We start from the raw sequence: 57,671 nt of genomic DNA, 5'->3' as shown, positions 1-57,671 counted from the left end.
TCAGGGTTATATAAGGTTCAAATCGGCGCATTTAAAGTCAAAGCGAATGCCGACTCGCTCGCAAGTAAAGCCGAAGCCAAAGGTTTTGACTCGATTGTCCTTTTAAAGGACGGATTATACAAAGTGCAGCTTGGCGCATTTTCATCCAAAGACAATGCAGACACCCTCGCTGCCAGATCGAAAAATGCCGGCTTTGACGCTATTGTGATCCTAGAATCATAGCCGAGACGGGGACGAGCGTCTCATAAAAAAACCCGGCTCCTCATCGCGAGAAACCGGGTTTTTTTATTCAAGAATATCAACAACAAACTGTGACCATGTTTCCAGACGGTTGTAGATGTCATCCTGTTTTAATTCAGAAACTTTCATCCATTTACCCGCAATTTGTTCTTTCTCCTTCACTTCCACTTGTGCGCCAGGCTTTAATTGAAGCGCAGAAAGAATACCGATATGCACTTTGCCAACACTGTTTTCATCATCATTGATCAATCCCAGTGTGACAATCGCCTGTTTATCTTCTTCATTTATTTGCAATTCTTCCTCAAGCTCACGGTCTGTGTTCAGCTTTAAGACTTCAGCAAATGAAGCTGCCCCTTCGATGGCGTTCATATGGCCGCCAAAGCCGAGAGAAAGCTTGTTGTGCAGTCGTGATTCACCGCCGCCAGCCAGCCGCTCGTAAAGAAAAACTTCATCTTCACGCTTAATGACAACATAAGGTATCGGCTGCTTGAAACGCGGATCTTCTTCTGCGTCCCCTCTTCTCATTTCACGATAGGCCGCTTCAATCTGAGCCATGATTTCGGCTACTCTGCTATCTTCACTGTACACGCCCTGGAAGGTTAAGCTTTCTTTCTTAAACACATTATCGCGCGGGGCAACTAAAATCATTTCGTCCATTTTTCCCATGGGTACTGCGTCCTCCTCATTTGAACCTTCAAGCCGAAAAGAGCAGATATTATATCTGCTCTTTTTCATCTTCAAAATAAAAGTCATCATCTTTGAGCGGCTCAACTGTCGCTTTTTTATAGCCATTCCCCTTCATAGAGAAGAAGTCATGCGATTTAGTTTTTGTGTTTAATCCGTTTAATACGATCGGATTAATATCTTCCTCTTCGAAATATGGATCAAATCCAAGATTCATCAGCGCTTTATTCGCATTATAACGGATGAATTTCTTTACATCGTGTGAGAGTCCGACTTGATCGTACAAGTCCTCTGTATATTCAAGCTCATTTTCATATAACTGATTCAGAAGGTCAATCGCAAATTCACGAAGCTCTGCTTTTTTCTCTTCTGTCTGTTTATTATAAATTTCCTGAGCAAGGAGACCGACATACACGCCGTGAATCGCTTCGTCACGAAGGATCAGGTTAATGATCTCACCGCTTTGCATCAGTTTTCCTTGTCCGTAGAAATATAACGGATAATAGAAACCGCTGTAGAAAAGGAAGCTTTCCAGATAGACGGAAGCAACCATCGCTTTGAACAGTGAAATTTCATCATCTTTTTGAATGGCTTTGTAAAGCCCGACAATCATTTGCGCTTTTTTCTGCAAATATTTATTTTGTTTAACCCATTCAAATACTTCATTGATCGTTTCAGTCGGTGCAAGGGTCATGAAAATATTAGAGTACGACTTCGCATGGACAGCGTTCTCCATCATCGCCATAAAGTTCAGCACCGCTTTCCGCTGGTGGCCATCTACGTGTTCAGCCACGATCGGCATCCCCGTATTCCCCTGCTCTGTATCAAGAAGCGTAAGTCCGGCCAGTACCTTCATATAAGTATCCTGCTCATTTTTTCCGAGGTACTTCCATGTGAGAAGATCTCCGTTTAAAGCAATCTCTTCCGGAAGCCAGAACTGTTTCACGTTTTGGTTATAGAACATTTGGGTAAAATCGTCTTCATGCTTTGACCAGTTTGCTGCGTCATAAATTTTTGTCACTATAAACTCTCCTTTAATCAAACAACACAAGAAAGGCAGCTGTCTTGCCCAGTATCTTTCGTTCTTGCATAGTAAATGGTTTTAATACCTCTATGATGTGCATACAGATCGATTCGGTTTAAATCACGGGTCGTCATTGTGTCTTTTAAGAACAATGTAAAGCTGATTCCCTGATCAATGTGCTGCTGGATAGTGGCGATCATATCCACAACCTTGAACATGTCCATATCGTAGGCTTCTTTATAGAAGAACCAGTTATTAGATGCAAGCCCAGGCATTGGGTAGTACGTTTTTGAGTTGCCGTATGTTCGTTCTTCAATCCGTTCCATAATCGGCATAACAGACGCCGTGCTTGATTGAACATATGAGATAGAGCCTGTCGGCGCAATGCATAATCTGTAGCTGTGATACATGCCGTGTTCAGCGACAAATGCTTTTAGCTTTTCCCAGTCCTCTGTCGTCGGGATATGCATACCCTCAAACAGGTTGGCGATTTTTTCGTATTTCGGTGAGAAATCAGTTGAAACGTATTTGTCGAAGTATTCACCTGTCGCATAGGTTGATCCTTCATATTGATCAAATGTTTCGCCCTTCTCTTTTGCGATTTCCGCAGAACGCTGGATGGAGTAGAAGTTCACCATCATAAAGAACGTGTTTGCAAAGTCACGCGCTTCCGGACTTTCATACGCAATGCCGTTTTGCGCAAGGTAGCCGTGAAGGTTCATAGCACCGAGGCCGATTGATTTCATCGCTTTGTTTGCCCGTCTTACAGCAGGCGCATTACGGATGTCAGTTGTTTCAGACACGTGTGTTAAAGAGTCTGTCGCAAGCTTGACTGTCTTTTCGATTGATTTATGCTCCATGACATTGAGAATGTTAAGCGAACCCAGGTTGCAGGAAATATCCAGACCGATTTCATCTTCTTCATCATAGTCTGTGTATGAAGAAACTTGAGATGCCTGCAGCACTTCAGAGCAAAGGTTAGAAAATTTGACCTTGGAAATATGGTTATTCGCATGCACTTTATTGACGTTATCTTGGAACATGATGTATGGATAGCCTGATTCAGAACGAAGCATCGCCAATTTTTCAAGCAGTTTCCGCGGGTTGATTTTTTCCTTTTTCACCCGAGGGTTGTCGACAAACTTGTCGTACATTTCGTTCATGTCCATCTCATCCATGTGCTGGCCGTACTCTTTATAAATCGTGTGCGGGTAGAATACATAAGCCGCTTTGTCCTCGCGTGCAAGCTCAACGAACTTATCCGGAATGACAACACCGATCGAAAGCGTTTTGACACGCACATCTTCATCCGCAGAAATCTTTTTCGTATCAAGAAAATCATTGATATCGCGGTGGAAAATGTTTAAATACGCCGCGCCGGACCCTTGTCTTTGTCCCATTTGGTCAGCGTAACGGAACGCGTTATCAAGAAGCTTCATGACGCCTACAACGCCTTTTGTCGCATTCTCAACATCTTTAATGGCTTCACCTTTCGCGCGAAGCTTGGACAGGTTAAGAGAAACCCCGCCGCCAAGCTTAGAAAGCTGCATGGAGATATCGATTGCTCTTGAAATGTCATTTAAAGAATCATTAACTTCGAGCAAGAAGCAGCTCACAAGTTCACCGCGGCGTTTTCTGCCGGCATTCAAAAATGTCGGTGTGCTCGGCTGATATTCTTGATTGATCATCAGGTTTACATATTCTTTTGCTTTCTCAGTGTCGCCGTTAGCGAAGAACAGCGCAACAATTGAGATCCGGTCCTCATAACGCTCGAGGATTTTTTTCTTGTCATTCGTTTTCAAAGCATAGTCATTATAGAATTTAAACGCACTCATGAAGGAAGGAAAACGAAACTTCTTAGCGTAAGCTGTCTTAAACACTTCTTTAATGTCTTCAAAAGAATAAAGGCTTAAGAATTCCTCTTCGTAGTATTGATTTTCAACCAAATAATCCAGCTTCTCTTTTAAATCGTGAAAGAAGACTGTGTTTTGATTGATATAATCTACAAAATAGCTATGTACAGCCTCTTTATCCTTATCAAACTGGAATTTCCCATCTTTTTGGATCATGATTTCGTTATTTAACTGGATCCATTTTGGCACTTGATTTTGTGACAACTCTTTCTACCTCCTGAGTAAACAATTCAACGTCTTTAGATGTGCCGCTGAGTTCAAATTTGTGCAAGATCGGCACCTGATATTGTCTTGAAATGGTATCGGCGCTTTTTGCAAAGTTATCGCCCCATACTTTGTTGCCGCTCGCAGCGACTCCTAATAAGAGATGGGCGTATTTTTCGAGAAATGATTGTGTTGATGCCGGTACCTGGCCGAAGTTTGTCGTGTAGGTGACCAAAACAAACGGAGTGTCCACGTGGTCCATTTCGTCCACCTTGCGTATCTGCTGAAAGCCTGTTTTATTCACAAACCGCTGAACATTCCCTGTTTTCGAATCAAATATGATTTGTACCACGTTTTATCACGACCTATCAAAAATATGAATCTCTCATCACTAACACTATATATAGTATACTACCCTCTAGCAAAAACACAATATGTAGATTCGTTTTTATGAAAAATTCATATTTTGATCAAATCAGGCAAATGGGCAGACTCATTAGGGCCCAAAAAAGAGAGCAGAACGAGAATCATCTCTCGTCCTACTCGGGGTGTCGTTTTTAGCCGATGTATATCATAACATGAAAAAAAACTGCTTAGTAGTCTAGATTTTTTTTTCTTAAGCTATCACAGCATTTTTCGCTCTCTACTGTTTCTTCTATTTCAACATCCGCGCCGATCTCTTCTAAAACCGCCTTCAAAGCAGTGATAATTGACGCTTCTCTGATTAATTCTTTTCCGTTCACAATGATACTTGTTCCGTATTCATAGCAAGAATCATCTTCGCAAATTTCTTCCCAATGATTCACGATCACTTTATGCTTCATGTTTTCACCCTCTGTTTGATCTGTGTCTGTATTTAGTTTAGCGGCTGGCATCCGCTTTGTAAATTCGAATGCTTGTGAATTTTATTCAAGCTCATCATCCGCGTATTCTTTCTTCAGCTTTACCTCATTGCGGGACTCATTATACTCATAAATTTTGATATAGCCGTCCTCCATAACGCCAAAATGGTTATGTTCAAGTGGAAACGAGGTGGGCTGAGGCGTTTCATAGTCTGAATTGCCGCTGTCTGTTTCAATAATGGTATCTTGATTCCCGCACGCCCCGAACAGTAAAAAGACAGCTATCCATACAAGTGCAATCCTGATTCGTCTCAGTTCTGCTTCACTTTCAAACAAGGTCGATCACTCCCAAATTCATTTTATACATAATATACCATTTTACTTCCGTATGTTGTTCTCATAAAAAAAGACCGTGCCTTGGCATGGTCAGCTTACACAAAAAGCTTGGAGCAAAAGTGGATGCATGTTAAAAATGGCCGCCGGGAACCCCCGGCAGCCTTTCCTCATGTCTTGACATGGCATTTTTTGATCTATTCGAGTTCAAGCTGGACGTTTTTTTGCGGCGCAAACGTTGAGATCGCATGTTTATATATAAGCTGCTGCTTACCTTCCGATTCCAACAATACGGTAAAGTTATCAAAGCCTTTCACCTGGCCCCGCAACTGAAAGCCGTTCAGCAAAAAAACAGTGACATACGTATTTTCTTTCCGGATTTGATTCAAAAACTGATCCTGAATATTAATCGGTTTCATGTTTCGTCCTCCTTGATTCTCTATATCATACAGTTTCGATTAAAGTTCGAGTTTTCCTGCTATATGTGTGAAAATTTCCTTTTTTTTCAGCTCCATATCAACAGGCGGTGTCATATCGAACCATGTGACCTGCATTTTGTTGCGAAACCACGTCAACTGGCGTTTCGCATACCGCCTCGAGTTCTGCTTTAGCTGTTCGACAGCATCGGAAAGTGTCACAAAACCGTCAAAATATGCATACAGCTCTTTATAGCCTATCGCCTGTATTGATTGACAGTCTCTCACGTTCTTGTCGTATAAGCGTTTCACTTCCGGAAGAAGGCCTGACTGCATCATCATATCGACCCGCTGATTAATTCTTTCGTAAAGCGTGTCTCTATCCATTGTCAGGCCAATTAACACTGCATTGTACAGAAGTTCTCGTTTTTGTTCCTTCAAATGCTGGGACATCGTTTTTCCGGACGTATGTAAAATTTCCAGTGCGCGAATGACTCTTCTTGTATTATTCGGATGAATCGCAGCTGCTGCCTCGGGATCTGCTGCAGCAAGTTTGGCATGAAGAAAGTCAGCGCCTTCCCGCTCAGCAGCCATTTGCATGCTCTCTCGAAACACGGGATCATTTGCCTCTTCCGTAAATGTATAATCGTAAAGCACAGATTGTATATAAAGCCCTGTACCGCCGACAATCATCGGAAGCTTTCCTCTATTTGCAATCTCGCTGATTTTATTTCTTACTAAGCTTTGATAATCGGCAGTAGAGAAAGAGTCTTGGGGATCTAAAATGTCAATCAGATGATGGGGCACTCCCTCCATCTCCTGTTCGGTAATTTTAGCTGTTCCAATATCCATCCCTTTATAAATCTGCATCGAATCTCCGCTGATAATTTCCGCGTTTAAGGATTTGGCTAGCTGAATACTTAAATTGGTTTTCCCCACTGCCGTCGGTCCGACTAAAATGACAACGGGCTGCTTCGTATTATTCAATATGTATCACTCTCTTTTATAAATCTCCCCCCATTATAGCATTCAACATGGACAACCACCTATCCATTTTGCCCTTTTTTTGCATCGGTAAACATCCTTCTACCAGCCGAGCGGCTCATTGCCGACAATTTCCCTTGTCTTTCCTTTCAGGGTATGACGATGCGTTTTTCTTCTGTCATCTCCGGGATCGTACACAACCCCTCCGTACTGGATCTCAATCGGCTCGTTATAGGCCAGATACGTCGTTTCTTCGATTTCATGATAATGTGTGCCATCTGCTAAGGGAATCGCCGGTCCTGAGATTCCGTAATACCGATGAAAATGGCCGTTTTCAAATGAAGTGATCCCTGTATAGTAATGTGTATGCTGATCGGTATTTGATCCGTTTGCCGGCTGAGTAAACCCTTCGATGAGATGATAATGGCCCTGTTCTCTCGTTGTTTTGACATGATAAGCATGTGCGTGGGGCGGTGCTTTTGACCAGTCAGACTGATACAGGCCCAATGTGTTCACATCCTCCTTTTCCTCGATTCGCCCAATCAAATCCGGGCAGGGTGAATACACTGCATCATCTACACTTTATTACAGGAGGAAAGAAAACATGAACGAGTTAGAGCATTTCAGCCCTGAAGATACAAGAATATTTGGAAGGCCGTTCGGATTCGGGAGACCATTTGGGTTTGGAAGACCGTTCGGGTTCGGTTACGGGTTTGGAAGACCCGGATTTGGTTATGGGTTTGGCCGGCCATTCGGATTTTTTGGAGGACCGTTTATCGGTGGCCTTGCAGGCGGGCTTATAGGAAGCGCTTTATTTAATCCTTATTTGTATGGCGGATACCCCTATTATCCGTATGCCCCGTTCCCTTTTTATTATTAAACGCAAAAGACCCCTTAAAAAGGGGTCTTTTTTAGTGTGTGAAAATGAATCTCTTGACTCATACATAGGCATACACTAATATTTTTCTAGCTGAAGTTTTTTCTAATCTAAAAATATAGTGAGGAGAATTCATGATGTTGATAGGATATATATTCCTCACGATTGCCATATGTTCGGAATCGATAGGAGCAGCCATGCTGAAAGTATCTGATGGCTTCAAAAAGTGGAAGCCAAGTGCTTTGGTCGTTATTGGCTATTCCCTCGCCTTTTATATGCTGTCCCTGACTTTAAACCATATTCCCCTGAGCCTCTCCTATGCGACTTGGAGCGGGGCGGGCACGGTGCTGACGACAGTGATCGGAGTAAAATGGTTCAAGGAAGATCTGAATGCCAAAGGGCTTATCGGGATTCTTTTATTACTATCAGGGGTCGTGTTACTTAATTGGCAGTAAAGGAGTGATGAAGATGAGAGGATTGCTTTATTTGGCTCTCGCCATTGTATCTGAAGTGTTTGGGAGCACGATGCTGAAGCTTTCAGAAGGATTTACACAAGCCTGGCCCATTGCCGGAGTCATAGTCGGATTTCTTTCTGCTTTTACGTTTCTAAGCTTTTCTTTAAAAACAATTGACTTATCAAGCGCGTATGCAACATGGTCGGGCGTTGGTACCGCACTTACAGCAATTGTCGGGTTTTTGCTTTTTGGCGAAACCATCAGTTTAAAAGGTGTATTCGGTCTCACGCTTGTCATTGCAGGCGTGGTCGTGCTAAATCAATCGAAAGCCCACGCTGAAGATAAAAAACAGACGGCCTGTGAGTGACCGTCTGTTTTCTTTATTCTCCACCCAGTTTCACAGAGGCTTCAAGCTGCAGCTCGACATTTCCTTGAATTGCACGCGAAATCATGCATGACGACTCCGCTTTTTTACAAAGCTTGTGCGCCAATGCGACGTCGTCTTGTGAAGCATCATGTTTAAGCACGACAGAGGGACGGTGAATGATCTTTTTGTATGTAAAGACTCCTTTTGTGACGTCGACAATGCCTTCTGACTCCATCTGTAAGTCTTCTTTTTCCAGCCCGCTTCTCTCCATCATCGCTGCAAGTGTAATAATGTAACAGGTCGCTGCCGCCCCGAGAAGCATTTCATCTGGGTTGGTCCCTTCTCCCGGGCCATCCATTTCTTTAGGAATGGAAATCGATGTGATCAGGTTTCCGCTTTCGATCGTACCGACATCATTGCGGTTACCCGGCCAATTCGCTTTTAAATAAAAATGATGATCTGCCATTGTTTTGCCTCCTTTTTTATCCTATTTCAGTCTACTGATCTTCTCTTATTTTGTCTTCTGATCTGCTTGTTACGAATACTCTTTTTCCAGGACACCTTTGATCGCACTGACATAAGCATAAAATTCACTGTTCTTTGTGTATTTTCTATTTTTATAATAAAAATCATCAAAAAATGCTTCTCTCTGCTCACGGCTGATTTCCAGCTGGATACTTAGCCCCGTTTCCCCTTGGTTATTAATGTTTTCGGCATTCAATCCAGCAAGACCGCTTTTAGACGACGCTAACTCAGCGGAAAACCCTCTCCGCTCAAGGGCTCTCACAATCATTTTAGCCCGTTTTCGGTCTGTTCCCCCTACAAGCGTATTCTTGTTCTCTCCTTTATATCCGTGAAAAGCCACCACATATTGATGCTCCTTGATTTTCTTTTTTGCCAATGGCTCATCAAAGTTGGTGCTTGTAATGTGCAGTGTTTGGTTATCGTGGGACTTCAACCCTTCAAACAGGTATGTAGAGTATTCATTATTGAAATAACGCACAAGCTCACTTACTCCGCCTTCAATTCTTCCGCCATGCGGAGACATAATTAAGACTTTGCTTCCTTTTTTCTCATTATATGAAATATCGTAATCGGCTGGGCTCTCATTCTCTGCCAAGCTGCTGAAATTTGAATATGTATCTGGCTGATTTGATGGTTCAGGTTCCAATGAGTAATGAACATATCTCAAGAACAAGACAATGGCTAAGACTAATATGACATTTAGTAAAAATCTTCTCATGTTTAACTCCTTTCATAAGAATGGCGCGGTTCATTATATGAGGTTTAGCCAATAGGTTTTATCTTACCATTGTATACACAATATCATCAGTGAAAAAGTTCCCGGTTTCAAAAAATCAATTGATTGTCACGGTTATTAGCGGTTCATTTCAAATAAGAGTGAAAAAAGGTTGAGAGGAAAGACATAAAAGGTAGGAACAACCTCACTTGGCAAATAAATGTATATAGGTTCAAGGAGGGTTTTAGTAACAGGCTGCCCGGTTGCTGAGACGGACAGCTGTTACCGGCCTGCAGAATAGAGATTTTGCTTATTTGTTCTCACAAAGTCACAGGAGAGGATAGAGTCCAATAAAAATGTTCTGATCTGTTGTTTCGAAAAACAAAATGCTTTGATTTTCGTTTTGCTTTTCTGTCTCACAATAATCGTTCTTTTACTAATCGTTCCGTCTTTCTTCATATATATAATGCTGATTGGCATTTGGCTTTCCAAAGATCGGTGCAAGTAGAAATTCATACGGTTGCTCTCCCCTTCCCAGTTTGATATGATCACATTATAATACGAACAAACGTTCTTTTTCAATCCCCAATGATTTCCTCAACTTCTGAATCTATCGTATCTAATGCGAAAGATTCAGAAAAACAAACTCTTGTCTGTCTCTTATAGAGGACAAACAAACTTACCAAACCTATCATCTGTTCATAGAGTATACAGAGAACCTTATAATAGGAGGAAAATACATGTTTGGGTACTCTATGGTACAAATGGTGAGAGCAAATGCTCACAAGCTAGATTGGCCGTTACGGGAAACCGTATTGCAGCTTTACAGGCCCTTCAAATGGACTCCTTGCTTCTTGCATAAATTTTTCGAAACCAAATTGCAAAACAGAAAAAAAATGTCAGTCATTATCGAATTTGAGGAAGGCTGTCACGAGACCGGCTTTCAAATGGCTGGAGAGGTTCTGCAAAAAGAAAAACGCAGCAAGCTAAAAAGCCGCTTCAACAAAATCAATTGCTGCAGCGCGGAGGTTACTCCTTCAGCATTACATTCCCTTCTCTCTGAATGCAGCAATATCCGTAAAGTGTATTTAAACCGCGAAGTCAAAGCGCTTTTAGACACGGCAACCGAAGCAAGCCATGCGAAGGAAGTCGTCAGAAACGGGCAAACCCTGACAGGAAAAGGTGTTACTGTCGCTGTTGTCGATACAGGAATCTACCCGCATCCTGATCTAGAAGGCAGAATTATCGGATTCGCGGACATGGTCAATCAAAAAACAGAGCCGTACGATGATAATGGTCATGGCACACACTGTGCAGGTGATGTCGCAAGCAGCGGTGCATCCTCTTCCGGTCAATACCGCGGACCTGCACCGGAAGCCAATCTCATCGGCGTAAAGGTATTAAACAAGCAGGGTTCAGGAACGTTAGCAGATATTATAGAGGGTGTTGAGTGGTGTATTCAATACAATGAGGACAACCCCGATGAACCGATTGATATTATTAGCATGTCGCTCGGGGGCGATGCCCTTAGATATGATCATGAACAGGAAGATCCGTTAGTCAGAGCGGTTGAGGAAGCGTGGAGCGCAGGGATTGTCGTCTGTGTCGCTGCCGGAAACTCAGGCCCTGATTCGCAGACCATTGCAAGCCCGGGCGTGAGCGAAAAGGTGATTACAGTAGGTGCGCTTGACGATAACAATACTGCAAGCAGCGATGATGATACTGTCGCTTCCTTCTCAAGCCGCGGCCCGACAGTATACGGGAAAGAAAAGCCCGATATTTTAGCGCCGGGTGTTAATATTATTTCCCTTCGCTCTCCGAATTCTTATATTGATAAGCTCCAAAAGTCAAGCCGTGTAGGGTCTCAGTACTTTACAATGTCAGGAACCTCGATGGCAACACCGATTTGCGCAGGAATCGCAGCTTTAATTCTTCAGCAAAACCCGGATCTTACCCCCGATGAAGTAAAAGAGCTTTTGAAAAACGGCACGGACAAATGGAAAGATGAAGATCCGAATATCTACGGAGCGGGCGCTGTCAACGCAGAAAATTCCGTTCCCGGCCAATAAACATCATCAAAAGCCGGCAATTCTCTTTCAGCAGAACTGCCGGTTTTTTGTTTGAATATTCATAATCATAAGGTAAAATAATGGAAAATAGATGAAGGAAGTGAAGAAAGTGCCATATTATATCTGCAACACATGCGGTGTGCAACATGCACAGACTGTAGATCCGCCCAACTCGTGTCTGATTTGCGAGGATGAAAGGCAGTATATTCATCCCGATGGACAAAGTTGGACAACCCTTGAAGACATGCGTGAGAAAGGAACCCTTCAAAACATCCTCCAAAAGGAAGAAGAGCATCTTTACAGCATCAAAACTGAACCAGAGTTTGCGATTGGACAAACAGCCCATCTTATCCAGCATAAGGGCTTCAATGTGCTATGGGATTGCATGACATATCTTGACCAAAAGACAATTGACCAAATCAACGAATTAGGCGGTATTCAAGCCATCGCCTTGTCTCATCCGCATTATTACTCTACTCAGGTTGAGTGGGCTGAAGCGTTTCAGGCGCCGATCTATATCCATGAGGATGATAAAGAATGGGTGACAAGGCCAAGCAATCACATTCACTTCTGGTCAGGGGAAACGCTCAACGTAAAGCCGGGACTGGACCTTTACCGACTGGGCGGACATTTTAAAGGCGGTGCTGTTTTGCATTGGAGCAAGGGCAATGAAGGGAAAGGGTGTCTATTGACCGGAGATATCATTACGGTTGCGGCGGACCGAAACTGGGTCAGCTTTATGTACAGCTACCCAAATCTCATTCCCCTTCCCGCCTCCAAAGTTGAAGAAATAGCAGCCAAAGTAAAACCGCTTCAATTCAACCGGCTTTACAATGCTTTTTCTAAAGTTGTCAAAGAAAATGCAAGTGAAGCGGTCCAGCGTTCTGCCGTACGCTATATCAAGGCTCTCAACAGCGAATTGTTTCATACATAAAGAGTGAGGCGGCTCTTTTCCGTGTAAAAGATGCAGCAATTGGGAATAGTATCGTGTAGATCAAAAGGAGGAATATTGATGGCACACACGAATACACAGCTTTCTCAATGGCTGGAATCAAAAGTCGGCCAGACGCTTGATATTAGAAAAGGTGAATTGACCCATGATGAAGAGATATCAGACTTGGATCAGATTGTTCTCCACCTTCAAAAAGTGGCTATACGCAGTACGAATCATCCTGATGATTATGTTGCGAAAGAAGAGCTTGTTTTAGAAGGCGAAGGAACAACATTCACTGAGGACGGAAACGTACCGCTTCCGCAAAATGCCTATGAGATTCCTTTATTAGGTGACATTCATATTCACCAAGAAAACGAAGGATTGAAGGTCGTAACAGATCGTGCAGTATATACAATTGATATCCAGCACAGCTGACAGTCACTTTCATCAAAATAATACAGCGTAGCGCCTTTGAGCTTTCGTTCAAAGGCGCTGCTTTATATCGAGCCGTTTTTCACTTTTTTCGTTCTTCACCCTATTGAATGACTCCTAAAATAGATATATAGTTTTAGAGACAGGATTACATTTCAAATCATTCTGTTTTTTGTAAACTAATTCAGCAATTTGATTCATCTATTTACCCTATTAGGCGAGGAGAATGCAAATGGAAAAATTGATGTTTCATCCGCATGGTAAAGAGTTTCATCACAATCCTTTTTCAGTTTTAGGACGATTTAGAGAGGAAGAGCCCATTCACCGATTTGAATTAAAACGGTTCGGAGCCACATATCCGGCCTGGTTAATTACCCGATACGATGATTGTATGGCCTTTTTAAAAGACAATCGAATTACAAGAGACGTAAAAAATGTGATGAACCAAGAACAAATTAAAATGCTCAACGTTAGTGAAGATATCGATTTTGTATCCGATCATATGCTGGCAAAAGACACACCTGACCATACCCGCCTGCGATCACTTGTTCATCAAGCATTTACTCCCCGAACCATTGAAAATCTGCGCGGCAGCATTGAACAAATTGCTGAACAGCTTTTAGATGAAATGGAAAAAGAAAATAAAGCGGATATCATGAAATCCTTCGCTTCCCCTTTGCCTTTTATTGTTATATCTGAATTGATGGGAATCCCAAAAGAAGATCGGTCACAGTTTCAAATCTGGACCAATGCGATGGTTGATACCTCTGAAGGTAATAGAGAGCTGACAAATCAGGCTCTTCGTGAATTTAAAGATTATATCGCCAAGCTGATCCATGACAGAAGGATAAAGCCAAAAGACGATTTAATCAGCAAACTTGTGCATGCTGAGGAAAACGGCTGCAAGTTAAGCGAAAAAGAGCTCTATTCGATGCTGTTCTTGCTCGTTGTAGCCGGCCTTGAGACGACTGTTAACTTACTCGGCTCAGGCACCCTCGCATTGCTGCAGCACATGAAGGAATGTGAGAAGCTCAAGCAGCATCCTGAAATGATCGCTACAGCGGTTGAAGAATTGCTGCGATACACCTCACCTGTCATTATGATGGCAAATCGGTGGGCCATTGAAGACTTTACATATAAGGGGTATTCGATCAAAAGAGGAGACATGATTTTTATAGGCATTGGATCTGCCAATCGCGACCCGAATTTTTTTGAGAACCCCGAAATATTAAATATAAATCGGTCGCCTAACAGACATATTTCTTTCGGTTTTGGCATTCATTTCTGCTTAGGAGCGCCTCTTGCCAGGCTGGAAGGCCACATTGCATTTAACGCACTTCTGAAGAGATTTCCTGATATTGAACTTGCGGTTGCACCTGATGACATTCAATGGAGAAAAAATGTCTTTTTAAGAGGGTTAGAAAGTCTTCCTGTTTCACTTTCAAAATAACATTCAAAACGCCCCCTTTTAAAAGAGGGGGCGTTAGTGTTTTCTCAGCGCTTCACCAATTCATCTGTTTCTTTTTCTTCCCTCGCTTCATGTTTCTTTCGGAAAGCCTTAAGGAAATTCGCATTCACTACTCCCCTGTTTGAATAGAGCTTTTCGCAAAATTCTAACATGGCTGTTGACGCTTTCGGTTCGGTTAATATCATGAAGTGGTTGCTTGAATCGACATCCACCAGGTGGAAATGGGGAATTTGCCGCTCCCATTCCTCCCAATAGGCAGCTTGATCAAACGGTTCTTTTTCATTTGATAAAGTGAAATAAGTGTCTAAATCACCAAAGAAAGACCTGCTTTTGTTGCGGAAATAATAACATTTTACCGTCTCAGGATCAGGGAGAGGCTTAACAGTGTACGACTCCAAATCATAGGCGCGCTGTGTTTTCATCATTTGCTGAGTCTGCGCACGTATTTGCTTATCTGGTTTGTTTAGCCCTCGTTCTTTTGCCAAGTCAATCAACTCAGACAGGAATTCTTCATCCTCTAAGCTTATGTCCACCTCTTCACGGCTGATGAGAACATCCGTAAGTTTTTCCCGTTTCGCAATCGATGCCAGCAGCGTATTAATTGTTTGCAGCATTGACGTTTTCATAGATGCCTCATTCTCTTTTGTCTCAGAACGATATGGGGAGTCAATCATCACCATGCTTTTGACAGCAAGGCCTTGGCTTTGCAGCTGGCGAGTGACTTCATATGCAATCATCCCGCCTAAGGAATATCCGCCTACATCATAAGGACCTTCAGGCTGTATGGATCGAATGATCTCTATATAATAGGAAGCCATTTGTTCAATTCCGTGCAAAGGAGCAGAATCAGTCATGAATCCTCTGGCTTGAATGCCGTAAAAAGGGCGCTGGCTCTTTTGTGCAAATTGCTGATAGATTTCAACTCCTCCTACTCCGCCATGGAACCAAAAGACAGGGCGCCCCCGCTTGCCGTCATTTAACGGTATCAATTCCGGAAACGTGCGAGCTTGATCATTTTGTAAGGATGTATCCTCCTGTTTCTTTGCGATCAAGTCCATCATGTCCTGAACAGTATGGCATGCTTGAAGCTCCGTCAAGGCAATGAGAGGGTCCACCTTTGATTGCAATTGCTGTAATAACTGTATGCAAGAAATTGAATCAAATCCATACTGCTGCAATGGCTTATGAGGCTGCAGTTCATCCGGAGCCATCCCTAGTACATTTGCTAATATGTGATGATCGCTGCTGTTGTTGATACGCTCATCCTGTGAAACAGAAGGCGTATTCTCTACTGCTTGAAAGCCGTTCCAGCAGCTTCTCTTTTCAAATGGATAGGTTGGCAACGGTATTCTGCGGGCACCTTTTCCTTGATAAAGCTTCTCCCATGGGATTTGCACCCCTTTTGTCCAGCAAAACGCGATCTTTTCAAGGTTGTTTTCAGACAACAAAGTCTCGATCACCATTTCTCTTAATGGACCATCCAGCAAGGCTTCGAGATCTGACGAGCCATTTTCTGCATTTCCGCTAAAGACAGGTATAGAACTTTTCGGCTTATCGCCTTTTTCTGCAGCTAAGTGTTCTTGCAAGCCGATTACCAGTTCTTCTTTACTGCGGACGACGAGCGCCAGGCGGTCTTCCATTTCCTCTCGGCCGGTTTGGAGTGTATAAGCATAATCTTGTAATGACAGTGCTTGTTGTTTATTCAGATAGTCAAGCTGCTGTTGAACAATTGCTTTTAGCCTGTCTTGATTCTTTGCAGAAAGAACTACAATGTGGGCACCATTCTCACTCATACTAACCGGTGGTTTTGGTAAAGGAATATATTCTTCTAAAATGACGTGCGCATTTACGCCTCCAAAGCTATAGCTGTTGATACTCGCTCTGCGCGGAATTTTTTTGCCTGCATCGTCACTTAAATCCCTCCATTGCTGATTCTCGGCAGTCACTCGGAAACGGGTGCCCTTTAATGACACCTGGTCATTCAAAGACGAAAATCCGGTTATGCCTGGTATTGTTTGATGCTTCATCGCCATGCTGACCTTCATAAGAGCAGCCATGCCTGATACGAGTTCACCGTGTCCGATGCTCGGCTTTAAGCTGCTGATATAACATGGCGCTTCCTCCCGTACTTCCTGTGGAAGTTCCAATTCGAGCTGACTGCAGCCTGACTTTAACGCCTCTATTTCTATCGCGTCTGCCAATGGAGAGGCGATCCCATGCGCTTCTATATAGGTCACCGTTTTGGGATCAATTTGCGCTCCTTGATAAGCCTTCAGCATTGCATCCTTCATGCCGACCGGATTTGGCGCGTGAAGTGACATTCCCCTGCCGCCATGCGATACACCTGAACCTTTAATAACCGAATAAATATGGTCAGAATCTTCAATGGCTTTTTGCAATGGTTTAATGATGAGAACTCCTGCTCCTTCACTTCTGACAAAGCCATTTGCATCTGCTTGAAAGGATTTGGCCAGCCCTTTCTCACTCAAATAGCCCATTGAGTCGAAGCCAATAAAGCCTTTTGGTGAAAGCAGCAAATTCACAGCCCCGACAATGGCTTGCTCACATTCGCCGTTTCGAATGGATTGTATAGCTCTGTGCAAAGCCACGAGAGCTGAGGAACAGGCAGCTTCATAATATTCACTTGGCCCTTTTACATCAAGTGCATAGGATATACGGTTTGGAATTAGGGAAGGAACCACAGCTGTATCCGTATTGCCGGCTGCGACAAATACTCCTGTCGGGCGGCTGGATACAACCTGCCCTGTTAAGCCTGCATCTTCCATCGCCTTCCATGCATGTATCAAGAGCAGAAACTCCTGTGGGTCCATATGCGCCGCTTCTTTAGGCGATATGCCAAAAAACAGGGGATCAAACTCACCTATTCCTTCTATAAAACCGCCCCATTGAAGGCTTGATTGCCCTTCCTTATCGGCTGCGGCATATTTGCGCCAGTCCCAGCGGTCTTTCGGCACTTCAGAGACACAGTTGTTTCCTTGGATAAGGTTATCCCAAAATTCCGTTACGCTGTTTGCTTTCGGAAACTGTCCCGACATGCCGATAATGGCTATGCCGTCTGCCGCGTGTTCGATTGTTTTATCCGTGTTCGTCTCGTATGCCGGAATCTGTTTCATTTGGTTTTCGATTTGAGCTGGGCGTTCTTCCTGCTGATGATCTTCACCAAACAGCTGAGCAAAAGATGCTTCATGTTTGTCCGCAAAAAAGTCGATTAGCTCTTGAATAGTCGGATACTCAAAAAACAGAGTCGGATTTAATTCGATCTTTGTCTCTGCTTCCATCTCCCTTGTCAGTGCAACCAATTGAGAAGAATCGATTCCAAAATCCATGATATGCGCTTTTGCAAGAGACAATTTTGACGGATCGGCCATGTTTACTGCCAGTTTATCTGTTACATAGCTTCTGATACGATCTTTCAGATTGCTGGCTTTGATGGCCTTATTTTGATTTCCTCTTTGATTCGAAATACGAAGCTGTTTAAGCGAGTAGCCCGAGTAGTGCAGCACTGTTTCTGACGACTCATTGATCACATCTACATCAAACAGCAGCATGTCACCTGTATTCTTAACCAATGTAATCAAAAGCCAGCAATCCCCTTTTATCGTTTGCTTTGTAAACTGGATATCATTGATTCCAAACGGCAGGAAGCCGCCTGTCATGTCAAACTGCTCTAAGAAACTGAGGATAGCCAAGTACGCGCTGTTTGTCATCAATGGGCTTACAATGTAATGGTGCCCGTTTGCCAGCCCGCTTTGGGGCAGGCGAATTTTTGCCAGTATAGACTTGTGATCTCTGTAGAGATGAGTAATTGTCTTAAATAACTCTCCCCATTCAGGACCGTTTCCGGTTTTATACATCTGATCGATGTGATGAAGCTTAGTTAATGAATGCTTAACGTTCTCGATATTGACTTTTTTGGGCTCAAAAGAACCGATCCCGCATTGTCCGATTGCGGCAGGCTTCCACAAACCGGAGGACGGCTCGCGATACATGATTTGCAGTTCTATGACTTGATCTTTTTGCAGCGGCTTTGCCTGAAGTTCAATGGTCTCGCCTTGTTTGATGACAATTGGACTGATATAACTTAATTTGCTGATACGGCCGCTGTTTTCCTCAGGGAACAGGTTAAAAAATGCTTCAATGGCCAGACTGACATATGTGGCACCGACAAGCATCCGTTCATTGTTGAAGACGTGTCCTTGAACGTAAGGCTCATCATAAGTGAATTGATCTTGAATGACCGGCTGATTGATATTGTCTTCAACATCTGACGATTTCTCATTGATAGACGATACATCGAAATGAAATGATGTATTATGGTCAAATGCATAGTGAGGCAGATGAACCCAGCCTGATCGGTTCCCTATATCAGCTTCTTTAAAAGCAATCGATGCCCCTTGTGCCCATTGCTCTGCTGCGTTTATTTCTCTATCCCTAGATGCTGATTCTGCACATGGCTGTAAATCGAATGATGTATAGATGCCTTGCTGGAGTGAGCTTTCTCTTGATGTTCGGAACACCTTTAGTTTCTCGATCAGCTCTTGAGTCGATGTCACTGTAAATGCAGCCCTATGCTCTAAATTATGGTTTCTCCTGTGTAAAGCCTGTACAACGGGTTCAATATCCAGAGAAGCTTCCTTCTCTAAAAACAATTGCATATTTTCTAGATAGCTAAGCAGGCTCCATTTTGTTTTGGCTGAAAAAACGGCAGTGAATTCCTGCTGGCGGAGAGCGATATGTTCTTTCTCAGGGGCCGTCTCCATATATTCTTCTATAATAAGATTGGCATAGGCTCCCCCCGCTCCGAAGGAATTGATCATGCTTCTGCGAGGCAATTGTTTACCAGTTTCAGGATCATTCAAGCGATGCCATGGCTCTGTTTCTTCCTGAAGATAGAAAGCCGTGTGTTCCAGCTTAATATTTGGATTGACAGGCATCGCATTAATTGTCGGCACCAGCGTCCCTTTCTTCATCTGCAGCAGCACTTTTGTCAGCTGAGAAATACCGGAAGCCGCCTCTAAATGACCCAGATTGGATTTGACAGAGCCTATCGCACAAAACTGTTTCTTGTTTGTATATTGTTGAAACGCGTTTGTTAAGGCAATTACTTCAATAGGATCGCCCAGCGCCGAACCATTTGCCGCCGATTCAATATAGCCGATAGTCTCTGGATCAATGCCCGACTGCTGAATCGACTTGACAATTAACTTTGCTTGCTGTTTCGGGTCCGGAGCTGTATACATCTGTCTTCCGCCGCTATGGTTGGCAAAACTGCTTTTGATCACAGCGTAAATATGATCCTGATCTTCCATTGCCTTCGAAAGCGGTTTTAACAGGACAGCTCCGATGCCTTCCCCGGGAATAAGCCCGTTTCCTGTGCCAAAACTTTTGCTTTGATTGCCGCTTCCCAGCAGATTGGCACGCTCCAAAGAATCATATTTAGAGAGATCGAGTGTTAAATTGACACCCCCAGCAATCGCCATTGAGCAGTTTTTCAATTTCAGGCTTTCACACGCAAGATGTATGGCGTTTAATGAACTAGAGCATGCTGAGCTGACAGCGATACTCGGTCCGGTCAGGTTAAAAAAGTGGGAAACGCGATTTGCAATGTGCCAGTCTCCCCCATTTGAGCTGAGGACTGCCTGCTCTAAAGATGGGATATTCCAAAAATACTGGTTATACATATTCCCTATAAAAACACCTACTCCGTCATCATCCCGCAATTTATCCAGCCGGGTTCGCGTATAGCCGCCGTCCTCAAACGTTTCCCAGACGGTTTCTAAACATAAACGGAGTTCCGGTGTCATTTCCATCACCCGGTTTTGCTCCACCTCAAAAAGCTGATGGTCAAATGCCTCTATATCTTGTAAAAATCCGCCATAGCGTTTCTTATTTGCCGGATTTTTTGGATCTTTTGATAATGTTTTCAATAAAGATGTGCGCCATCTGGATTCCGGTGCCTCTGTAATACAATTGTCTCCGGCGATTAAATGCCCCCAAAGCTCTTCTAAACTGTTAGACATCGGATAGCGCCCGCTTACCCCGATTATTGCGATATCTTCTGTACTAGAATCATTAAAATGTGTTCCTTGCAAATTACTTGTCTTTTCTATTTTTGGTGGTTCAGTATTTGCTAGCTGAGTTTCCGTGACTTCCTGCTCTGTAACAAAGCGGCGTGTATGAAAAGTAAATGGCTTATTAGGATCTGTACGCTCTGTTTGAAGTGGAGCTTCATTTTTTGCAGGCTTCGTTTTTTCCTTTAACAATGCTGTCCGGAGCTTATTTTCATGCCCCTTTACTAAATATTCGACGAGTTCTTTTGTGTTGTTATGTTCAAATAAAATGGTTTTTGGAAGCTCTCCCGTCACTTTTTCTAATTCACGAATGAAATTCACCTGCAAAATCGAATCAATTCCATACTTCTCAAATGTCGTATCTTCGTGAATGCGTTCTGGTGATAGTTTGATTGATTTTGCCAGCGTATGCTTCACAAATTGTGCCGTTTGTTCGATGAGAGAATCGCTTTCCTGTGAATGATCGATTTCAGCATTCATTTGTATATGGCTTGGATCTTCTTCTGCCCCCGTTCTCTTCTTTTGACGGACGACTCCGTTACTTTCAGCGGCAATGATCTGCTGGCCGAGCTGATGCGATTGTTCAGCCATAAAGGAAACATAGCGAAATCCTTCACTCTCAAGCACCGTTTTCCAAGTATCTGGATACAGGCCCGGGCAGCCCGGAATGCGGAGATCAGGATCCTCATACAGCCACCAGCCCTCTAAAAGGCCGAACGTCAAATGCGAATATATATTATGATCACTTATTTCATTTAAAAGGAGCAGCCCGTTTTTTTTCAAAACTGCTTTTGCATTTCGCAATGTCTGCCGGATATTTTTTGTGGCATGAAGCACATTTGCCGCGATGACCGCGTCGTAGCCTCCCGTATCAATATGCTGTTCAGACGCCGGCTCCTCGACATTAAATCGTTTATATGTCAAATATGGATTGTCAGGACCATACTTATTTTCTGCATGCATTAAAAAAGCTTTAGACAGATCTGTATAACAATATTCTTTTATATGTGTCTGCCATGCTTTCAATTTTTGAAAAACAGCCGCGCTTGTCCCGCCGGTCCCGGCTCCGATTTCTAATATTCGAATCTTCGCCTCAGGCTCTTGCTTCAGACGTTCTTGCAGATAGGCTGTTAACGTATCTGCAAGCACATCATTAAAATAGTCTGCGACTTGATTGTTTTTATAGACCCCTTCTACTAAATCCATAGATGAATTCGGAAACAGGATATCGGTGGCTGACGCCTTGCCGGTCAGAATCTCAGGCAAGGCTTTAAGTGCTGTCTCCACCAATGTCACCATGGCTTTCATATTATTGTCTTGAAGCAGGTCAAATTTTTGTTCATTCCATTCTTTCCACAGCTCGCTCATGGTGCCTATTGAGCGTGTTGGAACATATCCGTTCTCCGTTCGCTTGAGAAATTGATGCCGTTCTAAAATCGATTGGCTTTCTTCAAACCATCTGCCATAGAAATTCTCCAATACCGGCTGGGATTTACTTTCTGTGAAAAACCCTATGGACTGTAATTGTGCGAAAAGCATTTTACAGAGAATGTCTTCTGTGTTCAGCATTGGCGCTTCCCCTCCTATAACAGTTGTTGAATCTTTGTGCTGTCACCCGGGTGATAGCTTCGCAGCTTTTGAATGGCGGAGCCGTGAGTTTCCGGGTACACTTCAATCGTTTCTTCTGCCTGTTCCGCTTCATCATTCGTTTCGTTTGCCATTTTCATCATTACTAGCTGCTTCAGCGGTCCCCCGAGCAGCAATTCCAAAGCTTCCATTGCTTCAGGGGCTTCAATTGAGCCTATGCCTGCCTGAGCCATTCTCTTCTGGTAATCCTGTGATGAAACAACACCAATGCTTCCCCAATAACTCCAATTCATCACGGCTACTGTACAAGGCCATATGTGAGACAGCCGCTGTGCAAAAGCATCCTTAAAACTGCAGCCCGCAGCGTAATTGCTTTGTCCGGAAGCTCTTGCAAACGATTGTACGGAAGAGAAAAACAAAACAAAATCCAGTGGTTCATGCCGGAAAACTTGAGCCATTCGCACGCTTACATCAACCTTTGCAGCAAGAACGTTTCTGAAACATTCCTCACTCATATTCATCAGGCTTCGGTCTTGTAAGACAATCGCAGAATGGATGATGCCGTTGATTTCATGATGCGTTTGTTTCATTGTTTCATACGCGCGTTCTAATTCCTCTCGGTTAGCCGCATCTGCTTGAATGTAATACGGGGCTGGCCCTAGACGTGCAAGTCTGTCCAGCTTGCTTTGAATGGCTGCATCCTTTTTCCTTCTGCCAATCCAAACGATCTGCGCCTGATATGTTCTGATCATATATTCACTCCACGCCTCACCAATACCGCCAGCTCCGCCTATGACAACATAAACACCTCCGTGCTTATACTTCGTGTACACCGGTTGATTGTTGTGTACTGGAATTAGACGAAGCTTATGCCAGACCTTGTCTCGATAGGCCCACGTATTCCCTTCTTGATCGGCAGGCAAGGAAAGGAGTTGAGATAACGGCAGGTCTTCGTATTTTTTAACATCGATCAGCTTTGTCTGCCAATTTGGATATTCTTTTGACATTGAACCGATCAGGCCGTGCACCCCGGCATCGACCGGGTCGACAATATCATGCTGATCAACATATTGTGTGTTCACCGTCACGACCGTCCAGCTTATCTCCTTCTGTCCATAGCCTAAAGAAAGCATTGCCTTAATGAGCCTATACATTTGAATGACGCCTTGATCTTGGGCTTCAATCATTTCATCGCCGACTTCGCACTCTGTCACACGAGAAGGAGACATCCACACGATGTGGTCAAACGATCCGAGTGCTTCAAGCTGGCCTGTAATTCTATGAATTGATGCGTTCGGCTCAATGTACAGCTCCTTGGCAAACGGAAACTCCCTTTGAACAGCTTTTCTGCTGTTGTCATCCCCTCCGAGGATGACAACACGCTCATCAGCAGGCGAAATGCTCCTCTTCTCCAGCTGCACTCGATCCCATATCGGCGCCATAAGAAGCGCTCCGTTAAGAGTTGCTTTGGAGTTTCCTAGTGATGTCGGCCCGTCTGGCGGTTGTATGCCTTCTTCCAGCAGCCTTGAGGTAATCCCCTTGATTCTTACACACACTCGGCCTTGTTCATCACACAAATCAATATCCAGTCTCTGTATTTTGTCCTCATTAGGACGAGATGTCACAGACACCCACATTTTATTTGTACACGGGCTGAATATTTCTAGCTCTTGCAGTGCAAAAGGCAGAGAAAGCTGCTCGTCACCGGAATTCAGCTTTAGCCCGATCGACGCTTGTAAAGCAGAGTCGGCCATACTTGGATGAAGAACGAATTCATTCAGTGTGTGAGTTACACCAGCAGGCAGAGAAAGCTCTGCCAAGGCTTGATTGCGGCCGATGTAAAGCCGATCTATCCCTTGAAAACCAGGTCCGTAGTCAATGCCGATCGCCTTAAACAATTCATAACACTGGTCGTGTGAGAGTGTGCTTAAACTGCATTGGTCTTGAAGCGCGCTGATATCCTGGACTGGAATGTCTCCTGCCCCGCGGATTGAAGCACTGCCTTGACAATGTATCTTTCGATCATTGTGTGCAGCCTCTGTATAGACGTTAAAAGCAATCTCGCCGTCCTGCTGGGGATTTAGACTGATATCCACTTGCACAGGCTGGCCGTCCGCCACAATCGGCTGCACCCACACAACATTTTTGATGTGAATAACAGATTGTTGATCTTCGGTTCTTCTCACTGCTCTTGTAACGGCAGCATGAACCATCTCAAGATATGCCACGCCCGGCATAACCGGTTTCCCCTTCACCTTATGATCGGCGAAAAAGAACTCAGCACCTGTAAAGGCCGAGCTGAAACGCTGCTCTGACAAATCAGATGTGTTGACATGTATCAATGGATGCAAAGCTGCTGATTCGACTGTTTTTAAAGCTGTTTGATGGGCGGCTGCCTCCTCTTTCGTATCCGTTATCCAGTAGCGTTCTTTCGCAAATGGATAGGTAGGGAGGCTGATGCGTTTCGGCTGTTTGCCGTCATACAGTTTACTCCAGCCTATTTCCATGCCTTTTACCCATAAATCAAGCAGTCTTTCATATATGTGAGGCTCCCAGCTATTGTTGAGCGTTTTCTGTACTTCGTCATCTGATCTCAATGTTTGTGCGATACCTTTTTCTGCTCTGCCTCTGTACATGTACTTCGCATTGGTGCCCCCTTCTATAAAGAGGTTCAGTTTTTCCAGCAAGTCCCCAGTCGAGACAGCGATGATCCCTAATCTCTCCTCCATTGCATCACGCCCCTCTTGGAGTGTATAAGCAATATCAGTGAGGTCACGAGCAGTGATAGATCGCTTGCTGATAAAGTCTGCTAATTGCCGGGCTTGGTCTTTCAGACGATCTTCATCCTTTGCCGACAAAATAAAGATGCCCGGGTGCTGCGCTGTCACAGCTGGTGCTGTTGCAGGATGGGTTGTTTCTTTCGGAATATATTCCTCAATGACCACGTGGGCATTGACGCCGCCTATCCCGAACGAACTGATGCCTGCGCGGCGCGGCAGCTCTCGGCCGGCTTCATCCCGAAGCGCCTGCCACTCTCTCGATTCCTGCACAATATAAAACGGGCTGTCATCCAGTCTGATATATGGATTAACAGTTTCACTGTACAGACTTTTGACAAGCGTTTTATGCTTGAGCTGCAATAACACTTTAATGACACCCGCCACACCGGCCGCCAGCGATAAGTGACCGATGTTTGTTTTCGCTGATCCAAGTCCGCAATGGCTGCCATGAACAGCCGGGTCCCCCGTTTTTTCATACAGCTCTTTAAATGCCGCTTTTAAGCCGTTGATTTCTACTGGATCGCCCAGCTCGGTTCCAGTCCCATGCGCTTCAATATAAGTTACAGTTCTTGGATCAATTCCCGCTTTTTCATATGCTGTTTTTACGACATCCGCCTGAGCTTTCGGATTAGGAGTCGTTAGAGAATTTGCGCGGCCACCGTGGTTTACCGCACTTCCTTTAATGACACCGTAAATATGATCACCGTCTCGTTCAGCCGCTGTCAGCTTTTTCAGAAAGAGAATGCCGGCACCTTCACTGACTGCGAATCCATCGGCTTTGTCAGAAAATGTTTTGCATCTTCCTTCTTTGCTCAGCGCCCCGGCCTTATCATAGGCGATATGGCCTTGCGGAGTTACGACCGTGTTGACCCCTCCCGCAATCGCCATTTCACAGTTTCCATTTTCAATGGCGCAAACCGCATGATGAATGGCGACCAAAGAGCTTGAGCACGCAGTGTCGATCGGTTCACTCGGTCCATGAATGTTCAGGAAATAACTGACTCTATTCGGTCCTGCAGAAGGACTCATATTCGCAGCCGCTGAGCCTTCGATGTCTACATTTGACAGAAGTGAACTGTACCCTGTGTTTCCTGTCCCGATGAAGATGCCCGTTTTGGTTCCTGCCAGGCTTCTCGCTGAGTGTCCCGCTTCTTCTACCGCCTTCCACGCATAGGTCATTAACAGGCGCTGCTGAGGCTCCATCTGCTCAGCCTCCAGCGGAGATATGCCGAAGAACAATGGATCAAAGTCAGCTACTTCATCAATAAAACCGCCCCATTTGACGTTTGTTTTATTCGCTTCTTTCAGAGGGTCTCCGTAATACTCCTGCCAATCCCAGCGATCTTTTGGAACCTCTGTAATACAATCCGTGCCCGATAACAGGTTCTTCCAATATTCCTCAATGTCTTTTGCCTTTGGGAAAACGCCGCTCATCCCAACAATCGCAATAGGCTCAGGCTTGTGATCAGCTTCCTTTTGCATTGGTGTTGCCGAAGGTTTTACAAAGCGGTTTTCGGTCGAAAACATCATATTTTTTATATTCTGTTCGACAGGCTGCATCAGCACCTCAGCTTTGGCAGGCGTTTGAGCTGTAAAAGCATTTGGATATTCTTCTGACAGATACCCTGCAAATGCATAAACAGTTGCGTGCTCAAAGAAGATCGTAGGCGTAAGATCCAGCTTGTACTTCTCATTCAGTGTATTTGCGAATTCAGTTAACGTAATCGAATCAAATCCATATTGATTAAACTCCATGTCCGGGTCAATCTCTTCAGATTTGATTTTGAGCAATTGAGAGATTGTTTGCTTTAAAACTTCTTGAATGTGATCGAACATATTCCCTTGATCCATTCTTGCTTCAGATGTCACGGGTACTTGCACTGTTTTCATTGGCACTTCATCAGAAGACGGCTTTTGAGTCAGCTTTTCCCTCATCATGTCTTTGATTCCTTCCATGACGATGACTTGATCTTTGCCAAATGCCAAAGCTTTATACAGCGCTTGAATGCCGGTCTCGGTCCGCATTGGAGTCACACCTGTGTTTTTCAACGTCATGTTTTCAATTTCTTTATTCGCGCGCATGCCGCCTTCTTTCCAGAGCGGCCAATTGATTGACAACGTTTGTCCGTGCCTGTACATGGCGGTTACAAGCGCATTCCGATAAGCAGCATAACTGTCCATAAATGCATTAGCCATTGCATAATCGGCCTGTCCCGCGCTGCCGGCAACACTTGATATTGAAGAAAAGAGAATAAAGAAATCTAACGCAAGATGCTCGGTTGCCTCATCCACATTCACAAGCCCTTTCACCTTAGGAGCGAGAACTTGTGTCAGCTCTTCATTAGTTTTGCTCATAAGATAGTTATCTTTAATCAGCCCAGCGCTGTGAATGACACCATTCAAGTCTTCGTAATCAGACGTAATGCTTGTGATAAGCTCGGAGGCTGCTTCCGTTTGTGTCACGTCAATCTGCCTGTATTCTGCGCGAGCCCCTAATTGCTGAAGTTCGTTAAGCTCCGCCTGCTGATCCGCATTCAACGCGGATCTGCCTGTCAAAATGAGCACAGGCTGTTCGGCTTGGCGAGCAATCTCTTTTGCAAAAATAAACCCAAGTCCTCCTGCGCCACCCGTGATGAGGTATACACCTTTATCTCTCCACGGCATGCTTATTTCCCGATCATCTATTTGCATTTCATCCAGATCATTGATGTACCGTTTGCCTTTTTCATATTTGATGTGCTGATCTTCTGTGTGCCTTTTATTCTCTTTCAGTTTTTCTATCACACTTTCAATATTTTCATGTGAATCGATTTCAATCGTCTGGCCGATTAGTTTTTTATTCTCCATACCGGCGGTTTTAAGGAGCGCCGATAGCCCTGAGAATGAGTACTGCTTTCTTTGTGCAGAGGTAAGCAACTGGATCAGAACATTGCCCTGAGGTCTGCTTTTGAGAAGACCCTGGACCGTCTCAAGCGCTTGTTCGGCATAATCTTGGAACCTCTCTGCAAGTCCTTCGCGGAATGACTCCAAAACGATGCATTCCGCTCCTGTCATTCTTGATTCAATGCGATCTTTTGAGAGGCCATTCATGTCGCAAAGCATGACAATGTGCCGTTCGTAATGAGGCTCCGGACTTTCTTTTTTAAAATCCTTAGGCACCCATTTTTCTTCAAACATCAGGGTTTCCAGCGTTTGATCAGATTCCGCCGATCCAGAGCCGCCTTCCGCTGATCTGAAAGATAATCCTTTCATCCGTACGCAAACATTGCCGCTCTCATCTAAAACATCAATATCGCGCTTTTGCACCTTATCAGTTGCCTTGCTGCCTTGGCTGTATCTTGCGTAGACCCACATTTCTGACGAACATGCTCCGAAGACTTCAAGCTCCTGGACCGCAAAAGGCAGTGTCAGCTGGTTATCCCCGGCGCCTGTCAAAATGCTTGACGCCTGCAAAGCAGAATCCATCAGCCCAGGGTGCATTTTGTATTGGCTGAGCGTATCTGCAGCTGACGGATGCAATGACAATTTTGCCAAAACAAATTGTTCAGCTGTATAGATTTTTTTCACTCCGCGATAAGCAGGACCATATTCAAATCCAATCATTCGATAGGTGTCGTATACTTCGTTTACGCTGAAATGACTTTCCTGACACTGCTCCCGCATAGATTGCAAATCAACCGCCGGCAGACTTTCAGCAGGATTCAATACCGCGCTGCCTTGACTGTAGACGATTGACTGTTCGCCAGTAACGTCTGAATGACCATAGATTTCATAAGAGATCTCACCATTTTCTCCCGGTAAAAGCCTAATGTGTACTTGCTGTGGCTGATCCTCTACAACAATAGGCCGCACCCACACCGCATTCTTTAGCTTCATGGTGCACGGTACACCTTCTACCTCTGCGGCCTGCTCAACAGCTGCCCGCGCCAATTCAAGATGAGCCACTCCCGGCAAAATCCGTTGGCCTTTCACAACATGATCAGCAAGGAAAAACTCTTCTCCCGTATAAATAGAGCTAAACCTTTGTTCCGAGAGATTCGATGTGTTTTGATGCATTAATGGATGCAGCATGGCTCCGCCAAGGCGGGAGGCTGCTTGATTAGCATCAGTGCTGCTGCTTTTTTTAATATGATCAGAGATCCAATAACGGTCTTTTGCGAAAGGATACGTCGGCAAGCTGATGCGCTTTGGCAGATTCTCGCCATACAATTTCGTCCAGTCTACATCAAGCCCCTTTACCCATAATTCAAGCAATTTTGCATACTTTCCCCGTTCCATCCATTTCTCGATGGCTTCTTGAATCTCTTCGTCCTCTGTCAGCATTTGGAGTGTGCCTTTATCAATCCTGCCTTTAAATACATCCTCCACACCGCTTTTGCCTGCTGCAAAGTCTTTTAACTTTTGCTGTACATCCTCAATGGAACCGGAAATAATCCCGAGACGTTCTTCCATCGCATCCCGTCCGGCTTGCAGTGTATAAGCGATTCGGGCGAGATTTACGTCACTATATGTTTGCTTATCAAGCGCATCTGCCAGCTGCTGTGCATGTTCTTTTAGCCGCGCTTCATTTTTAGCCGATAAAACGAAGATACCCGGATGTTCCGGCGTGATGGATGGTATATTCTCATCGGATGCTTCCGGAATATATTCCTCGATAATCACGTGGGCGTTTACCCCGCCGATTCCAAATGAACTGACACCTGCCCGGCGAGGAAGCTCTTCTCCCCGTTCATTTTTCAGCGCTTTCCATTCTTCCGTTTCCCGTACGATATAGAACGGACTGTTTTTCAGCTGAATGTATGGATTCACGGTTTCGCAATGCAGACTTTTCACTAAGGTTTTATGCTTAAGCTGCAATAATATTTTAATAACTCCTGCTGCACCGGCTGCCAGCGATAAGTGGCCGATGTTTGTCTTTACAGACCCTAATCCGCAGTAAGGATTGGCTGATGTGTCTCCTTCATTTACACCCAATGCTTTAAAAGCTGATTTCAAACCGTTAATTTCAACCGGGTCTCCAAGCTCCGTCCCGGTTCCGTGGGCTTCAATGTAGGTCACGGTTTTCGGATCGATTCCCGCTTTTTGATATGCCGACTGAATAACATCTGCCTGCGCCTTCGGATTGGGAGTCGTTAAAGAGGCTGCACGGCCGCCGTGATTGATTGCACTGCCTTTTATGACTCCGTAAATATGGTCTCCCGCTTCTTCAGCCGCTTTTAATTTTTTCAGGAACAGTATGCCGGCACCTTCCCCATGTGCAAAACCATCGGCTTGATTTGAAAACGTCTTGCATTTTCCTTCTTTGCTCAGTGCTCCCGCCTTATCAAAGCTGATATACACCTCAGGAAGGATAATCGTATTTACACCGCCGGCTAATGCCATGTCACAAGTGCCTTCCTCAATTGAAGAGATGGCATGGTGGATCGCCACTAGTGAACTTGAGCACGCTGTATCAATCGGTTCGCTCGGCCCGTGCAGATTAAGGAAATAACTGACCCGGTTCGGACCGACCGATGGGCTCGTATTGGCTGCCGCTGATCCTTCTATTGCCGAGTTCGCTTTAGATAGAAGAGAGCTGTATCCTGTATTTCCCGTTCCGATGAAGACGCCGGTCTTTGTGCCTGACAACCTTTTCGCCGAATATCCTGCATCTTCGATCGCTTTCCAGGCGTAAGTCAGCAGTAAGCGCTGCTGAGGTTCCATTTGTTCAGCTTCACGCGGGGAAATGCCAAAGAATAATGGATCAAAATCTGCAATACCATCAATAAAACCGCCCCATTTCACGTTCGTTTTATTGACTTCCTTCGCCGGATCACCTTCATATTCACGCCAATCCCATCGATCTTTCGGGATTTCCGTCATGCAGTCTTTGCCCTCTTTTAAGATGTTCCAGTACGCCTCAACATCTTTCGCCATAGGGAAAATCCCGCTTATGCCCACAATGGCAATTGGCTCAGGCCCTGCATCACTCTGTATGGCGTTTGGCAGCATGACTTGCTGCTTTCTGCGTCTTTTAGCTTTGGCACGCACGGCTTGTTCCTGTTTCGCAGCAGGCTGAAGCTGAGCCGATGCTGCGCGCACAGCAAATGTCTTCGCAAATACCGATTGATATTCTTCTGACAAATGCTTGCCAAACGCATGAATCGTCGGGTGGTCAAAAAATACGGTTGGCGTCAGCTCTAACTGATAGGCGCGATTGATATGGTTGGTGAATTCAGTCATGGAGATAGAATCAAAACCATACACCGTCATCTCAGCATGATCATCAATCGTTTCAAGCTTGACCTTTAACAGCTTAGCGATCTCTCGCTTTAACATCGCCTTTACTTTATCCAGCAAACTGTCTGTATCAATGCTATTTATTTGTTCAGTCATGTGTTCTGCTTCCTTCTTTTCCATAGGTGCGGAGGCTTTTTTTGCCAGCATGTTTTGTTTTATTTTCTGCACATCGCCTTCGATCACCATTACTTGGTTTGCCTCTGAATGAAGTGCTTGATATAATGCCTGAATTCCTTTTTCCGCCCTCATAGGAACAATACCGGCCAGTTGCACAAGCCTTTTCTCAGTTTCTTGATCGACCTGCATGCCTCCATCTCTCCATAAAGGCCAGTTTACAGAAAGCGTCTTCCCATGCCGCTGGCTGAGGCCGGCAAGCCTATTTCGATAGCCTGCATACATATCCATAAATACATTGGCTGCCGCATAGTCAGACTGGCCAATGCTCCCTAAACTTCCTGAAAGAGATGAAAAGAGAATAAAGAAGTCTAAAGGCAAATCCTTGCTCGCTTCGTCTAGATAAACAAGCCCTTTTACTTTAGGCGCCAGTACATCGTGCAGATCTTTTGCCTGTTTATTAACCAGGTAGCTGTCCTTGATGATTCCGGCACTATGAAGAATACCGTTCAGACGGCCATATCTTTTTTGAATGTCGTCAATGAGCTGATAGACTTCAATTTTATTGGTAACATCTGTTTGCCGGTAGGTGATGTCAGCCCCCTTGCTATGAAGCTCTTCCAGCTTTTTGCTTTTGCTTTCGCTAAGAAGTGAGCGGCCTGCCAGAATGACTGTCGCATTTTTCGTTTGTTCCGCAATTTCCTTTGCAAAAATATGACCTAGTCCGCCGGCACCTCCTGTAATGAGATAAACGCCATTGTCTTTCCACGGTTTGCTGCCTTCTCCTTTTGCCTGTTTGATTTCACGCCAATCAGCAATATACCGTGTCCCGTTTTGATATTTGACATATGAATCGCTGCTCATTTGATTTTCTAACAGTTTGCCAGCAATGCTTTCTCCACTTTCTTCACTGCTGACTTCAATCATTTGGCCGGTTAGTTTGGCATTTTCCTGACAAGCTGTTTTCAGCAGTCCTGTCAACCCTGAAAACAATTGCTGTTCTCCCTCTGCAGAGGTTACGATCTGAACGAGAATGCCGTCCTTCGGTTTCGTACGAATGATCTCTTTTACCTTTTTAAACACTTGTTCTGTATAAGAATGGAAACGCCCATCTACTGAAGAAGGCCTTGCTTCCAGGCTGTATACATGGACATCCTCGATGGCTGCTTCAATCTGTTCTCTCGTCACATGATCATATTCACATAGGAACACGAGATGCTCTGCATATTTTTTTGCTGCCGCGCCTTCAGCTGCCTTTTGTTCTTGCCAAACGGGCTGAAGCAATAAAGTTTCAGCGTTCATTTTTGATGGTTCGGTTTGTATATCTGCCTCCATCACTCTCGTCGAAAATCCTTTCATCCGCACGCAAATTGTGCCATGCTCATCGCATAGATCAATATCGACTTTCTGTATCAAATCTCCCGGTTTGTTTTTCGAGTTGAATTGAACATAAACCCACATGTCAGAAACGCACTGACCAAAGACCTCAAGTTCCTCCAGGGCAAATGGCAGTGCTGCCTTAAAGTCTTCAGTGTCTGAAAGTTCCGCTCTGACGACATTTTGCAAATATTCAGCCGCCTGTAACGCCCCATCCATTACACTTGGGTGAAGAACATAATCGTCTGACGTATGCAAGACAGATTCCGGCAGTGATAATTTGGCAAGCAGCTGGCCGCCGCCTTTATATACGGCCTCTACACTCTTGTAACCTGGACCGTAATCGGCGCCGATCATTCCTTCATAAAACGAGGCAGCATCCATTTTGCTTTGATCACATTGTTTCTTGATCTTAGAAAGATCCAGTGCTTTTTCTTGCTTTAACTGAATCAATTCCGCTTTACCTTGGTTATATACAACTGGTTCTGCATCAGCGGATTCCGGCTCGCCATACATCCGATAAGCAATGTGTCCGCCATCCTCATCGTAAAGTCCGATATTTACCTGAACCGGCTCACTTCCTGCTACAACCGGGCGAACCCACACGACATTTTTCAGCCTGATTCCAGTTTCATGATCTTCCAATCCGCCAATTCCTTGTTCTATAGCGGCTCTTGCCATTTCAAGCGTGACCGCCGCCGGCAAAATCGCCATGCCTTTAATGATATGCTCGGCAATAAAATACTCTTGTCCTGTGAAAATAGAGCTGAAACGCTGCTCTGACAGAACCGATGTATTATGGTGCACCAAAGGATGCAAACGCAAAGGTTCAATTGTTGTCATATCGCTGGCGCTGCTTTCAGGCCAGTATCGTTCTTTGGCAAAAGGGTATGTCGGCAAGCTGATGCGGCGTGGCTTTGTATTTGGATAGAGCCTGCGCCATTCAACGTGAAAGCCATTTGCCCACATCTCGGCAAGCTTTCTCAATTCTTCTTTTGATATCCGTGCTGAAGCCATATCATCTGCTTCAGCATTTCCAAGCAGCTGTTCAGCGGATGTCATTCTCGTTTTTTCTCCTCGAATACAGCCTTCTGTGAGCGGCTTTCCAGTCACAAAAGCTTCCAGCTGATGTTTCCATTCTTCCAGATCGTTCACTATAAAAACGATCCTGTTATCCATTGCTTCACGGCCGACTTGGAAGGTATATGCAATATCTCTTAAAGAGAAATGCCTTTGCTCGTCTTGTCTGATATAGGACAGCATTTCCTTCGCGTATACTTGGAGCCGTTCACTATTTTTAGCTGATATAGGAATGATGTAAGGCTGATTGCCTTCGTTTTCGGTACCTGCATCAGAAATGTTTTCATATTGCTCAAATATTGCATGGGCGTTAGTTCCGCCAAGGCCGAATGAGCTCAGAGCCGCCCGATGGACACCTGCGTGTTTCTCTAACGATTTTCGTTCACGGACAACATAAAAAGGAGAGCTTTCAAACTTTATATCCGGATTCGGCTCCGTACAATTGATGGTCGGTGCAAGTTCATTATGGTATAAACTCATCGCAACTTTAATGCATCCGGCTAACCCCGCAGCTGTATCCAAATGGCCGATATTCGTTTTTACTGAACCAATTCCGCAAAATTGTGTTTTGTCGGTGTATTGCTTGTACACTTTATTTAGCGCAGACATCTCAATAGGATCGCCTAATTTCGTTCCCGTACCGTGTGCTTCAATATAACTGACCGTTTCAGGATGGATCTTGGTTGTATCCAATACATGCTGTATCACTTCTGTTTGGCCTTTTACACTAGGCGCATAGAAGCCTGCCTTCTCTGCCCCATCATTATTGATGCCTATTCCGCGCATAATGGCATAAATATGGTCTCCGTCTTTTACGGCATCCACAGCTTTTTTCAGCAGGATGACTGCTACGCCTTCACCTCCGGCCATTCCGTCCGCCGAAGCATCGAACGCCTTTACATGCCCGTCGCTTGAAAAATTCAACCCGTTTTGGTGCACGTAGCCGATCGCTGATTGTGCGTGCAATGTTGCGCCTCCGACAAGCGCATATTGTGATTCGCCCGATGTCAGGCTTTTGTATGCTTGATATAAACCGACTAGTGATGAAGAACAGTTAGAATGAACAAAATAGCTTGGCCCTTTTAATCCGAGCTTATGTGAGATCATTGTGGGAATGGTTCCGCTTTGGGCTAAAACCCATGAGACATAGCCATCCGGTGATTCATGTCCTTCTGTTGTCTCCTTCGGCAATAACGTTCTATATGAATTGCTGCTTGCAGACATATATACACTTGTTGCCGGAATCTCCTTAGCCACATATCCTGCATCTTCAATCGCTTTCCAGGAGTGCAGCAATAAGAGGCGGAGCTGAGGGTCCATATACTCAGCATCTTTTGGCGAAATTTGAAAGAAACCGGGATCGAATAAGTCTTTCCCTTCGATCACAGATTGCACCGGCACATAGTCAGGATGCTGTATCAATTCTTCGGGAACTCCATTTGCGCGAAGCTCTTCTTCAGAAAAGAATCGTATGCTTTCTTTGCCTTCTTTGATGTGGTTCCAGAAGTCATGATGATTTTTCGCACCCGGGAACTGGCAAGATATCCCCACAATCGCAACACTGTCGTCAAAATAAGGAGGAATCTTCTGTTCTAGGTGTTTTCTATCTTTTTTGATATCATAATGATCTTCATTTTGTGTCCCGGCTAGATCTGAGTTTTTCATCTCCAAAATGTATTCACTGATTGCACGGATCGTGGAATACTCAAACAGCTCAGTAACATGAAACTCACAATCGAATTCTTTTTTGATTCGTTCAGCCACAGCTACAGCCAGAAGCGAATCGCCGCCCGCATCGAAAAATCCGTCTTCCGGCCCAATTCCGCTGACCTTGAGCGTTTCCTCCCAAATGCGCAGCACCTGATCCTCTATTTCCGTTAATTGCAAGTGATTTGGTTTCCTTCTGTTGAACACGATATCGCGTTTTTCTAATTCTTTACGGTTCACTTTTCCGCTGGGCGATAATGGAAGCTCATCTAAGCGGATAAAGTGTGAAGGTATCATATATTCGGGCAGACTCGATTTTAGATGAAGGCGCAGATCTTTTGGATTGGCAGAGGCATGTCCGCTTTCCTCTGTATAATAAGCAGCGAGCTGTTGATGGCCCTCCAGCTGCTTCACCACTACCGCCTGATCTAAAATGCCCGGAAATTCACTCAGCTTTGTTTCTATTGCGCCCAGCTCTACGCGAAAACCGCGTATTTTGACTTGGCTGTCAATCCGTCCCAAGTATTCTATGTTGCCGTCAGGAAGCCACCTTGCTGAATCACCCGATTGATATAGCTTCGTCCCTGGTTCAAAGGGATTATCAATAAATTTTTCAGCCGTAAGCCCCGGCTTTTTAAAGTAGCCTCTTGCTAAGCCGGCTCCAGCGATGCAAAGCTCACCAGGCTTTCCGATCGGGACAGGCTTCAAATGCTGGTCCACAATGTAAATTTTCGTGTTGGAGACAGGCTTTCCAATCGGTGTATGGTGACTCGCGATATCTCCTTTTCCACATCCGAAATACGCAGCGTAAATGGAGGCTTCCGTCGGTCCGTATATATTTTCAACACGGCAGTTTGTAAAGAGTGATACCGCCTTTTTCACTAATTCTTTAGGGAAGGCTTCACCTGCAACCATCATATACTTCAGCGGACCATCCTCTGTGAATCGCTTGTTGTCTTTCGCTATTTCTAAAAAAACATGCAGCATGGCCGGCACAAAATTAATGTGAGTCACTTTATATGTTTCAATATAATCCATGCAAAGCTGCGGTGATTTCTCCCCATTAGGCGGAAGAATCACAAGACGGCCGTCTCCAATAAACCATCCGAATAATTCTGAGATCGATACATCAAACACATAGTTCGTCTTCAATAGATATGCATCCTCAGCCGTTACAGGATAGTGAGATTCAAGAAAATTCAGGGTATTCATAATGCTCCGATGCTCTACCATAACCCCTTTAGGCTCTCCAGTGCTTCCCGATGTATAAATAATATAAGCGAGGTGTTCCGGTTTTACTTCCCGCTTTAAACCGCTGCTTTGCTGGTCTGTATAATCGTTTCGGCAAGCTAACTCGATATTGATCGCTTTTACACGGCTGCCAGTTAATCCGCTGATCCTATCATGAACGTTAGGTTGGGTGAGGACAATGGATGCCTGACTGTCTTTGAGCATGTACTCTAATCGTTCTTGCGGAAAACTTGGATCTAACGGCACATACGCTCCGCCAGCTTTCAGTATTCCTAAAATTCCGATGATCATATCAAACGAACGCTCTGCACAAATGCCAACGGGCTGTTCAGGTCCAACACCCTGATGTTGAAGGTAGACTGCCACAGATGTGCTTTTTTCATCTACTTCTTTATATGTAAGTGATCTGTCTTCAAACATCACAGCAACCGCATCAGGGGTTTGTTTCGCTTTTTCCTCAAACACCTCATGTATACACTTGTCATTTGCGATGTTTGTCCCTGTCGCATTCCATTGTTCCAGCAAACTAGTTTGTTCTTGATTTAATTGCAAAGAGTAAGCTTCAAGCGGCAAAGACGGGTCCTCCATCATGTGCTGCGCGAGCTTCATATAGTTCTCCATCATGCTTTCAATGGAGGACAGTTCGTACAAATCAGGGTTGTACAGAAGATGAAGCACTGTTTCATTTTCTTGCTCATATATTTCGAGCGCCAGCTCAAATTCACCCTCTTGCCGAATGTCTTCAATATATTCGATGCCAAGCGTTTGATACGGTTCGAGCACTTTTTGCAAACCTGTTGCCTGAAAAAAATTTTGGTACAGAAAGGCTGTTTGAAAAACCGGAGAATCCGCGGCCGAGCGGTCTACATTCAGCTCTCTTACCAATGCAGGGAACGGAAACGCCGCATGATCCAGACCGTCAGCCACTGTCAGCTGCAGTTCCCGAATAAATGCTGTTAATGGCTGAGATCCGATATTCTTGCTCCGAACAGCCATCATATTGATAAAATAACCGATTAGGGTTTCAAATCTGTCTTCTTGCCGACCCATTGTCGGAACGCCAACAATGATATCCTTTTGTTTTGTATAATGATGCAGCAGTACTTTGTAAATGGAGAGAAACACAACCGATTCATTCACATGATTGGTGCGGGCAAACGATTTAATTTGATTTCTCAGGTGATGGGGGAGCAAGCTTTTATAAGCTTGCCCCTTGAATTTTCGTGCTGAAGACCGCGGACGGTCAGCAGGCAAATCAAGAACTGGCAGACTCCCAGACAACTGTTCTTTCCAGTAAGCGAGATGCTCTTCCCCTTCTCTGCCAGTCAGCATCCGTTTTTCCCAATCGACAAAATCGTAATAATCAGCTGTTGATGGCTGCTGCAAGGGTTCAATCCCATTCAGCAATTGTTGATACGCTTCGAATAGCGCCGATATCAATGTCAGCATCGACACACCATCAAATATGATATGGTGAATTGTTATAAGAACAATGCATTCTTCTAACCGATGAAAAAGGTGTGTGCGCCATAACGGACCAGCTTCCAACTGGAAAGGTTCTTTTGCTTTTTCTTTTAGAAAAGGCAAAATATCTGCTGATTTCATTGCTGATATATCCTCTTCCACAAAATAAAGATCCTTTGATAACTGAACCGATTGAAATGGAATGCCATTTTCTTCTTGAATCACACTGGCTAAGACCGGATATTGTCTCTGTACAAACAGAAGGGCTTTCTTGAACGTCTCTGCATGTATTGGTTTGCTGAAGCGAAAGCATAAAGGAATGTTATATGCACTCATCCCAGGAGACATTTTTTGAAGCATCCACAGCCCTTTTTGCCCTTCTGAAAGCGGGCTTTTCAACTGCCGCTTCATGCCTTTAAGATGTTCTTCCACCTCATAAATGGTTAATTCTCCTGATCTGAAGGCATCGAGAATTTCTTTATGATTCATACGATTTACTCCCTTCTATGATGTTTTGCACACTCTTAAAATCCAATTTCCCTAGCGCCACCTCTTGCATCAATCCGATGATTTGCTCGTCTGTATACGTGCCCTTTATGTGATGTGCTGCTGCGCTATGATTTTGTTTTTCCGCTTTTAAGGCCAAATGGTCAGATAGAGCTTGGACTGTCTGACATTCAAGGATTTCCCGGCCGGCCATCTTCAGCTGCGTGGTTTTTTCGATATGCCGCATCAATTTTCGGCCAAGAATTGAATCCATCCCATAATCCAGGAAGTTTCTTTTGAAATTGATTCGATCCTCAGATATGCCCAATTCTCGTGCTAAAAATTGAACAATGATCTTTTGAATATGGGTTTTGCCATTCGGCTCGTCAATCTCTGTTTTCATATCTTGTGAATGCTGTTTAACGGCCTCTGATTGCTGAGTGCCTGACGAAATCCAATACCGTTCCCTTGCAAATGGATAACCAGGTAAAGAAACCATCCGAACGTGATCGCCATCATGAAGGAGTTCCCAAGGAATCTGATATCCTTTCACCCAGCATTCCGCGATGTTTTCCAAATTTCTTTCTTTTGCGAGAGCTTGCAGAACTGCTTCATCTTGTTCTTCTAAAATCCCTTCTGTATATCCTGTATAAAGGGATCTCTGTTGGCCTGATACCCCACCATTCTTCATTGCTTCCACATATTCCTTCAATTTTCGCACCAATTGCTTCTGATTGTTTGCAACGATCGCGAGCCTTGCTTCCATGGCTTTTCTCCCAACCTGAAGCGTATATGCCACATCAGGTAAAGAAAGGTTATGATTCTGCTCCAGATACGCAATCATGCGGCAGGCAGCATCCTGAAGCCGATCGTCATTTTGGGCTGAAATCACAATGATCTGCGGTGACCCTTGATGCCGCTGTGTGGACGGCTGATCATCCGGAATGTATTCTTCAATGACTGCATGTGCATTGGTGCCGCTGATTCCAGTCGTGCTGATCGTTCCCATCCTCGGCTTCTGATTTTTCCTGATCCACGAACGGTTTTCTTTGCAAAGCACAAATGGGCTTTCTTTAAACGGAATATACGGGTTTTCCGATTCACAGTGATGAGTGGCCGGAATGATCTGGTTTTTCATAGCCATCAGCATACTGATTAAAGCAACCGTTCCTGACGCTGCAAATGTATGTCCGATTAAAGGTTTAATTGAGCTGATCATACAGAATTGCTTCTGCTTCGTATGTTTGCTGAACACGCTCGTTAACGCTTGGACCTCAAGCGGATCACCAAGATTCGAGCCGGTACTGTGCGCCATCACATATTGAATATCGAGCGGATTGATTTCATTTTTTTCATAAATGTTTTCGATCAATTCTGCCTGGCTAAAAGGATTTGGCGCAGTAATGCCGTTGGTTTTGCCATCGTAATTCACGCCGCTGGCTTTGATGCAGCCATAAATATGATCTTTATCTTCAATTGCCTTTGATAATGGTTTCAAGAGAACAGCAGCCACCGCTTCACCTGGCACAAGACCATTGGCATCCTGGTCAAACACTTTGCATTGTCCGTTCGGAGACAGCATTTCGGCCCTTGTCAGCGCCTCAAAAGACATGTGAGAAATATTCAAGCTGACGCCGCCCGCTAAAGCCATTTCACAATCCCCCTGACGCAGAGCTGAACATGCCTGGTGAATCGCCACCAGTCCAGATGAACATGCTGCTGTCAAAGCCATATTAGGCCCTTTTAAATCCAATGCGTATGCTATTCTCGCAGACAATGTGGCGTTTTGTGTTCCGTTAATGTAATCCGTATCTCCGGTTAGATGCGCATATTCCCCTTCTTCCACACCTACATAAACACCGCAGGATTTTCCTTTTATCCGATCTCCCATATAGCCGGCGTCTTCAAACGTGTGCCATGCTTCCTCTAGAAAAATGCGCTGGCGCGGGTCCATGCTTTCGGCTTCTTTAGGCGATATTTGAAAAAACAGCGGATCAAACCGGTCTATGTCCTTCAAAAATGCACCCCACCTTGGCACTGCTTTTTCTGGATCTCTGTTAGCTCTCCCCCAGTCCCGGCGTTCGCCCGGGATGTCAGAGATACACGATTTACCGTTTTTCAGATTATCCCACAGCTCATGGACCGAATCAGCTTGAGGGAACCTGCCGCTCATGCCGATAATGGCAATAGGCTCATCGTGAACCTGCCGAATGCTTTTTTTACTGGTTTCTGGTTCTAAAGCTACAGGAATTGCTGCATAAGCTTCAGGGGGCTTTTGCGCTTCTGATGCATCATCCCGGTAAAATGCTTCAATCAGCTCTTTATGATCGGTTAAGAAAAAGCCGATCAATTCTTGTAAAGTCGAATAGCCGAAAAATAAAGCCGGTGTCACTTCGATGTTGAAATGCTTTGATAACACATTCGAAAATTTAGCCAAATAGATTGAATCAAATCCGAAGTCGGCCCAATTTTTGTTCAAATTCAGCTTGTCCTTTGAAATCTTAAGCAATGTGTGAATATGCTCTTTCAAGTCGTGTTCTAAACGCTTTTCAACGCTTAACTTTTTTACCTCATCCTTGTTTTCTTGCGCTAGAGGGGCTTGAGTGGCCGGTTCTGGAATAGCTGGTTCAGTCATTCCTAAAAATCGGCTGACACGGCTGGGCTGACCGGCTATGACGAGATGCTGAGCATCCTGCTGAGCTAGGATGTGCTCAAACATACGGATGCCTTCCTCGGCTTCTAGGAAGCGTTGGCCGCTTGATTTCAGGTACATATCCGTTGTTTCCTCATCACCGATCTTCATTCCGCCATCCTTCCATACAGGCCAGTTGATGACAAACGTTTTACCGTTATGCAGCTCATTTCTGTATTGTGCGTAAGCCATCTGAAACCTGTTGCCAATCGCATAATCACAACATCCAAAATCCCCTAAAACCGCAGAAGAAGAAGAAAAATAACACATAAAATCAAGGACTTCATTTTTAAGCCATTCATCAAGCGCTATCGTGCCGTTGATTTTCGGTTCAATGATGCGCTGGAAGCTTTCGATCTTTTTGTCAAAAATAGCAGAGTCGCTTTCGATTCCGGCTGCATGAATGACACCGTTGATGGCACCGAATCGGTCTTTCCCTCTTTTTACGCAGTCTCCCATTGCGATAGGATCAGACACATCGGCTTCTGCATACATCGCTTCGCCGCCTAGATCATTTAATTCTTTTATTTGCTTTTGCTTCTCATCATTAAAAGGCGACCGCCCTGTCAAAATCAGGTTTGCGGCATAGTTTTTGGCCAAATGCTTGGCAAATAAATAACCAAGCCCTCCTACACCGCCTGTAATCAGGTAAGTACCGCCAGACTTCAATTTGCTGTCGTCCGGTTGTATCGTTGTCTGTTCAATGTGATTTACATATCGTTTCGCATTCTGATACAAAACCGTTTGTTCAGCTGAAGCCTGTAATTCTGCCCATATATTACGTGTCCAATCATCCATCGATCCTTGTTCCGCCGGCTGAAAGATTCCAGTCACTTTTGTGTGCGGAAGGACAAGCCCGAGTGAACGTTCGAAGCCAATCCATGATTCCAGATAGCTTCTGTCAAGACCATCTTCAAAACATCCTGCCAGCAGCAGCCGTGAAGGATGAAGCTTTGCTGCGGACATACCTTGTAATAGGTAAACAATACAGGAATGGTCCTTTATACAGCGCTTGTCTTCCATAGGCCACATATAGAGGATTGCATCTGGTTCTCCAAGTTCTTCTTTAATGCTCTGGAAGGCCTTTTCTAAAGTAACGGGTTCTTGCCGCACAATCTGGTAGCTATATTCAGACTGTTTGCTGTACACTTCGCCCTGTGATATAAAAATGACCTTAGTGTCTTGATCAACGTTTTTCAGGGCTGAAGCAAATGCGTTTTGCTTTTCTCTTTCAGTCAGAAAACAGATGAGCGTTTTGATACGTTTCGATGTGAGAGTAGCCGACTCTTCTTTCCACACTTCTTGAAAAGTCATAACCTTGAAAGGTTCTTCTGTTTGCTGATCATGATCCTGTTCTATAGACGCCGGAGCCTTTGCCGCGCCTGGTGCCCAGTAACGTTCTTTTGCAAATGGATATGCCGGAAGACTGATCCGGACAGGCGTTTGGGTGCCGTACAGCATGCCCCAGTCGAAAGACAAGCCTTTCACCCAAAGATCCAGCAGTTTCGTGTATTTCCCTTTGCTCATCCATGCTTCTATGATTTTTTCCGTATCCTCATCCGCTGATAAGACTGCTAACGCTTTTTTGTTATCATCGATGCGATCCAGATACAGGCTGTCTGCTTTGTTTTCGATAAAATCGTTCAGCTTTCTCTCAAGATCCTCTAGTGATTCCGCTATAAAGGCCAGCCGTTCCTCCATTGCTTCACGGCCTGTTTGCAAGGTATAGGCAATCCTGATCAGGTCTGTTTCGCGGTACCTTTTTTGTTTGATGGCTGTAAGCAGCTGTTCCGCTTTTTCTTGCAAGCGTTCCATGTTTTTGGCCGACAGCACAATCAGCGCTGGAGGATGGTCTTTCGGCGTTTGCGTCCCCGTTCTTGGAATATATTCTTCCAGGATGATATGGGCATTGGACCCTCCGGCGCCAAAACTGCTCAAGCCAGCGCGCCTAGGCACCTCTTGCCCGCCAATCACCGGGCGTTTCCATTCACCAAGTTGCTGCTGAACGACAAATGGCGTATGGCTGAACTCGATGTTCGGATTCAACCGCTGAGCATGCAATGATGGTGCAATTTGGCTATATTTAAACTGAAAAAGTATTTTTGTCAGCCCTGCAATTCCGGCTGCACTTTCACAATGACCGATATTTGATTTGCTGGAGCCGATCGCACAAAACTGTTTCTCCTGCGTATCTTTCTCAAATGCTTTTGTTAACCCCGCTATCTCAATCGGATCTCCTAATGCAGTGCCTGTTCCATGCGCCTCTAAATAACTGATGGTTCGGGCAGGAATGTCGGCGCGCTCCATTGCTTCTTTAATTACCTGTGCCTGTGCATGAGGATTTGGAACCGTGTATCCATTTGTTTTTCCTCCGCTATTAATGGCACTTGCCTTTATCACACCGTAAATATGGTCACCGTCCGTTATTGCTTGCTGCAGCGGCTTTAACACAATGGCGCCTACGCCTTCACCGTCGACAAATCCATCTGCATCATCGCCGAATGATTTACATGTATCACTAGCAGAGAGCATATTCATGACAGATAAATTCTGATAGTGAACCGGGTCGACAACTAAATTGACACCGCCGGCAATGGCACAATCACTCGATCCGCTATAGATGCTTTCCAGCGCTAAATGAATCGCTGTCAGGGAGGATGAGCAGGCTGTATCGACTGCAAGACTCGGGCCTTGGAAATTCAGTAAATAGGATATTCTGTTGGCGATAGACCAATAGCCGTAGCCGGTCGGATAATTTTTGTTCATGACTCCGGCAAAGACGCCGATTTTTCTGCTTGAACAGAGCGAGTCAGGCGTGTATCCCGCGTCTTCAATACTTGCATAAGCGGTTTGCAGAAATAATCGCTCCTGAGGGTCCATTCTTTCTGCCTCAAGCGGAGAAATCTGAAAGAATAATGGGTCAAACTTGTCCATATCCTTGATAAATCCGCCCCATTTCGTATAAATTGATCCTTCTTTTCCTTTTTCTTTATCGTAATAAGCTTTCCAATCCCAGCGATCTTTCGGAATTTCCTCAATACAATTTCTTCCTTCTTTTAGGTTGTTCCAAAAGTCTTCTGCTGTTTCCGCCTGAGGATAGCGTCCAGAAATGCCGATAATGGCAACGTCACGGCTTACAAGAGTGTTTGTCGGTGTTTCTTTCTCCCCGCTGAAGCCAAGCTTGCGATAGCGCCGTGTTCTTTTAGCGGCCTGATCAGGTTTCTGTGAGGATTGGGTTCTGCTTTCGGCCGGTGTCTGTTGTTGAACTTGACGGTCAAGACCTGTTAATTTCATCAGCGCTTCTGTTTTTGTTTTGATGAAATGATCCACTAATGCGTCAATGGTCTGGTACTCGAAAAATAAAGTGCTGCTTACATGGTCAAATTCTTTGCGCAATGTATTCGTCAGCTGGACAACAACGATAGAATCAATCCCGTACTTTTCAAGCGGTTCAGATGACTCAATTTTGCTTGCAGGAATTTTCAACGTTTCCCCGATTAGTTTTTTCATATATTCTGTGCTTTTTTCTCTTAGGAGAGCATGTTTTGATTGTCCAGCTTCCTCTGAATCTATGGTATGAATGTAGGCTGGCTCCTGATTAGACGCTTGTGAAACAACCTTCTCCGGCAAGATCACATTTTTCATCATACGGCGAACCAGCCCGTTGCTTGAGGCTGCGACGATTTGGTGACTCAGATCATGTGCCGCCTCGGCCGGGAAAAAGACAGATTCAAAGCCTTCGCTTTCAAGTGCCGCTTTCCAGCTGTCAGGATGTAAGCCTGGACAGCCGGGAATCCGCACTGCAGGATCTTCATACAGCCACCAGCCTTCCAAAAGACCAAAGGTGATGTGAGGGAACAGGCTGTTTCCCGCCATTTCATTCAGCAGCAGCATTCCGTTGTTTTTCATTACTGCTTTTGTATGCCGCAGTGTTTGACGGATATTTTTTGTTGCGTGAAGGACATTAGCGGCAATGACGACATCATAGCCTCCCGCTTCAAATTCCTGCTGGTCAATCGGTTTTTCCACATCAAAAAGCTGATATGTCAGGTACGGATTTTCCGCCCCATATTCCTTTTCTGCATGCAGCAAAAATGCTTTAGACAGATCTGTATAGCAATATTCATTGATGTGCTTTTGATATGGTTTCAGTTTTTCAAAGATTCCGGCACTCGTGCCGCCTGTGCCTGCGCCTATTTCCATAATGCGAATCGATGCCTCAGGGTCGTGCTTCAGACGTTCATCCAGATAAGCTAATAATGTATCGGCAAGCACTTTATTAAAATAGTCTGCCACTTGGTTATGCTTATAAATGCCTTCCACCAGTTCCATCGAGGAATGCGGGAACATGATATCTGTTGCAGGGACTTTCCCTGTCAAAATATCCGGTAATGCTTTCAGCATGGCCTCTGCTAATACAACCATCGCCTTTGTCTCGCTGTCTTTAAGCCACTTTTCTTTTTTCGCATTCCATTCTTGCCAAAGCAGCTCGATATCCTCTGCTTGGTCCTTCCTCACCAATGAATCTCCAACTTTCTTAAGATAGCCATGCTGCAAGAGAAATTCGCTGCTTTGCCGAATCCATTTTCCATAAAATTCACGAGTCTTATATTGTTGAAGACGTTCAACCGATAATGTATAACCATCAAACAGCCTGGCCGTTTGCAGCTGTCCTAACAACAGCCTGTAAAGAAGATCATCAAGCTCTTCATGTGTCACTCTTTGAAATCGTCCCGTAGTCGGCAGACGCTCCATCAGGCTCTCTGCATCTGCTGAAGGTTGCTCTGGATAAAGAGTGATGAATTCATTCTGATTCACGCCTTCGACTGCTACAGGCTTTGTCGTATGAATGAAAGCTGTTTGGCTGACTGGCCCAGAAATCAGTGCTTCCAGCGCCTTCATAGCCTCCGCAGGCTCAATTAAACCTAAGCCGATTTGATTCATGAGCTGTACATAATGTTCATCCTCAGCTGCTTCACTATTCCCCCAATATCCCCAGTTCATGACTTTTACAGGGCATGCCCAGCTCTGAGAAAGCCGGTGAGCAAAAGCATCTGCAAATGTACAGCCAGAGGCATAATGGCTTTGCTTCACATTTTTGATATGGGCTACAAGCGAAGAGAAGAATAAAACAAAATCTACATTCTCCTGGCGGAACACTTGGGCCATCCGAATACTGACATCGATCTTCGCCGCCAGTCCAGCGGTGAATTCTTCCGGCTTCATTTTTTCCAGGCTTTGCTCAAATAAAACCATCGCAGAGTGAACAATCCCGTGAATATGAGGATGGCGCATTTTCACTTGATCATAAGCCTGCTGCAATGAATGCTTATCGGCTGCATCGGCTGCAATGTAGAAAGGCTCATTGCCAAGCGCCGAAAGTCGGTCTATTTTTGACTGGATGGCAGCATTAAGTTGACTTCGCCCAATCCAAACGATTTGCGCCTGGTAGCGGCGGATCATGTACTCACTCCATGCCTCTCCGATATACCCGGCTCCTCCGATGACCACATAGACTCCGCCTTTCCGATATAGCGTGTCGCCTGACAGTGAGTGCCGATATGGGATCAATTGCTGCTGATGCCATTGCTGATTACGATAGGCCCAAGCATGGCCAAGGCGGTCAGCTGGGAGCGCAAACATGTGATTTACCGGCCATGTGCAGCCTTTTTCAAGATCGAGAAGACGGATTTTCCAGTGTGGATATTCCTTTGCCATTGTGCCGGCAAGCCCATGAATGCTTGCATGAGCGGGTTGTACTGCCTCATGTTGCGTAACCGGCTGCGCTTGGACGGTCACAAGAGACCATTCAAGTTGTTTCTCGCCATAGCCTAATTGCAGGCATGCTTTCACAAGCTTAAATAAGTGAAGAACAGCTTCTCCTTGTCCATCACTACCTAGACTTCCCCGGTGTGACGGGGCAATCCACAATACATGGTCAATGCTTCCGTACGCTTGCAGTTTGTCCGCTATTCCCTCAATGTCATCTGCAGGCCGGATATCGATAAAGGAAACTTGCGGATAATGATGCTTTATTAATGCCCGATCAGCTTCAGCAGCACCGCATAAAACAACTCGTGTACCAGCAAACGAAGCATTATCCTCCGTATCTGAAGAAACCGGTTCCCAGACGGGGATCATCATCGTATGCCCGGTCAGCTGAGAATCAGTTACTAGTTGAGACCTTGAATGCCGCTCTCCATCAAGTGCCCGCATCGAGGCACCCTTCATTCGCACACAAACGTGTCCGTTCTCATCACATAAATCAATATCATACTTTCTGACTTTGTCCTCCGCTTTACTGTCTGAACTATATCGAATATAAGACCATATCTTCTCTGGACATGGGCTGAAAATATCAACCTCCTGCAACGCAAATGGAAGAGACAGCGTCTGAGCTTGTCCAGTGGCATTGACTGAGCTAACGATAAAACCGACCGTGGCGTGGAACGCGGAATCCAGCAAACTCGGGTGGAGCGTAAAATGCTGCTTGTCGTTTTTTAGAAAAGCGGGTAACGAGATTTTTGCAAGCAATTGATCTTTGCCGACATAGACTTTTTCAATCCCTTGATAGCCCTCTCCATAGTCAAGCCCAATCTTTCGAAACGCTGCATAGCATTGTTCTGACGTCACAGTGTCCAAACTGCATTCTGTCTGTATTGATGAAAGGTTTAAAATGGAAGTGTCCGCTTCATCTGAAATGACAGCGCGGCCTTGGCAGTGTATCGTCAGGGCTTCTTCTTTATGTTCAGAGCTGCTATAAATGTCAAAGGAAATGTCCCCGTTATCCTCAGGAAAAAGGCCAATATGTATTTCTTTTGGTTCACTTTCTATCGTGATAGGACGCACCCACACAATGTCTTTAAGCGACACCACTCTTTGTTCGCCGTCCAGATCGCCTGCAGCTTTTTCCGCTGCTTCCCTTGCCATTTCTAAATAGGCAACGCCCGGCAAAATCTTCTGTCCCTGTACAACATGATCTGAAAGGAAAAATTCCGTGCCTGTAAATACAGAGCTAAAGCGCTGCTCAGTAAAGTCTGATGTATTGCGGTGCACCAGCGGATGTAAGATATGATTCACAGTGCTGGTTTTCATTTCAGGAACCGGGATCCAGTAGCGCTCCCTTGCAAACGGATAGGTCGGAACACTGATTTTAAGCGGCTTGCGATCGCCGTATAGGTCGTCCCAGGTGACTCGCTTTCCTTGAACCCATGCTTTCGCCATTTCCATCATTTCGCTGTCTGTTGTCAAATGGTTATTCAGCGCATTTACCGAAGTTGGCCCAGCCGCCTCCTGATTCTCCTTGGCTCGTCCCGTCCAGCAGCCCTCGATCTCTTCTTCGCCATTGGCAAACGCCCGAAGTTTAGCCGTTAAATCTTTTATGTCTTTTACGATGAAGGCCGCACGCTCCTCCATTTCAACCCGTCCTGCCTGCATGGTATAAGCTAACGCTAAAAGATTGACGTCCTCGCTAAGAAAATCAAGAAGTTTAAGAGCATAAGCCTGCAGACGATCTTTGTTTCTCGCAGACAAAGGTATCACTATTTCTTCATTTTTCGTTAAAATCGTCTCTGAATGGCTCTCTGCCGGAATATATTCTTCCAAAATAAGATGCGCATTTGATCCTGAAGCGCCAAACGAACTTAAACCGGCGCGGCGGGGATATGTGACGTCCACCCCGTTTTCTGTAAAAGATGTCTGCGCCCATTCCTTTGTTTCATGCTGGACAAAAAATGGGGTTTGATCAAGCTTCAAATAAGGATTCAGCTCTGCTGAATGTAATGACGGCACCAAGGTTTTATGATGCAGCTGCAGGACAGTCTTCGTTAAGCCGCTAATGCCGGCTGCAGCTTCAGCATGGCCAATATTTGATTTCACAGAACCGATTGAACAGAATTGCTTGTCCTGTGTATTGCGGCTGAAAGCTTTTACTAACCCCTGTATTTCAATCGGATCTCCCAATGAGGTGCCAGTGCCATGGGCTTCAACATAGCTGATGGTGCGCGGATCAATTCCTGTTTTTTCTAGACACGCTTCGATAACATCAGCTTGAGCTACCGGGCTCGGTACTGTAATTCCGCTTACTTTTCCTACATGATTGATCGCACTGCCTTTGATGACAGCATAGATTCGGTCACCGTCCTGTTCAGCTTTTCGCAGCGGTTTTAGCAATACTGTCCCGACACCTTCTCCAGATACGTAGCCATCTCCGCCTTTGCCGAAAGTATGGCAATAGCCGTCACTTGAGTGCATTCCTACACTGCCATAGCTGATATATTTAGCCGGATGCAATGACAAATTGACGCCTCCGGCAAGCGCGGCCTCGCATTCTCCATTCCGGATGCTCTCTATTGCCAGATGAACCGCAGTTAATGAGGAAGAGCAGACCGTGTCCACCGCCAAGCTTGGGCCGTGGAAATTACAATAGTAAGAGACCCTGTTGGCGATTTGCGCATAATTCAGCGATAAAGGAAATGGATTGTGTTCTGATAGAGCTTCAGCCCCTATAAGGGAATAGTCCTTATGCATTACGCCGGCAAACACACCGACATGCTGTCTTTTATTTTCTCCCTGCGGTGCAGCAATTGTCTCTGGTGTATAACCCGCATCTTCAATAGCTTCCCAGCACGTCTCTAAAAATAACCGTTCCTGAGGGTCCATCATTTCCGCTTCACGCGGAGAGATTCTGAAAAATTGAGGATCAAAGCAATCAGCCTCCTCGATAAACCCGCCCCATTTCGAGAGCGGCTTGCCTGCAGGTGAATCCAGTCCATTGTTTTCTTTCCATTCCCAGCGTGAGTTTGGAATCTCTGTGATGCAGTCGGTACCCGCTTTAAGCTGTTCCCAAAATTCCTGTATGTTTTTTGCCTTAGGATAGCGTCCCGCCATTCCGATAATGGCAATGTCCTCCCCGATCTCTGGTGAAGAGGTAACACCATCAATTGGTGAAGGAGATTGGCGGACAGCATCGTCCGCCTCTCCAATTGAATAGTGATCAGCAAGATGAGCAGCTAGTTCTGCAATTGTTGTAAATTCAAACAGCAGTGTCGGAGCAAGATCCGCTCCAACCTTATCTCCAATTTCCTGAACCACGGTAAGCAATGACGGAGAATCCAGACCAAGCTCATAGTACCCAGCGTGGATATCCATTTGTTCTGCCGGCCTTTCAAGCTGCTTAGCAAGCAACTGACGCAAATACATTTCAAATGCGGGATAGTCCCGACTGATGTTCTGAGAGACAGCATCTCTTTCTTCTTGAATTTCTCTTGAAGAATGAAAGGCTGACATATTCCGTACAGACTTGCCTGCAAATTGTTTCAGCTCGGCCACTTTTTGTCCTGATGAATTAAAATATTCAATCGTCATATAAGTGAGCTCTTTCTTTTGGCGCACAGATGAGGAGAGGATCCGTGCTGTACATCCTTTTTGCAATCGTTCTGAAGCAGAAAACGATTCATAATACAATGGCAGGTACATCGTTTGATCTGAGATCAGGCAGCTTGAACCTATGCCGCTGCCGTCAATAAGCGTCGGATGAAACAGAAAAGCTTCAGAATGGCGCAGGGCTTCCTGTCCAACTGCTAAATCAATTAAAGCACCCTCTTTGGTTTCATAAATCCGCCCTTTTGCCTTCATCATGCCGGTATGGACTAACTCCTGAGAACGGCATTGTTCATAGATTTCATCTAAATTCAGAATCCTGTCAGCTGTACTTTTCCACTGATTAAGGTCTATTGATTCGGTAAAAGCGGTTTGCTCTTTACTATGCATGTCAGCAGTCACATATTGTCTCTTGTCAGATAGTGATTCTCCATGCTGTTTTTGTCCGTCGATGATGATGGACCATGTCCCTTCCTTTCTTTCAGACACGTGAATGGTCAGGGCAATGTCATATGACTCATCTGCGATCAAAGGGTAAAAAATGGTCAGGTTTTTTAATTCAAGCTCTTGGTATGCATAACCATGTTCCTGGAATACTTGGTAGATTAAATCTATATAAGCAAGGCCGGGTAATAACGCTTGTCCATATACCTTGTGGTTGGACATGATTGGATTATTTAATGAAATGTGCAGTTGTTCAGTTATCATTTTCCCACTCCTCTCTTATTTGAAAGTTTTCCAAAACATATCTTTAGAAGCCCCTGTGTCTGAATGCACTTTTTCCTGCACGTTTTGAGCTGATGGTTTGATTAAAACGGGCTGCCTATTTAATTCCGGCAAAGGCAGAGGTTTTCTTCTAATTGGACGAGCAACCGATTCATTCCAGGCTTCTATAATGAGATGGGCGTTCGTTCCGCCATCTGCAAAACAATTAATTGCCGCAGCCGGCGTTGTCTCCTTCCACTCGGCTTGCGATCTGCTGAAATACAAATCTGTTTTTTCTATATCAAAATACGGCATATTTTCATTACCTGACAGGAACGGAACCAATTGTCTATGCTTCAGCATTAAAGCTACTTTAATCAGGCTCGCAATCCCCTCTGCACATAATGGATGGCCGATGTTAGGTTTCACCGATCCCAGCCCTAACGGAGCCTTTGATTCAGAACGGTAAATGGACTGGATTGCCTTTAATTCAAGTAAATCTGTTACTGCCGACCCCGATCCGTTCGCTTCGAGATAGCTGATCTCTTCAGTCTTTTTGCCGCTTTTTTCAAGCGCTGACAGCATGACGTCCTTTTGTGCCTCGAGATTCGGAGATGATGGGCCTGCCGTTCTTCCGTCATTATTAATCGCAGCGGCTTTAATGACTGCATATATGGAATCTCCGTCTTCAACCGCTTGGCTGACGGTTTTGACGAGAACCATGCCCACGCCTTCTCCTAAAATGACACCGTCTGCCCGCTTATCAAAAATATGGAATGACGGTTTGTCACATAAAAGTCCGCGCTCATAAAACATTCGATGCGCATCAGCATCAAGCAAACTGACGCCGCCTACAACCGCTGCCTCAATATCTCCGCTTCGCAGAGCCTGAATGGCCATATTCAGCCCCACCAGCGCAGAGGAACAAGCGGTATCCAGGACAATACTCGGTCCCTTCAAGTCAAAAAATTGTGAGATGTTAGCTGCTAAATAGTTTTGTCCGCCAGCGACTATCGGATTTCTTGCTTTTGAAAGACTGACCGGATCAGGCTTGTGCTGGCTGCGGCCTCCTATATAAACACCAGCCCTCATGCCTTTCACTTCTTTCTCTGTATAACCGGCGTGATACCACAGTTTCAAGCTTTCCTCCAATACAGCCAAAGCTTGAGGGTCCATCGCTCTGACATCGTTTTCGGACATCATGAAGAAATCATGATCAAATTGGTTCATTTCATCAATGAGGCCCGCGTAATTTGAGCTGGAGTTCCCGAATCGTTCAGGCGGAATAGGCGCAATCGCAGACCGTCCATCACGTATTAGTTCCCAGTATTCCTCTAGGGTTTCTGCTCCTGGGAACCTGCAACTAAGACCGATGATAGCGATGTCCTCAGCAAGAAGTGCCGTTTTTTCATGGCTTATCTGTTGCGGCCGCTGTTCTGGCACCAGCTTCTGTTTCATTGCTGATTGCGGCTTGAGAGGTGTCTGTTTCTCAGGAACAGATGGCTGTAAAACAGCTGATATGTCATATTTCGAAATGAGCCAGTGTGCAAAGGATTCTATTGTCGGGTATTCAAACAAAATTGACGGATCAATATCTCCATTTAATTGTTGGTTCATCTGCTGTACCAGCTGGGCCAATATAATCGAGTCGATTCCGTATTCTTGGAAAGGTTCATCAGTTTCAAAGTCTTCTGCAGCTATTTTCAGTTCATCTGAAAAAAGAGTTACGAGCCAGTCGACTGTTTCAGGGAACAGGTTGCGAGTGCCGGTTTTCTCTTTCGTCTCAGGATGCGAGAGAGCTTCGACAGGCAATGACGGCTGCATCAGCTTATCCGGCTTCCAAACGTTTGTATCTGGTACTGCCGGCAGCACGACAGCATACTGTCTGTCTGATAGAATCTGGTCAAGCAGCTGTAATCCCTCGTCGTTTGTCAAACTGATCAATCCAGTTTGTTCTAAAGCTTTGCTTCGAACCTCGCCTAAACCGGTCTCCTTCCAGTTAGGCCACTGAATGCTTACAATGGGACATTTATCTTGATGAGCCTCCGCAAAATAATCCATAAAAGCATTTGCCATCGCGTAATCAGCTTGTCCTGCTGCTAGTGCAGGGATGGCCGCTGATACTGATGAAAACAAGGTGAAAAACGCCAATGGTTCATCCTGAAGCAGGTCAAACAACGTTTGCAGACCTTCAACTTTCGGTTCAAGCACCTGTCCGATCTCTTCTAGTGATTTTCTGATAAAAGCCGGGTTTTGTTTGTTCACCATCCCGGCACAATGGATGACTCCGCCAATCGCCCCCATTGTTTCGTGTATTGTCTTCAGGCTCTGTTCGACAGCAACCCTGTCTGTGAGATCCAGAGACAGCACCTGAACTTGCGCACCCATGTCTTCTAGCTCTTGAACGGCTTTTATTTTCTCGGCAAACGAGGCCATTTTTACCGAATTCCACTGGTCACGCGGCGGAAGCTCTTCACGGCCGATAAGGACCAGCCGCTTAACGCCGTATGTTTTCACAAAATGCCGCGCACACAGCAAGCCGAGACCTCTTGTCCCGCCTGTAATGAGCAGGACTTTGTCTGTTGAAAACGATACTTGCTTATGACTTAGAGCGGCTTCTGCTGGCTGCTCTGTCAAATATGCGCGATATCGCTGTCCGTTTCGATAACAGACTTCTGATTCTGTGCTCTTGGCATAAAACTCCGCTGCAATCAGTCTGGCCAGCTCCTCAAAAGAGGTTTCGCATTCCATATCTGCATGTCTTGAAGTAAGATGGCTGTACTCGCTTTGAAGCATGCGGTATAAACCGGCCCGCGAAGCACCAGACAAAAGAACTCCTTCATTTGCATAGGCCTCCAGCCCCTTTGTTACACCCAAGATCGTCAAATGATGCTTGCTTGTACGTCCTTGCTCGATCAGCTTTTGGAGCCAGTTTATCCAGCCCATAGAATGCTCATGGCTCGTTCCGCACCCGATCAGATCGATTGCTCCAGCAACGTGTTCATAGTCAGCAGCAGATACCCGCTCCAGCTCTTGACTGTCAAATATACGGTATGTCGAGAAATACGTCGAAAGCTCTTCCGCTAATGCCATTGTCTCCTCATTTGCCAAAATGGCGACGGTTTGATTCGTCATTTCTGCCGGTTCAATCGGACAAGGCTGCCACTGTTTACGCAGAAAGCAGCGCTTTGGCATCAGTTCGGATTGAGGCAGAGCTGTAGCAATGGTTTCGGGTTCACCTTCTTGAGTTGGCAGCCAGTAATACTCTTCCGCGAACGGATATGCAGGCAGGCTGATTCGGCGAGGCGTGTATTCTCCATAAAGCTCATTCCAATCTATCTGCAGCCCTTTCACCCATAGCTCTGCTACTTTCTCCAGCCTTTTTTTCTCTATCCATGTTTGCAGCAATGCTTTGGCATCATGATCCGTTTCAAACAGCTTGATTTCGCTCTTCTTCGTTTTCACGTGAGCAGCAAATATGCTGCCGTTCGGCATTTCAGCCAAATAATCATCTAAAGTTTTGATCAGCATTTCTCTCGAATCCGCCAAAAACGCCATGCGATAATCCATTGCTTCCCGGCCCGTCTGAAGTGTGTATGCCATATCCTCCAGATCGATATCTTCATTGGAAGTTACGAAATCTTTCATTGCTTCCGCATAGGCCTTCAATTGCTTCTCTTTTTTCGCTGAGAGTACAAATAATGCTGAGCGGTGCTGCTTTGTTAATCGATCGTTCCTCTTGTCAGGCTGATATTCCTCTATCACAATATGGGCATTCGTTCCGCTATATCCGAAGGAGCTCACACATGCTCTCCGCGGTTTTCCATCAGCCGTTTCCCAAGGCTTAAGCTCCGTATTTACGTATAAAGGAGAATGCTCAAATTCAAAATGCTCATTCGGTGTCGTGAAGTTCAATGTCGGCACAAGTGTTTTATGATTCATGCACAATAACACTTTTTGAACCCCGGCTACTCCTGCCGCCGCGGATGTATGACCAATATTGCTTTTGACGGAACCGATTGCGCAAAACTGCTTTTTGTCTGTTTTTTCTTGAAATACGGTGGACAGAGCTTCTAATTCAATTGGATCGCCTTGTTTTGTTCCTGTGCCGTGCATCTCGACATAACTGATACTCTCAGGATGTATGCCGTATGTTTCATATATGTCTCTTTCCAGATCCATTTGGCTTTTTGCACTCGGTGCCGTGATTCCGTTTGTTTTCCCGTCCTGATTAATACCCGAGCCAATGATAATGCCATAAATATGGTCACAGTCCGCTTCTGCATCTTTCAGCCTTTTCAGAACCAGCGCACCCGCACCCTCGCCGGGCACAAAACCATTCGCGCTATTGTCAAATGCTTTACATTGTCCATCAGGTGAAAGCATGCCGGCCTCACACATACTCATGTAAGATTCCGGCGTCAGGTATAAGCTGACCCCGCCGACCAGCGCCATATCAATTTCTTTGTTTATAAGTGCCTGGCGCGCTAAATGTGTGCCGACCAATGAAGATGAACATGCGGTATCAATAGGAATCGCTGGCCCTTTTAAATTAAGAAAATACGGAATACGCGCCGCAGCGATCGCAAAGCTGTTCCCGGTGGCATTTGCTCTTGCCTGCCGATTCAGCATAACTCCATATTCATTGCTCATAATCCCAAGATAAACGCCGCATTTTTTCTCATTTAATGTTCGGGCATTATATCCGGCATCCTCAAAGGCTTTATAGCCTTCCTGCAAAAAGATTCGATGCTGCGGGTCCATCAGTTCCGCTTCTGATGGCGGAATATTAAAAAACAATGGATCAAAATGTTCAATATCATCCAGCATCCCCATTGATTTACAGTAGACTTTCCCTTTTTTGTTTAGGACAGGATCATAGTATTTGTCTACATCCCACCGTGATGTTGGAATGTCCCGAATGGCATTTCTCGCATGAACCAGGTTATCCCAGTACTCTCTTACATTACGAGCGCCCGGGTATCTTCCCGACATCCCGACAATCGCTATCGCATCCTCCGGGCGGTCTTGATGAACAGGAACCGTTTTCTTCACATGTTCTTTCTTTATTGGATGTTGAACAGGCTGAAGGGGCCGTTCTGCCGGCTTTGGATTAGATGATGCTGCTGGCTTTTGCTGGGCTGCTTCGAAAGAGTCAGTATGCTCTATCTTTCTATCAAGATGAGTTCCAAGCTCGGACTTTAGCATTTCGGCAAAATCACGTATCGTTGGATAATCATATACTCTGGTTACCGTAAAAGACGTTCCGTATTGCTTGTTCACCGCTTTTATCCATTCGAGTCCGGTAATCGAGTCCATTCCGATATCTATGAACGCTTCGTCAATATCCACCTCGTATGGCTCCATGTATAACACGTCTGCTATGCTTTCCCTCAAATTTTCATGCAGCGTTTCAATTGCTACAGTATATTGTCTTGATGCAGATATTTCTGCCGCTGCATATTGAATCGTTTCTTCAGCTTCCTCTTGCAATGGCTGATGATGTTCTAACGGCTGCAGAGATATATTAGCCGGTTTAGCAGCAGGTACCGCTGTTTTTTGTCTGATCGGCGTGTACGTCTCCGTTTGTTTTTTCTCCCCAGCTTGTGTGCTTAACTCGTGTGATAAGTAAACAGCGAAATCACGTGTTGTCGGATAATCATATACCTTTGTGACATTTAGTGATGTGCCATACTGTTTATTTATTGCTTTTATCCATTCGAGCCCGGTAATCGAGTCCATACCGATATCTATGAATGCTTCGTCTGGATCAATCTCGTTTTGGTCCATGTACAGCACTTCCGCTAAGCCCGCTGTCAGTTCATCGCACAAGGCTTCCGCCGTGATCGTCTCTGTTTCTGTATCTGATGGAACACGCTCTAAACGATCCTGATTGGTCATTAAAGGCTGTAACGTAATATTGGCAGGCTTGCCGCTGGCTTCTCTGACTACAGACGGCTTTGGAAGGACAGGCTGTACCGGGACGAATGGCTCCTCCGTTCTTTTTTCCTCAGCCTTTGCATGTACGTCTATCCAATAGCGATCTCTTGCGAAAGGATAGACAGGTAAACTGATGCGCCGCGGTTTTTGATCCTGATATAGCGTGCTCCAGTCGATGCGCAAACCTCTTACCCATAGGTCTAAAACCTTCGCATATTTGCCTTTTTGCAGCCATGCCTCAATTGTTTTTGACA

The 57,671-nt window shown here is 45.0% G+C and carries 24 protein-coding genes (2 of these 24 running past the window's edge); 8 read left to right on the top strand and 16 right to left on the bottom strand.

Features of this window, described 5'->3' with window-relative positions:
* Positions 1-222 carry the end of a sporulation-specific N-acetylmuramoyl-L-alanine amidase gene (gene cwlC / locus FB592_RS10025; RefSeq protein WP_141949471.1) on the top strand. Its footprint begins 546 nt before the window's first position, so 222 of the gene's 768 nt are visible here — the last part of the coding sequence; its start codon lies off the left edge, out of view; it ends in the stop codon at positions 220-222.
* A gap of 63 nt (positions 223-285) precedes the next feature.
* On the opposite strand, the gene FB592_RS10020 is transcribed toward cwlC, so the two are convergent.
* The 9 genes from FB592_RS10020 to FB592_RS09980 all read right to left on the bottom strand — a co-directional run bounded on the left by FB592_RS10020 (position 286) and on the right by FB592_RS09980 (position 7,156).
* The gene (locus tag FB592_RS10020; RefSeq protein ID WP_141949470.1) at positions 286-906 is read right to left on the bottom strand and encodes a hypothetical protein; all 621 of its coding nucleotides are present in this window, start codon (positions 904-906) and stop codon (positions 286-288) included.
* A gap of 49 nt (positions 907-955) precedes the next feature.
* A complete protein-coding gene (gene nrdF, locus FB592_RS10015) occupies positions 956-1,945 on the bottom strand; it encodes a class 1b ribonucleoside-diphosphate reductase subunit beta (RefSeq protein WP_003231754.1) in 990 nt (329 codons plus the stop codon).
* A gap of 17 nt (positions 1,946-1,962) precedes the next feature.
* Entirely contained in the window at positions 1,963-4,065 is a 2,103-nt protein-coding gene (gene nrdE, locus FB592_RS10010; RefSeq protein WP_038828297.1) for a class 1b ribonucleoside-diphosphate reductase subunit alpha, read from the bottom strand.
* Complete coding sequence (gene nrdI, locus FB592_RS10005) at positions 4,025-4,417, bottom strand: class Ib ribonucleoside-diphosphate reductase assembly flavoprotein NrdI (RefSeq protein WP_003231758.1); 393 nt, start codon at positions 4,415-4,417, stop codon at positions 4,025-4,027. The genes nrdE and nrdI overlap by 41 nt, the downstream gene beginning before the upstream one ends.
* 241 nt (positions 4,418-4,658) lie before the next feature.
* Positions 4,659-4,889: a hypothetical protein gene (locus FB592_RS10000; RefSeq protein WP_003245262.1), complete on the bottom strand. Its 231-nt coding sequence runs from the start codon at positions 4,887-4,889 to the stop codon at positions 4,659-4,661.
* An 81-nt stretch (positions 4,890-4,970) separates the two neighbouring features.
* Complete coding sequence (locus FB592_RS09995) at positions 4,971-5,243, bottom strand: YmzC family protein (RefSeq protein WP_014479841.1); 273 nt, start codon at positions 5,241-5,243, stop codon at positions 4,971-4,973.
* Positions 5,244-5,437: 194 nt separating this feature from the next.
* Positions 5,438-5,659, bottom strand: a complete 222-nt coding sequence (gene hfq, locus FB592_RS09990) for an RNA chaperone Hfq (protein WP_003221097.1) — start codon at positions 5,657-5,659, stop codon at positions 5,438-5,440.
* A gap of 39 nt (positions 5,660-5,698) precedes the next feature.
* Positions 5,699-6,643, bottom strand: a complete 945-nt coding sequence (gene miaA, locus FB592_RS09985; protein ID WP_021479248.1) for a tRNA (adenosine(37)-N6)-dimethylallyltransferase MiaA — start codon at positions 6,641-6,643, stop codon at positions 5,699-5,701.
* Positions 6,644-6,742: 99 nt separating this feature from the next.
* On the bottom strand, positions 6,743-7,156 hold the full coding sequence (locus tag FB592_RS09980) for a YmaF family protein (protein ID WP_003231769.1): 414 nt from the start codon (positions 7,154-7,156) through the stop codon (positions 6,743-6,745).
* Positions 7,157-7,244: 88 nt separating this feature from the next.
* Here FB592_RS09980 and FB592_RS09975 point away from each other — a divergent pair, with 88 nt between their 5' ends.
* The 3 genes from FB592_RS09975 (at position 7,245) to ebrB (ending at position 8,339) form a co-directional block, all read left to right on the top strand.
* Positions 7,245-7,520: a hypothetical protein gene (locus FB592_RS09975; protein ID WP_003245252.1), complete on the top strand. Its 276-nt coding sequence runs from the start codon at positions 7,245-7,247 to the stop codon at positions 7,518-7,520.
* A gap of 134 nt (positions 7,521-7,654) precedes the next feature.
* On the top strand, positions 7,655-7,972 hold the full coding sequence (gene ebrA / locus FB592_RS09970; protein ID WP_015483253.1) for a multidrug efflux SMR transporter subunit EbrA: 318 nt from the start codon (positions 7,655-7,657) through the stop codon (positions 7,970-7,972).
* 13 nt (positions 7,973-7,985) lie between these two features.
* The gene (ebrB, locus tag FB592_RS09965) at positions 7,986-8,339 is read left to right on the top strand and encodes a multidrug efflux SMR transporter subunit EbrB (protein ID WP_003245163.1); all 354 of its coding nucleotides are present in this window, start codon (positions 7,986-7,988) and stop codon (positions 8,337-8,339) included.
* A gap of 13 nt (positions 8,340-8,352) precedes the next feature.
* Here ebrB and FB592_RS09960 read toward each other — a convergent pair whose 3' ends face one another.
* The 3 genes from FB592_RS09960 to FB592_RS09950 all read right to left on the bottom strand — a co-directional run bounded on the left by FB592_RS09960 (position 8,353) and on the right by FB592_RS09950 (position 10,095).
* Entirely contained in the window at positions 8,353-8,805 is a 453-nt protein-coding gene (locus FB592_RS09960; RefSeq protein ID WP_003231775.1) for an OsmC family protein, read from the bottom strand.
* Between the two features lie 69 nt (positions 8,806-8,874).
* Positions 8,875-9,582 (bottom strand): poly-gamma-glutamate hydrolase family protein, encoded by a 708-nt coding sequence (locus tag FB592_RS09955; RefSeq protein ID WP_003245758.1) that lies wholly within the window; start codon positions 9,580-9,582, stop codon positions 8,875-8,877.
* A 279-nt stretch (positions 9,583-9,861) separates the two neighbouring features.
* Positions 9,862-10,095 carry a hypothetical protein gene (locus FB592_RS09950; RefSeq protein WP_014476869.1) on the bottom strand — a complete coding sequence of 78 codons (234 nt, stop codon included), beginning with the start codon at positions 10,093-10,095 and terminating at the stop codon, positions 9,862-9,864.
* 224 nt (positions 10,096-10,319) lie between these two features.
* On the opposite strand from FB592_RS09950, the gene aprX reads away from it, so the two are divergent.
* The 4 genes from aprX (at position 10,320) to FB592_RS09930 (ending at position 14,464) form a co-directional block, all read left to right on the top strand.
* On the top strand, positions 10,320-11,648 hold the full coding sequence (aprX, locus tag FB592_RS09945) for a serine protease AprX (protein WP_021479250.1): 1,329 nt from the start codon (positions 10,320-10,322) through the stop codon (positions 11,646-11,648).
* A gap of 109 nt (positions 11,649-11,757) precedes the next feature.
* Positions 11,758-12,582, top strand: coding sequence for an MBL fold metallo-hydrolase (locus FB592_RS09940; RefSeq protein ID WP_031314957.1), 825 nt, complete (start codon positions 11,758-11,760; stop codon positions 12,580-12,582).
* Positions 12,583-12,660: 78 nt separating this feature from the next.
* On the top strand, positions 12,661-13,017 hold the full coding sequence (gene ymzB, locus FB592_RS09935) for a protein YmzB (RefSeq protein WP_003231786.1): 357 nt from the start codon (positions 12,661-12,663) through the stop codon (positions 13,015-13,017).
* 229 nt (positions 13,018-13,246) lie between these two features.
* Complete coding sequence (locus FB592_RS09930; RefSeq protein ID WP_032725742.1) at positions 13,247-14,464, top strand: cytochrome P450 family protein; 1,218 nt, start codon at positions 13,247-13,249, stop codon at positions 14,462-14,464.
* 44 nt (positions 14,465-14,508) lie between these two features.
* On the opposite strand, the gene FB592_RS09925 is transcribed toward FB592_RS09930, so the two are convergent.
* The 4 genes from FB592_RS09925 to pksL form a co-directional block, all read right to left on the bottom strand.
* Entirely contained in the window at positions 14,509-22,143 is a 7,635-nt protein-coding gene (locus FB592_RS09925) for a beta-ketoacyl synthase N-terminal-like domain-containing protein (protein WP_103803886.1), read from the bottom strand.
* 14 nt (positions 22,144-22,157) lie between these two features.
* Positions 22,158-38,624 (bottom strand): non-ribosomal peptide synthetase, encoded by a 16,467-nt coding sequence (locus tag FB592_RS09920; protein ID WP_141949475.1) that lies wholly within the window; start codon positions 38,622-38,624, stop codon positions 22,158-22,160.
* 67 nt (positions 38,625-38,691) lie between these two features.
* Entirely contained in the window at positions 38,692-51,480 is a 12,789-nt protein-coding gene (pksM, locus tag FB592_RS09915) for a polyketide synthase PksM (protein ID WP_141949469.1), read from the bottom strand.
* A gap of 15 nt (positions 51,481-51,495) precedes the next feature.
* A protein-coding gene (gene pksL / locus FB592_RS09910; protein ID WP_141949468.1) for a polyketide synthase PksL crosses the window boundary here: on the bottom strand, positions 51,496-57,671 show its final stretch. It continues 7,441 nt past the right edge of the window; the window shows 6,176 of its 13,617 coding nt (coding positions 7,442-13,617); the start codon falls outside the window, past its right edge — the gene reads right to left on this strand; its stop codon occupies positions 51,496-51,498.

The sequence above is a fragment of the Bacillus sp. SJZ110 genome (genome assembly GCF_006715455.1).
In the GTDB taxonomy this organism is placed as follows: Bacteria; Bacillota; Bacilli; order Bacillales; family Bacillaceae; genus Bacillus; species Bacillus subtilis.
The sequence above is the reverse complement of the archived record's forward strand: the minus strand, read 5'-3'. Positions and strand labels throughout refer to the sequence as shown.

What these genes read in the sequence shown, in the direction of transcription:
- FB592_RS09930 (WP_032725742.1), top strand. Translation starts at nt 13,247, where the DNA reads ATGGAAAAATTGATGTTTCATCCGCATGGTAAAGAGTTTCATCACAAT.
- FB592_RS09960 (WP_003231775.1), bottom strand. Translation starts at nt 8,805, where the DNA reads ATGGCAGATCATCATTTTTATTTAAAAGCGAATTGGCCGGGTAACCGC.
- FB592_RS09920 (WP_141949475.1), bottom strand. Translation starts at nt 38,624, where the DNA reads ATGAAGCGGCAGTTGAAAAGCCCGCTTTCAGAAGGGCAAAAAGGGCTG.
- FB592_RS09950 (WP_014476869.1), bottom strand. Translation starts at nt 10,095, where the DNA reads ATGAATTTCTACTTGCACCGATCTTTGGAAAGCCAAATGCCAATCAGC.
- FB592_RS09925 (WP_103803886.1), bottom strand. Translation starts at nt 22,143, where the DNA reads ATGCTGAACACAGAAGACATTCTCTGTAAAATGCTTTTCGCACAATTA.
- FB592_RS10020 (WP_141949470.1), bottom strand. Translation starts at nt 906, where the DNA reads ATGGGAAAAATGGACGAAATGATTTTAGTTGCCCCGCGCGATAATGTG.
- FB592_RS09955 (WP_003245758.1), bottom strand. Translation starts at nt 9,582, where the DNA reads ATGAGAAGATTTTTACTAAATGTCATATTAGTCTTAGCCATTGTCTTG.
- ebrB (WP_003245163.1), top strand. Translation starts at nt 7,986, where the DNA reads ATGAGAGGATTGCTTTATTTGGCTCTCGCCATTGTATCTGAAGTGTTT.
- pksM (WP_141949469.1), bottom strand. Translation starts at nt 51,480, where the DNA reads ATGATAACTGAACAACTGCACATTTCATTAAATAATCCAATCATGTCC.
- ymzB (WP_003231786.1), top strand. Translation starts at nt 12,661, where the DNA reads ATGGCACACACGAATACACAGCTTTCTCAATGGCTGGAATCAAAAGTC.
- FB592_RS10000 (WP_003245262.1), bottom strand. Translation starts at nt 4,889, where the DNA reads ATGAAGCATAAAGTGATCGTGAATCATTGGGAAGAAATTTGCGAAGAT.
- ebrA (WP_015483253.1), top strand. Translation starts at nt 7,655, where the DNA reads ATGTTGATAGGATATATATTCCTCACGATTGCCATATGTTCGGAATCG.
- hfq (WP_003221097.1), bottom strand. Translation starts at nt 5,659, where the DNA reads ATGAAACCGATTAATATTCAGGATCAGTTTTTGAATCAAATCCGGAAA.
- aprX (WP_021479250.1), top strand. Translation starts at nt 10,320, where the DNA reads ATGTTTGGGTACTCTATGGTACAAATGGTGAGAGCAAATGCTCACAAG.
- FB592_RS09975 (WP_003245252.1), top strand. Translation starts at nt 7,245, where the DNA reads ATGAACGAGTTAGAGCATTTCAGCCCTGAAGATACAAGAATATTTGGA.